Below are 49,483 nucleotides of genomic sequence, written 5' to 3' on the forward strand. Positions count from 1 at the left end.
TTTCAGAATTAAAATTAGCTGAAGCAAAAGCATTATTGGCGCAAGCGAAAAAACCAGTGCTTTATGTGGGTGGCGGTGTAGGCATGGCGAAAGCCACACAAGCGGTCAAAAAATTCCTACAAATCACCAAAATGCCATCTGTTTCGACATTGAAAGGTTTAGGCTCAATTGACCCAACCGATCCCGTTTATATGGGCATGATTGGTATGCATGGCACAAGAGCCGCAAATGTTGCCGTACAAGAATGTGATTTATTGTTAGTGTGCGGTGCGCGTTTTGATGACCGTGTGACTGGTAAATTAGACAGTTTTGCACCACATGCGAAAGTGATCCACTGTGATATTGATGCGGCAGAAATCAACAAACTCCGTGTGGCAAATGTCGCCCTTCAAGGTGATTTAATTCAAGCCTTAGAAGCTTTAAGTATTCCACTTGCGATTGATGATTGGCGTGCGCATATCCAAACACTGAAAGCCAAACTCGATTTCACTTATATCGACAATGCAGGTAACAGACCGATTGACCCTTGGTCATTGCTCAACACACTTTCTCAGCGTAAACCTCAAAATGCGGTGATTTGTACCGATGTGGGCCAACACCAAATGTGGTCTGCACAACATATGCGACATTTCGCACCAGAAAACTATATTACCTCTGCGGGCTTCGGCACTATGGGATTTGGTTTACCTGCAGCGGTAGGTGCGAAAAAAGCACGTCCTCATGATGAAGTGATTTTAGTGACAGGCGATGGTTCATTGATGATGAACATTCAAGAATTAGGCTCAATCAAACGCGGTAAATTACCGGTGAAAATTTTGCTGTTAGATAACCAACGCCTTGGTATGGTGCGTCAATGGCAAGACCTTTTCTGGAATAAACGCCGTTCAGAAACCATTTTAGAAGATAACCCTGATTTCGTGATGTTAGCGAAAGCCTTTGATATTCCAGCTGAACGCATTGAGCGTGCTGATGAGGTGGATGCAGCGCTTAATCGCTTATTAAATAGCGAAACCGCTTATTTACTACAAGTATGCATTCCACCGGAGGAGTGCGTATGGCCGTTAGTCCCACCAGGTGCGTGTAATGCCGATATGTTGGAGGAAATTTAAGATGAACCAATATACTTTTGAATTGAGTGCTCAACATCGCCCAGAGGTTTTAGAACGAGTATTACGCGTTATTCGTTTACGTGGTTTTACTGTGACCAATATGGAAATGACATTGGTAGACACCCAAGTGCAGTTAAAAATCACTGTAAAATCTGACCGCACTTTTGATTTGTTGGTGAATCAGTTAACAAAATTGCCGGATGTTTTAAATATTATTTAAAAAGGAAGACATTATGACTAAATTTTTTAAATCATTTTTAACCGTATCAGGATTAATATTCGCAACTTCATCACAAGCTGCTTATGCTCTCACTTATTTGCAAAACTATACAGGCTATATGACAACACTCTCAATTCATAATACAAAAGAGCAGTGTGAAAAGGCCAAAGAAAATTTTCAAAAAGAATTTGAAGGACAATACGATACCAAACAAATGGTTTATAAGTGCGTAGATATAGCTAATGGAGCAATTTAATTTAAATATGGTTAAAAATTTTTAATCGGTAGGCTATTTATCTAAATAATTGCATTTATAAACTTAATTTTATCGAATAATTTCTTCGTATTATCTTCTGCCAAATCTCCCCTACCCCTCTTTGCTAAAGAGGGGATTCAAATGGGATAAAATTTGATATTAGCGTTAATAATTTAGTGTCGCTAAAATGAAAGTGAGAAAATTGTTGCTCATTAACTAAAGATTTCCCCCTCTTTAGCAAAGAGGGGTAGGGGAGATTTGGCAGTATTCATTAACGAAGAAATTGAATAAATAACGAACTTTAACAGAAATTTACTTGGAGAGATTATTTATGCCAAAACTACGTTCAGCGACCAGTACTCAGGGTCGTAATATGGCGGGTGCACGTGCCTTATGGCGTGCAACAGGGATGAAAGAAAATGACTTTGGTAAACCGATTATTGCGGTGGTGAACTCATTCACTCAATTTGTACCAGGGCATGTTCATTTAAAAGATATGGGTCAACTAGTCGCAGCTGAAATTGAAAAAGCTGGCGGCGTGGCAAAAGAATTCAATACTATCGCAGTAGATGATGGTATCGCGATGGGTCACGGTGGGATGCTTTATTCCTTACCAAGCCGTGATTTAATCGCAGACAGCGTAGAATATATGGTTAATGCTCACTGTGCTGATGCGATGGTGTGTATTTCCAACTGTGACAAAATCACCCCGGGAATGTTGATGGCAGCAATGCGTTTAAACATTCCAACCATATTCGTTTCAGGCGGTCCGATGGAAGCGGGTAAAACCAAACTTTCCGACCAGCTCATCAAATTAGACTTAATTGATGCCATGATCCAAAGCGCCGATGTGAATGTCAGCGATAAAGATGTTGATGCCATTGAGCGTAGCGCTTGCCCAACCTGTGGTTCTTGCTCAGGGATGTTTACTGCTAACTCAATGAACTGCTTAACCGAAGCCTTAGGTTTATCTTTACCAGGCAATGGCTCGATGTTGGCGACCCATGCTGACCGTAAAGAATTATTCTTACAAGCAGGTCGTCAAATTGTTGAGCTTTGCAAACGCTATTATGAACAAGACGATGAAAGCGTATTGCCACGTTCAATCGGCACCTTTGAAGCCTTTGAAAATGCTATGAGTTTAGATATTGCGATGGGTGGTTCAAGTAACACTGTTTTACACTTATTAGCGGCTGCTCAAGAAGCAGGCGTAGATTTCAAAATGGAAGATATTGACCGATTATCACGCGTTGTACCTTGCTTAAGCAAAATCGCACCAAACACCAATAAATACCACATGGAAGATGTACACCGTGCGGGGGGGATTATGGGCTTATTGGGTGAATTAGATCGTGCAGGATTAATCCACCGTAACACTAAAACCGTGTTAGGTATGACTTTAGAAGAGCAATTAAATCAATACGATATCATTCGTAATAAAGATGAAGAATTACACAAACTCTTCCGTGCAGGTCCTGCAGGTATTCGCACTACGCAAGCCTTTTCACAAGATTGCCGTTGGGATAGCGTAGATGATGACCGTGTAAGCGGTTGTATCCGTAATAAAGAAAATGCGATTTCTCAAGAAGGTGGCCTAGCGGTATTATTTGGTAACATAGCTAAAGATGGTTGTATCGTAAAAACGGCGGGTGTGGATGAGTCTATCTGGAAATTTACCGGTCGAGCAATCGTATTTGAAAGCCAAGAAGATGCTGTGGCTGGCATTTTAGGCGGTAAAGTGAAAGAAGGTCATGTAGTAGTCATCCGTTACGAAGGTCCAAAAGGTGGCCCAGGTATGCAAGAAATGTTGTATCCAACGAGCTACTTAAAATCGATGGGCTTAGGTAAAAAATGTGCTTTATTAACAGATGGTCGTTTCTCTGGCGGTACATCTGGTTTATCTATTGGTCACGCTTCTCCTGAAGCAGCTTCTGGTGGTGCCATCGGTTTAGTACATGATGACGATATTATTGAAATCGATATTCCAAATCGCGCGATTAATCTCAAAATCAGCGATGAAGAATTAGCAAAACGCCGTACCGAGCAAGATGCCAAAGGCTGGCAACCAGCTAACCGTGAACGTGAAGTGTCTTTTGCATTAAAAGTATTTGGTCACTTTGCGACATCTGCGGATAAAGGTGCGGTGCGTGATAAAAGCCTATTAAAGTAAAATTTTCATAAATTAATGAGATGCGTGGATTTAATATCTACGCATCTTTTTAGATAGGTGTTGTTTGTTTTTTTATAAATTTTGTTTAAGGATCCAATGATGAGAGGCTATGTAATAAATTTAGATAGACAGCCTGAAAGATTGACTCATTTTTACCAACAACCAGGAAGCGAAATTTTTCAAAAAGTGTCTGCTGTTGATAGAAAAGTATTAGATATTATTGGCAATAAAGAATTCTTTTTTGATGTGGCAACATTTACCCAAATGATACCTCGTGGGCCAACGATGGGCGAAATTGCTTGCACTCTTTCACACATTAAATGTTGGCAATTAATTGCTTTAGATGAATCTATTGACGAAGATGAATTTTGTTTAATTGCTGAAGACGATATTACATTGTTACCAACTAACAAAAATACACCATCAAAATTTTTAGATGTTGTTTCAGATATTGCTAAGGCACTAGAAAATATGCCTGTGGAATTAGTTAAATTACAAATGTTGTCTTATCGTGAGAGTAATTTATTTACAGGAAGTGGAAATATTTCTTTAAGTAAATCAATAGCTACAGGATTGGATGCTTCTTATGATAATACAGGCTCCGCTTTATATTTAATAAGAAAATCCCTTACACTATCCATTATGCATAAATTAAAAACGAAAAAACCATATTGGTTAGCAGATGGTTTTACAAAATTCTGCAATCCAGAAAATATAATGATGACCTTACCATTATTAGGCTATATTCAAAATAATTTCTCTTCCGATCTTGAAGAAGAGCGAGTTCAACAAATGCAGATATATATTCAAAATACTTAAACTAAAAATTAATCTACTATCAACTGTAAAGTAATATTAAATAACTTTATTAATGCGATAAATCTCACCGTAATACTATGAAAAATTTACTCACCAATCCTCAACCCTCTCAATCGGATTACATTAACGCGATTGTCAAACTTGGCTCCAGAGTATATGAAGCCGCTACCGTAACTCCACTACAAAAAATGGGCAAATTGTCTGATCGCCTACATAATAATATTTGGATTAAGCGTGAAGACCGCCAGCCAGTAAATAGCTTTAAGCTGCGTGGTGCCTATGCGATGATTTCTAGCCTTTCTGATGAACAAAAACAAGCAGGTGTCATTGCTGCTTCTGCGGGTAATCATGCGCAGGGCGTTGCTTTATCAGCCAAACAACTTGGCTTAAAAGCGTTAATCGTTATGCCACAAAATACACCAAGCATTAAAGTAGATGCAGTTCGTGGATTTGGTGGCGAAGTGTTGCTGCACGGAGCTAATTTTGATGAGGCTAAAGCCAAAGCCATTGAGCTTTCAAAATCTAAACATATGACATTTATCCCGCCATTTGATCATCCATTGGTCATCGCCGGTCAAGGCACATTGGCAATGGAAATGCTACAACAGGTGGCTGATTTGGATTATGTCTTTGTGCAAATCGGAGGCGGTGGTCTCGCCGCTGGCGTAGCGATTTTGCTCAAACAATTTATGCCGGAAATTAAAGTCATTGGTGTCGAGTCCAAAGATTCAGCTTGTTTGAATGCCGCCTTAGAAAAAGGTGAACCTACCGATTTATCACATGTTGGCTTATTTGCTGATGGTGTAGCGGTAAAACGTATTGGTGATGAAACATTCCGTTTATGTCAAAAATATTTAGACGGTATGGTGCTGGTAGATAGTGATGAAGTTTGTGCAGCAATGAAAGATTTATTCGAAAACGTGCGTGCTGTCGCAGAACCTTCTGGCGCCCTAGGATTAGCTGGTTTGAAGAAATACGTGAAACAAAACAATTTGGAAGGCAAAAATATGGCGGCAATTCTATCTGGCGCCAACCTTAACTTCCATACATTGCGTTATGTTTCAGAACGTTGTGAAATTGGTGAAAACCGTGAAGCTTTATTGGCGGTAACCATGCCGGAACAACCGGGTAGCTTCTTAAAATTTGCCCATGTCATCGGTAACCGTGCAGTAACAGAATTCAGTTATCGTTATGCAGATAATCAAAAAGCCTGTATTTTCGTTGGTGTGCGCACGGCTAATGAAGCTGAAAAATCGGAAATTATTGCTGATTTAACGAAAAACGGCTTTGATGTAGAAGATATGTCTGATGATGATATTGCGAAAACTCACGTGCGTTATTTAATGGGTGGACGAGTTTCTAATCATCATGAACGACTTTATAGCTTTGAATTTCCAGAACAAAAAGGCGCTTTACTTAAATTCTTAGAAATTTTGGGTAAACGTTGGAATATTTCATTATTCCATTATCGTGCACATGGAGCTGATTACGGTAATATTCTTGCGGCTTTCCAATTAGGCGAAAAAGATAACGCAGAATTTGAACAAGCTTTAGCAGAACTCGGCTATGTTTATGAAGATGTGAGTGAAAGTAAAGCGTATCGATATTTCTTACGATAGAAAAACAAAAAGAGCGGTCAAAATAACCGCTCTTTTTTATTATCATTAACTTATCGTTTTGATTTAACGAGTTTTTCAGTAAGTTCGTAAGCACGAAGTTTCGCTAACTCTTTAGAAAGTTTAGCTACAAGTAAATCATGATCCACATCAACTGCATGATTCACAATATTTTCTTCCGCTTTACGTTTTGCTTCACGAATACGATCTGCATCTAACTCGCTACCGCGAATTGCAACATCGGCAAGTACTGTTACTACTTTAGGTTGAACTTCTAAGAAGCCGCCTGAAACATAGATAACTTCTTCATTGCCATCTTCAAGGGTGAATTTAACAATCCCCGGCTTAATCGCCGTCATCAAAGGGGTGTGGTTTGGTAAAATACCAAGTTCACCCTCCACACCTGTTGCTTGGATTTGTTTAACAGCACCTTCAAAGATTTTTCGCTCTGCGCTGACTATTATTAGGTTAAATGTCGCCATTTTTGTTCTCCTTCAAATGACTTGAAGTGATTACATATTTTTGGCTTTTTCTAGCGCTTCGTCGATTGTACCGACCATGTAGAACGCTTGTTCTGGAATATGGTCGTATTCGCCGTTTAAAATACCTTTAAAGCCGCGGATAGTTTCTTTTAAAGAAACGTATTTACCTGGAGTACCGTTAAATACCTCAGCAACGAAGAACGGTTGTGATAAGAAACGTTCAATTTTACGCGCACGTGCTACCACAAGTTTGTCATCTTCAGATAACTCGTCCATACCAAGAATTGCGATAATATCTTTTAATTCTTTATAACGTTGTAAGATACCTTGTACGCCACGTGCTACATCATAGTGCTCTTGACCAACAACGAGTGGGTCTAATTGACGTGAAGTTGAATCTAATGGGTCAACCGCAGGGTAAATACCTAAAGACGCAATTTGACGACTTAATACAACTGTTGAGTCTAAGTGTGCAAAGGTTGTTGCCGGAGATGGGTCAGTTAAGTCATCCGCAGGTACGTATACCGCTTGAACAGAGGTAATAGAACCTGTTTTGGTTGAAGTGATACGTTCTTGTAACACACCCATTTCTTCTGCTAATGTCGGTTGGTAACCTACTGCAGATGGCATACGACCTAATAACGCAGATACTTCAGTACCAGCAAGGGTATAACGATAGATATTATCCACGAAGAATAATACATCACGACCTTCGTCACGGAATTTCTCTGCCATAGTTAAACCGGTTAACGCAACACGTAAACGGTTACCTGGTGGCTCATTCATTTGTCCGTAAACTAATGATACTTTATCTAATACGTTAGAATCTTTCATTTCATGATAGAAGTCGTTACCTTCACGAGTACGTTCACCTACACCCGCAAATACGGAGTAACCTGAGTGCTCGATCGCGATGTTACGGATTAATTCCATCATGTTAACGGTTTTACCTACACCCGCACCACCGAATAGACCTACTTTACCACCTTTTGCGAATGGACAAATTAAGTCGATAACTTTGATACCAGTTTCTAATAATTCCGTACTGTTAGATTGTTCTTCATAGCTTGGTGCCGGACGGTGAATAGACCAATTTTCTTCCGCGCCAATTTCACCTTGCTCATCGATTGGTTCACCTAATACGTTCATAATACGGCCTAACGTTTTAGTCCCTACTGGAACTTGAATCGGGTTACCCGTATTTTCTACTTTTAAGCCACGTTTTAAGCCGTCAGATGTACCTAATGCGATACAGCGAACTACACCGCCACCTAATTGTTGTTGAACTTCAAGGGTTAAACCTGATTCAACTTTTAATGCATCGTAAACTTTTGGTACTGCATCTTGTGGGAATTCAACGTCAATCACCGCACCGATGATTTGTACAATTTTTCCTGCTGACATTACCGTTCCTCTTTCATTAAATCGCTGCCGCGCCGGCGACGATTTCGTTTAATTCATTTGTAATACTTGCTTGACGGGCTTTATTGTAAACTAATCGCAAGTCATTGATTAAATTACCTGCATTATCAGTTGCCGCTTTCATTGCTACCATTCTAGCAGCTTGCTCGGAAGCAAGGTTATCTACCACAGATTGATACACTTGTGATTCCAAATAACGAGTAAGCAAACTGTCTAATAAGACTTTTGGCTCTGGCTCGTAAAGGTAATCCCAGGTGCTTTGTCTTTGCTCTAAATTATCGGTTTCTAATGCCGGTAATGGTATTAATTGTTGATAAACAGGTTTTTGTGCCATTGTATTAACGAATTTATTGTAGGCAATATAAATTGCATCTACTTCTTCGTCTTTATAGCTACCAAACATACCGTTTGCAACACCAATTAAGTCTTCCATTGTCGGATTATCACCCAAACCGGAAAGTTGTGCACGAACAGGTAATCCTAATGAACGGAAGAAGCTAATGCCTTTTGAGCCAATTAAACCCAATTCAACATTAACACCTTTATCTTTCCATTGTTTGATTTCTGTCATCACGGTTTTAAACAAGTTAATGTTCAAACCACCACACATTCCGCGGTCAGTCGAGACCACTAAGATCCCGACTTTTTTCACTTCGCGTTGAATTAAAAATGGGTGTTTATAACCAACACTTGCTTTAGAGACGTGGCTGATAACATTTCGTATTGTTTCAGAATACGGACGAGAAGCCGACATACGATCCTGCGTTTTACGCATTTTCGAGGTCGCCACCATTTCCATTGCCTTTGTAATTTTTTGTGTACTTTGTACACTGGCAATTTTGGTTTTTATCTCTTTTGCACCTGCCATCTTATTTCTCCGTTACTTTTACCACGCGCTGTTGGCTTTAAAGTTATCCAAAATCGATTTCAATGATGCTTTAACTTCATCATTGTAATTACCGGTTTTGGTCAATTCAGCCATAAACTCGCTGTGGTTACGGCGAGCGTAATCTAAAAGTGCGGCTTCAAAACTTGCAATTTTTTGCAATTCCACATCTTCTAAATAGCCAAACTCAACCGCAAAAAGCAACACAGATTGCTCTGCTACGCTAAGCGGTACATATTGTTTTTGTTTCAATAATTCAGTGACTTTTTCACCGTGAGAAAGTTGTTTGCGGGTAGCATCATCAAGGTCAGATGCGAACTGAGCAAACGCCGCTAATTCACGATATTGAGCTAATGCAGTACGGATACCACCAGCTAATTTTTTCACTACTTTAGTTTGTGCAGAACCACCCACACGAGATACCGAAATACCTGGGTTTACCGCTGGACGAATACCAGAGTTAAATAAGTTAGATTCTAAGAAAATCTGACCATCGGTAATCGAAATTACGTTGGTTGGAACGAATGCTGAAACGTCACCTGCTTGAGTTTCAATAATTGGAAGAGCGGTTAAAGAACCAGTTTTTCCTTTTACTGCACCTTGAGTGAATTTTTCTACGTATTCTTCATTTACACGTGCTGCACGTTCAAGTAAACGTGAGTGTAGATAGAATACGTCACCTGGATAGGCTTCACGACCTGGTGGACGACGTAATAATAATGAAATTTGACGATAAGCAACGGCTTGTTTTGATAAGTCATCGTAAACGATTAACGCATCTTCACCGCGATCACGGAAATATTCACCCATTGCACAACCAGCATAAGGCGCTAAATATTGTAATGCTGCTGATTCAGATGCAGATGCCGCAACAACAATAGTGTTTTCAAGCGCACCGTGCTCTTCTAATTTACGCACTACGTTTGCAATAGTCGACGCTTTTTGACCGATTGCTACATAGATACATTTAATACCTGAATCACGTTGGTTAATGATTGCGTCGATTGCCAATGCTGTTTTACCAGTTTGACGGTCACCGATGATTAACTCACGTTGACCACGACCGATTGGAACCATGGAGTCAACCGCTTTATAACCGGTTTGTACAGGCTGATCAACCGATTTACGATCGATAACACCTGGTGCAATGACTTCAACAGGAGAGAAACCATCGTTTTCAATTTCACCTTTACCATCGATTGGTTGACCAAGCGTATTTACCACACGACCTAATAAACCACGGCCAACTGGTACTTCAAGAATACGGCCAGTACATTGTACTTCCATACCTTCCGCTAAATCTGCGTAAGGACCCATTACTACCGCACCAACAGAATCACGTTCAAGGTTAAGTGCCATTGCGTAACGGTTGCCTGGTAAGGCGATCATTTCGCCTTGCATCACATCGCTTAAGCCATGAATACGAATAATCCCGTCACTTACAGAAACAATAGTCCCTGTATTACGGGCTTCGCTCACCACGTCAAATTGAGCGATGCGTTTTTTAATCAATTCACTAATTTCAGTTGAATTTAGTTGCATCTTGTATTCCTCTTATAATTGCAACTCATTTGCGAGACGAGCAAGTTGTCCACGACTACTTCCGTCAATCACAAAATCTTCTGTACGAATAACTACACCGGCAATCAGTGAGCTATCTACATTGCAATTTAATTTCACTTTGCGAGCTAATCTTTTTTCCATTGCAGCTGCAATTTTTTCGATTTGTGTTGCATTCAATGGTTGTGCTGAAGTTACTTCAACTTCTGCAATAGCTTGATGTTCTTCCACATAATGTTTAAATTCTTCAAACACGGTAGGAATCGCACTCAAACGCTTATTTTCAGCCATTAACCGAATAAGATTTTGCCCATATTGATCCAATTGTTCGCCACAAATAGAAATTACTGTATCAGCTAATTTCTGTGCAGAAAGAGAACTACTTAAGTAAGCTTTTACCGTTTCATCTTCAGCTACGGCTGCAGCAAAACCTAACATTTCAGTCCATTTTTCAACCGCACTTTGTTCAATGGCAAAGTCGAATGCAGCTTTTGCATAAGGGCGAGCTATTGTAGTTAATTCTGACATAAGCTAAGCCTCTTATAACTCTGCAACTAATTTATCAATAATGTCATTGTTTGCCGCTTCATCAATAGAACGACCCACAATTTTCTCAGCACCCGCTACTGCTAATGAAGCCACTTTAACACGTAATTCTTCTTGAACACGTTTACGTTCTGCTTCTACTTCAGCATAACCTTGAGCAATAATTTTTGCTTTTAGTTCTTCAGCTTCTGCCTTCACTTCGTCTAACACTTCATTGCGACGTTTATTCGCAGCATCTAAAATTTCTTGAGCTTGTACTTTGGCAGATAGAAGTTCTTGTTCAACAAGATTTTTAGTATCTGCTTGCTCTTTTTTCGCTGCTTCAGCTGACGCTAAGGCGTTCGCAATTTGGCTTTGACGTGTTTCAATCGCATTAATAATTGGTGGCCAAACAAACTTCATGCAGAACCACACGAAAAGTGCGAACGCAATAAGTTGACCAATCAATGTTGCATTTAAATTCACAACGTCCTCCTTACTATGCTTGTTTTACGTTGATAAGCAAATAAGGTGATTAGTGTAATAAACCGATGAATGGGTTTGCGAAAATGAAAAGTAATGAAATACCAACAGCAATCATTGCAATCGCATCCAAAAGACCAGCCACGATAAACATTTTAGTTTGTAGGCTAGATGCTAATTCAGGTTGGCGAGCAGATGATTCTAAGAATTTACCACCTAAGATCGCAAAGCCGATTGCAGTACCTAATGCAGCAAATGCAAGAAGAATTGATGCACCAATGATTGTCGCTGTAATTACAGTTTCCATAATGTTCTCCAATAGATAGAAGTTAAGTTTAGCCCTAGAGCCGGTTAATAAAAATTAATGTTCTGCTTTGTTATAAGCAATACTTAAATAAACCACCGTTAACATCATAAAGATGAATGCTTGTAACGTAATAACCAAAATATGGAAAATAGCCCAAGCTAGGTGTAATGGGATTCCCAATGCTGCAATGGCCACATTTGCAGAGTACATCACAGCGATAAGAATAAAGATTAATTCCCCTGCATACATATTACCGAAAAGACGGAAAGCAAGAGAAATCGGTTTAGCTAATAAAGTTACCGTTTCAAGAATAAAGTTTACAGGAATAAACGCCCAATGATTAAAAGGGTGAAGTGTATATTCTTTAACTAAACCACCAAAACCTTTTGATTTAATTGTATAGAAAAGAATGAGGAAGAATACACAGATTGACATACCTAATGTTGCACTGATATCTGCTGTTGGTACTGCTCTTAAATAATGAATACCAAAAAGACCGGCAAATTGAGGAAGAAAATCAACTGGGATTAAGTCGATAGCATTCATAATGAATACCCAGCAGAAAATGGTTAAAGCTATTGGTGCTACCACATTACGCGGACCATGAAAGTTTTCTTTCACAATGCCATCAACCCAACCTACAACAATTTCAACCAAACATTGCATTTTGCCTGGTACGCCTGTCGTAGCATTTTTTGCAACACGAGAAAAGATAAACAAGAAAATCACTGCGGATACAATTGAGAAAAAAAGCGTATCGAAGTGAACGTTCCAGAAACCATCACCTGTCTTCAAGAAAGACAAGTGGTGACTAATATATTCGGAAGTTGTTTGTCCAGACATAGTCAACCCTTTGTAGAAAAATTAAGATCTATTTAACAAAAACGGAATAAAATTATTCAACGCTAATGCTGTAAAAAAACCAACAAAAAATAAAATAAAATGTGAGATAGCAAGCCATTTAAAGGACACCCCCACAAGCACAATCGTTAGCATAAACTTTAACGCTTCACCACGATAAAATGCTGTTAATTTTGTTGAAAAATCTTGTTTGCGAAAAAAAACAATATAAGCAAAAGCACAAAATGGTACAAAAGCACTAATAAATCCTAAACTAAAATCTACTACACTTTCACCTTGCCAAATTGCAAGGAATACCCCAAAAACAACAAGACAAACCGACTCAATGATTATCGCCTTTTGATATCGATTTTTAGCCTGTGTTAAAACCTTAGACATTATCTTATTTTTTTAAAATACAAAAACTATCTAATTATACCCGTGCTACAAAGAGTTTCAACTTTTAAACCACTAAAAAATGTTAAACAAATCACACTTTTAAAAAATATTCACAAAATCGTCACAAAAAAAGTGTGTTTTATCGTAAAACGATTAAATGTCGTTCACCTACAAGCTCAGGGACATGTAAAGTTATCACGTCTTTTACTTCGAATTTTTTGTCTAATTCTTGAACTTCATCTTCGTGATAAATGCCTTTCAAAGCATAAAAATACCCATTTTCTTTTGGCAAATGATGACACCAATCTGTCATATCTTTTAACGAAGCAAATGCACGACTTAGTACACCGTCGAATTTTTGTTCAGGTTGGTATTCCTCAACGCGGCTAAGAACAGGTTCTACATTTGTTAGTCCTAACTCACGTACTGCATTTCGAATAAAGCTAATACGCTTACCTAAACTATCTAACAAGACAAATTGCTTGGTAGGATTAATAATGGCTAGAGGCAGACCTGGCAAGCCTGGACCGGTTCCTACATCAATAAAACGATCCCCTTGTAAATAAGGACTAACAACAATACTATCCAAGATATGTTTCACTAACATTTCCTGTGGATCACGCACAGAGGTTAAGTTATAGGCTTTATTCCATTTATTGAGTAATTGCACTAACTGGATAAGTTGATCTTTTTGTCGATCTGTTAATTGAATTTCAGCTTGAGTCAGTAAATTTTCGAGTTTTGCTTTCATTTTTCTATCTATCTTGTCTGTTTGTCGTCATTCTACTTGAAAATACCTACCTTGAAACATTATTTCTTCTGGCTTGCTAAAATATTCCCTAAATTTGTTTCCAACCAATCCACTAACTCAAACATCTTATTAGAAGCCTCTGTTCCAAATTCTGTTAATGTGTAATCCACTTGCGGTGGCACGGTATTATAGGATTTACGGATTAACATACCATCAGCCTCCAATTCCTGCAGGGTTTTAGTCAACATACGCTCGCTTACGCCATCAATAGCACGGCGAAGTTCACTAAAACGCTTGGTGCCAGAATGTAAACTCACTAACACTAATGCGCCCCAACGACTGGTTAAATGTTGCAAAATTTGGCGAGAAGGGCAAGCTGAAGCCAGTACGTTCCCACGATTTAAATTTTTTTCCATTTTTAATTCCTTAAAAATCAACAATTTGAAAATTATTTTTAAAAAATTACAAAACTTACGTTTATGTAAGTACTTCTCAAAAGTAAGTATTAAAATATAATACGCCACATCAAGCGAACAATCAAATGTTCAAACATCATTTCAACTTAACGAGAAAGAAAACATCATGACAACTAAAACTATCGCAATTACTGGTGCAACAGGTCAATTTGGCGCAATCGCATTAGACTTATTAAAAGCAAAACAAGCAAACGTTCTTGCGCTTGTACGCTCTCCAGAAAAAATTTTAGGTGTAGAAGCTCGCAAATTTGATTATTCAAAAACAGAAGGACAAGTAGAAGCATTACAAGGCGTAGATACATTAATTTTAGTATCAAGTAATGAAATCGGTCAGCGTTTTGTACAACACAACAACGTAATTGAATCAGCGAAAAAAGCGGGTGTGAAACATATTATCTATACCAGTTTACTCGGCGCGACCAACAATAATACTGTAAAATCCCTTGCCGGTGAGCACGTTGAAACTGAAGCAGCATTAAAAGCTTCGGGTATTACTTACACTATTTTACGCAATGGTTGGTACACCGAAAACTACACAGCTTCAATTCCGGCAGCATTAGCAAACAATGCTTTCTACGGTTCAGCAAAAAACGGTAAAATTTCGTCTGTACTTCGTGCAGAACTTGCTGAAGCAGCAGTAAACGTCGCATTAAGTGAAGGTCATGAAAACCAAACTTACGAACTTGCCGGATCAACCAGCTGGACATTAGCCGACCTTGCAGCAGAAATCAGCAAACAAACAGGTAAAGATATCCCTTACGTGGATATTCCTGCAGCAGATTATGCCGCAGCACTTGTACAAGCAGGATTAGATGAAGGATTTGCAGGCTTAATTGCACAATGGGATGTAGATGCATCAAACGGTGCATTATTCTCAGAAGACAAAACCCTTGAGAAATTGCTTGGTCGTCCAACAGCAGGATTGGATGTAGCAGTGAAACAAGCTCTCGCCCATTAATAATGGTTCTTTAAATTTAATCATAAAAAAGTGCGGTTAGTTTTAACCGCACTTTTCATTTTTAAACATTATTCGCCGCGTTTCAACATACCTTGTTTTTTCAAATTCACCAGAATAATTGAAATTGCCGCAGGAGTAATGCCTGAAATTCGGCTCGCTTGGCCAATTGAAACAGGACGATGTTGTTCTAACTTCGCACGTACTTCATTAGATAAACCAGACACTTTGCTGTAATCAAAGTTAGCCGGGATAGCTGTATTTTCGTGGCGTTTTTGTTTTTCAATTTCTTCTTGTTGATGCTCAATATAGCCTTGATACTTAATGGCAATTTCCACTTGTTCTACGGCCTCTCTATCTTCCATTGCCGGTTTGTATGGCGTTAAAGAAGTTAAAATATCGTAGGTCATTTCTGGACGGCGTAATAAATCTTCACCGTTGGCTTCACGCACAAGTGGACTGCCAAGTACTTTATTCGCTTCTTCTAAATATTCAGAACGCGGATGCAACCAAATGCTGCGTAAGCGTTGACGTTCTTGCTCAATATTTTCCATTTTTTGATTAAAGCGTGCCCAGCGAGCCTCATCAATCAAACCTAATTCATGGGCAATTGGCGTTAAACGAATGTCTGCATTGTCTTCACGTAATAACAAACGGTATTCTGCACGAGAAGTGAATACACGATACGGTTCTTTGGTACCAAGTGTACAAAGGTCATCAACCAATACGCCAGTATAAGATTGATCGCGGCGTGGATACCATGCCTCTTTTTCTTGTACATAAAGACCTGCGTTAATCCCCGCCAATAATCCTTGTGCCGCTGCTTCTTCATAACCGGTTGTACCATTAATTTGACCCGCAAAGAACAAACCAGAAATAGATTTAGTTTCTAAAGTAGGTTTTAAATCACGCGGATCAAAATAATCATATTCAATGGCATAACCTGGTTTAATGATACGAGCTTTTTCCAAACCTTTCATGGAGTTCACAATACCCATTTGTACGTCAAACGGCAAACTAGTAGAGATCCCGTTTGGATACACTTCATTACTGGTTAAGCCTTCTGGTTCCAAATAGATTTGATGTGAATTACGATCCGCAAAACGCATCACTTTATCTTCAATAGATGGACAATAACGCGGACCGATTCCTTCAATCACACCGGTATACATTGGACTACGATCCAAGTTATTACGGATCACTTCATGAGTTTGTTCATTAGTATGGGTGATATAACAAGGAATTTGTTGAGGATGATCATCCACTGATCCCATAAAAGAGAACACAGGCAACACCTCATCACCATGCTGTTTAGCTAAAATATCAAAATTGATTGTACGTGCATCAATACGCGGTGGTGTACCGGTTTTTAAACGATCAACGCGTAAATTCAAATCACGTAAACGATGAGAAAGTGTAACGGATGCCGGATCACCAGCTCGACCGCCTTCATAATGTTCTAAACCAATATGGATCTTACCCGCTAAAAAAGTACCGGCAGTTAAAACCACCGATTTAGCACGGAATTTAAGCCCCATTTTGGTTTCCACACCACAAACGCAATCTTGCTCAACTAAAATATCGGTTACTTCTTGTTGGAAAATATCTAAATTAGGTTGATTCTCTAGTGCGATGCGTACAGCTTGACGGTATAACACGCGGTCAGCTTGAGCACGAGTTGCGCGTACAGCAGGTCCTTTACTGCTGTTTAAAGTACGAAATTGAATCCCCGCCTTATCTGCAGCATGCGCCATTAAACCGCCCATGGCATCCACTTCTTTCACTAAATGGCCTTTACCAATACCACCAATAGCGGGGTTACATGACATTTGTCCAAGGGTATCAACGTTATGTGTCAATAACAGGGTTTTTAATCCCATGCGTGCTGGTGCCAATGCGGCTTCTGTCCCGGCATGACCGCCACCAACAACGATCACATCATAATTTTCGGTGTAAAACATATCTCTCTCTTCGTCTTCAATTTGATCTTCGATCTAAAAATAGGCGCTATTCTACTGAAAATTCCGTGTGCTTGAAAGCAAGAATTCAATTTGTGATGAGAGAAGATCGAGAGATAATAAAGATAAGATCTATTTATATATAAAGATCTTATTATTGTTACTATTAGGATCCTTTTACGCTGTGAATAAGATCCTTTTCCTTTTTTAAATGAAGACGTTAGATCATTTTAGACTGTGTTGAAATGTCATCAGTTTGACGTTTTTTTCTTGTGGATAACCTTCAATTTTATCCACAGTTAAAACAACCCTTATATTTATTCAGTGGAAAAGAACATTTTTTTGACAGGTTTTATTAAAGTTATCCACAGGTGATTTTTTTGGATATGGATAAATAAAAAGCGATAAACTCAAATTATCGCTTTATTATGACTAAAGTGCATTTATAAATTGTGGCAGCCAATCTTCAGCAAATTGTTCTTGATCATCAACATGCAAGACATCTATTTTTAAACTCTCACAGATTTTGACCGCACTTTTTTTACTTAATTGTGTTTCGACTTTATTTACGGCATGACAGAATGTATCGTAATCTGAATTACCTAAGCCTACAACGGCAAAGCGGAGGGAAGATAAATCTTTATCTGATGCCGCAATTTGTTCAAAGAGTGGTTTCAAATTATCAGGCAATTCACCTGCACCATGTGTAGAAGTGACAATCAACCAAATATTTTCATCAATCACCTCATCAAGTTCTGGTCCGTGGAAAAGTGCGGTCGAAAAACCTTGCGTTTTTAACACCTCTTCTAAATGTTCCGCTACATATTCAGCGCTGCCTAATGTGCTGCCTGAAATCACGCAAATATTCATATTGTTTCCTAATAAGAAAAAAGGCTTAGATTTTCTAAGCCTTTATAGTCATTATACGTTGTCGAATTTACCCAACAATGAACGAATATGTTCTTGCCAGTTGCGGTGCTCATTTTTAAGTTGCTCATTTTCATTTCGCAAGGCTTCTACTGATTGTTGAGATTGATTTTTTTGTTCTTTTAACTCTTCTACTTCAAGTTGAAGTAATTGAATCGTTTCTACTGCTTGTTTAATTTTTTCTTCAAGCTGATCTAAAATTTCTAAAGACATAGTGATTTCCTTTTTTAAAATAGTCCGAAATGGCTTTATTCTACCCACTTAATCCTATTTTTAAAAGCCTATTGTCAAAAATTATTATGCAAACGTTTGCTTGATGATAAAATAACGAGACTTTTTGCATTGGGGGAAAAAATGAATCGTGCATTAGCTATTGAATTTTCAAGGGTAACCGAAGCGGCAGCATTGGCTGCTTACACTTGGCTTGGTCGTGGTAATAAAAATGCGGCGGATGATGCAGCAGTCAAAGCCATGCGTTATATGCTGAATTTAATCCATATGGACGGTGAAATTGTGATTGGTGAAGGAGAAATTGACGAAGCACCAATGCTTTATATTGGCGAAAAAGTAGGGTCAGGTAATGGTGAACTCGTTTCTATTGCGGTTGATCCAATTGATGGCACAAGAATGACCGCAATGGGCCAATCAAATGCCATTTCAGTATTGGCAGCTGGTGGTAAACGTACCTTCTTAAAAGCGCCTGATATGTATATGGAAAAATTAGTCGTCGGTCCTGAAGTGAAAGGCATGATTGATTTAAGTTTACCGATTGAACAAAATCTTCGTCGAGTGGCTTCTCGTTTAGGTAAATCTTTATCGGATTTAACCGTGATGGTGCTCGCTAAGCCACGTCACGATGAAATGATTAAACAAATGCATAATCTAGGTATTCGCGTGATGGCTATTCCAGATGGTGATGTGGCGGCTTCGGTTTTATGTTGTTTACCAGATGCGGAAGTAGATATGCTTTATGGTATTGGTGGTGCACCTGAAGGCGTGGCTGCTGCTGCCGCAATTCGTGCATTAGGTGGGGATATGCAAGCTCGTCTTATTCCACGTAATGAAGTGAAAGGTGATACAGAAGAAAATCGTAAAATTGCCGCTGAAGAAATTCAACGTTGTGAAGCCTTAGGTGTGAAGGTCAATGAAATCTTAAAATTAGAAGATTTAGTACGTGATGATAATCTTGTTTTTGCCGCAACAGGAATTACGCACGGTGAATTACTCAAAGGGATTTCTCGCCGTGGTAACTTGGCCACCACAGAAACTTTATTAATCCGTGGTAAATCACGCACCATTCGTAAAATCCAATCCATCCATTATCTCGATAGAAAAGATGCTGAAATCTATGAGATTTTAAGAAATTAGTGAAAATAAAAGAGCGGTCATAAAAAATAATGAATTTTTTGACCGCTCTTTTTTATTTCTTACAGCATTTTCTTCAATTGATACAGATAAGCTAAGGCTTGTTTTGGACTTAATTCATCTGGATCAAGTTGCTCAATGGCTTCGCGTAAAGCATCCGGTTCTGCTTCAAAAGCCAATTCACCTTGATGTTGATTTAATGCTCTTAAATGTTGAATTTGTTGATCACCATTTTGTGCCGACAATTTTTCTAATTGATGCAATTTTTGCTTCGCCAGTTTAATAACGGATTGAGGCACACCAGCCAGCGCTGCAACAGCAAGTCCATAACTTTTACTTGCCGCACCGTCTTGAACCGCGTGCATAAAGGCAATGGTATTGTTATGTTCTAATGCATCTAAATGAATGTTAGCAATTCCTTCAATTTGTTCTGGCAGTGCGGTGAGTTCAAAATAATGGGTCGCAAATAATGTAAGTGAACGAGTTTTCTTTGCCAGCCATTCGGCACAAGCCCAAGCTAAAGAAAGCCCATCATAGGTAGAAGTACCGCGTCCAATTTCATCAATCAGAACTAAACTTTGTGAAGTGGCTTGATGAAGAATATTCGCCATTTCGGTCATTTCTACCATAAATGTAGAACGACCGGAGGCTAAATCATCAGAGGCGCCAATTCGAGTAAAAATACGATCAATTTGCCCGATAACCGCACTATCAGCTGGCACAAAACTGCCTATATACGCTATCAATGTAATTAAAGCTGTTTGACGCATATAGGTACTTTTACCACCCATATTTGGGCCAGTAATAATCAGCAAATGACGTTGCTGATTGAGATTCACAGGGTTAGCAATAAAGGGATCTTTTAAGACTTGTTCCACTACAGGATGGCGACCATTTTCAATTTTTACGCCAATTTCATCACTAAATTGTGGTGCAACATAATTTAAGGTTTCTGCTCGTTCTGCGAGGTTAACTAACACATCCAATTCAGACAATGCCAAGCTGGTTAACTGTAATTGACCTAAATGTGGCAACAATAAATCAAATAATTCATCATAAAGTTGCTTTTCTAAAGCAAGCGCCGCGCCTTTTGATTTTAAAACCTTGTCTTCATATTCTTTTAATTCAGGTATAATGTAGCGTTCGGCATTTTTTAAGGTTTGACGGCGAACATAATGAATCGGTGCTTTATGAGCTTGCCCTTGGCTGATTTGAATGTAATAACCATGCACCGCATTAAAGCCAATTTTTAAGGTATCAATACCTGTACTTTCTCGTTCGCGTTGTTCTAAATTTTCTAAATATTGCGTTGCACCAGCGGAAAGGGTTCGCCATTCATCTAATTCGGCATTATAGCCTTCAGCAATAACGCCACCATCGCGAATTAATAACGGAGGAGTTTCAATAATTGCTTTTTGAAGTAGCTCGATTTGCGCGGAAAAATCATCAATTTGTGCGGAAAGTGCGGTCAAATTTGACGATGTTTTTGTATGAATCAGTGATTTTATCGGTTCAATTTGTTCTAATGCAGTACGTAAACGTGTGAGATCGCGAGGACGTGCAGAACGCAGTGCTACACGCGCAAGAATACGTTCCATATCGCCCACTTGTTGCAAATAAGGCTGCAATTCGTGATACAAATCTTGATCAATAATTTCACCAATGGTTTTTTGGCGTTTTAATAGAATGTCTGTTTGACGGATAGGTTGATGAATCCAACGTTTTAACAAACGGCTACCCATTGGTGTAACGCATTTATCTAATACCGAAGCCAGCGTGTTTTCTGTGCCGCCCGCAAGATTTTGAGTGAGTTCTAAATTTCGGCGTGTTGCAGCATCTAATTGAATATTATCGTTATTTTGAATGACACTGATGCTTTGAATGTGTGGCAGAGAAGCCCGTTGTGCTTCTTTTGCATATTGCAATAAACAACCTGCTGCTGCCAAGCCAAGAGGTGATTTTTCTACACCAAATGCACGTAAATCTTTCGTACCAAATTGACGATTAAGTTCTGAAATCGCCGTACTAAGTTCAAATTCCCAAATTGGACGACGACGTAGGCCTTTATAATGTTCAATAATGGCCATTTCGGCAAAATTTTCACAATAAAGTAATTCTACGGGATTAATACGCTGTAATTCAGCTTGCAAGGCTTCTTTTGAATGAGGCTCACAAAGCTGGAAACGTCCAGATGTCATGTCTAATGTGGCTAGACCGAATTTTTCTTTTTCCTGATAAACCGCCACAATTAAGTTATCTTGGCGTTCTGGTAAAAGCGCTTCATCACTTACCGTACCTGGTGTCACAATTCGCACAATTTTTCGCTCAACTGGCCCTTTTGATGTAGCGGGATCACCTACTTGCTCACAAATGGCTACAGGTTCACCTAATTGCACTAATTTTGCTAAATAGACTTCTACCGCATGATAAGGCACGCCCGCCATGGGTATTGGATTACCTGCTGATTGTCCACGTTTCGTTAAAGAAATATCTAACAACGCTGCCGCTTTTTTTGCATCATCATAAAAAAGTTCATAAAAATCCCCCATTCGATAAAATAACAAAATGTCGGGATTTTCTGCTTTTAACTTGAGATATTGCTGCATCATCGGCGTATGCTGCTCGAAATTATCTTGTAAATTCATGACGTTATCCAGTTTAAGTTTTTAACTTTTTGTCTAGCAAGTAGTGGTTTTACGATATAAGTGATGTGTTATTTTGAGCTGATTTTAATTTTCTACATCCACACTTAATACTTCATCTTCTGTTTTTAACAGTGTATAGACATCTTTTAGCATTTCATTATCGATGTTGTAGCATCGTACTTGCAAGCGAACTTCGCCACTCGCTTGGTCTTTTACCGAAATATTTTCAATGCGGTAATCATGTTTCAATAATAAATCGGTCACTTTACTAATACCGTTAGCAGAGCTCAGTTGGATAGCTAAACGAGTACGTTTTTTATAGGTTTTACGACGAACATAACGTTGTACAATTGGGCTGATACGAATGGCGATTAAAATCATCAAAGTGGCAATAATCGCATCAAAAATAAAGCCTGCACCTGTTGCCACACCGATAGCCGCCGCTGCCCAAATAATGGCGGCAGTGGTTAAGCCTGAAATAGCATCATTTTTCTTGTGCAAAATAACCCCAGCACCTAAGAAACCTATACCACTGATTACTTGTGCGGCAAGTCGCATAGGGTCAGTTCGAATATTATCTGAAACTTGTGCATAATGTTCTGCGGCTTGAATGGAGACAATCGTCAGTACACAAGTCGTCACCGCAATAATGGCGCAGGTTTTGACCCCAACCGGTTTGTGTTTAAGTTCACGTTCTAAGCCAATAATCCCGCCAAGTACAAGTGCGAGCAGCATTTTCCCTAGGATAAGTAAATAAGCCGTCTGTTCAAGAGCGGTTGAAAAAAGAAAAGAATTTTCCATGTTAATAATGAATATGAGTAAATAAAAAAACGGGCATTATTCTACCTGAAAAAAGGACTTTAATGGGCAAATTTACAATCAATTTACCTTTAATTTATCGCCTTTCTGCTTGAAATTGAGTAAAATCTAAAGTTTTGAAAGATGATGATAGCTGAGAATAAATTTATGCAAAAATCAACGCCGAATATTGGCTTTGTAAGTTTAGGTTGTCCTAAAAATTTAGTGGATTCTGAACGTATTCTGACTGAATTACGTACTGACGGGTATAACATTGTGCCAAGTTATGAAAATGTGGACTTAGTCATTGTGAATACTTGCGGCTTTATTGATAGCGCTGTACAGGAATCCCTTGAAGCCATTGGAGAGGCGTTGGAAGAAAACGGACGTGTGATTGTGACTGGCTGTTTAGGGGCGAAAGAAGATCAAATTCGTCAAGTTCACCCGAAAGTATTGGAAGTGAGCGGTCCGCACAGTTATGAAACGGTAATGGCTCAAGTACATAAGTACGTTCCGAAACCTGAGCATAATCCTTATACCAGCCTTGTACCAAAACAAGGGGTGAAATTAACACCAAAACACTACGCTTATTTGAAAATCTCAGAAGGCTGTGATCATCGTTGTACATTCTGTATAATCCCTTCATTACGTGGGGATTTAGAAAGCCGTTCTATTACTCAAGTATTGGATGAAGCAAAACGTCTTGCTGATGCAGGCGTGAAAGAGTTATTGGTTGTTTCACAAGATACCTCTGCTTATGCGATGGATACACAACGCAAAGAAGGTGGCGTGAAAACCGCTTTCTGGAATGGTATGCCAATTAAAAATGACTTAATGACCTTGTGTAAACAGCTTGGTAAATTAGGTATTTGGGTACGTTTACATTACGTTTATCCTTATCCTCATGTGGATGATTTAATTCCATTAATGGCAGAAGGTTTATTGTTGCCTTATTTGGATATTCCATTACAACATGCGAGTCCGAAAATTTTAAAAGCAATGAAAAGACCAGGAAAAATTGACCGCACTTTAGAGCGTATCAAGCAATGGCGTGAGATTTGTCCAGATTTAACTTTGCGTTCAACTTTTATCGTAGGTTTCCCAGGTGAAACAGAAGAAGACTTCCAAATGTTATTGGATTTCTTAAAAGAAGCACAACTTGATCGCGTGGGCTGTTTCAAATTTAGCCCAGTAGAAGGCGCACCTGCAACTGAAATGACTGACCAAGTGCCTGAAGATGTAAAAGAAGAACGTTTCCACCGCTTTATGCAGTTACAACAAGAAATTTCGGCTGAACGATTAAAACAAAAAATTGGCCAAACGCTTGATGTAATTGTGGATGAAATTGATGATGAAGGTATTATCGGCCGTACAAAAGCTGATGCACCTGAAGTTGATGGCTTAGTTTATATTGAAAATCTAAGTGGTACGCCTGTGAAAGTGGGCGAATTTATTAAAGTAACCATTACTCATTCAGATGAATACGATCTGTGGGGAACCTGTTAATTATTAATATTATTTATTTTTTACCAAAGGAATTAAAAAATGGCAGAAACACAAAAACAACCAAGTGTTATCCGTTTTGAACAAGAAGTTGCGGCAAAAAATTATGAAGCAGCTTGCGTAGAATTGCTCGATATTTTAAGCAAAATTGATACTAATTTTGGTGGCATTGAAGGCATTGAAATTGATTATCCTAGCCAATTAAATGATGAATTAGTACAAGATAAAATTAAGCATTTTTGTACCCGTGTAGCGGTAGCAATGAGCGAGCTATTTTCTGATCCTAAATTAGATATTTCTGAAGGTGGGGCGCAACGTTTCTTTACCTTACAACGTTGGATTAACATGATTTTCGCATCATCACCTTTTGTGAATGCGGATCATGTGTTGCAAGCTTATAACCGCAATCCAGATAAGACTAATTTATCCGATTTTCATTTAGATAATGCGAGATCATCATTAATTAAATTCTGTATTTTCTACCTGCCAGAATCTAATGTGAATGTTAATCTTGATGCTTTATGGAATTTAGACCATGAATTATGTGCATCACTTTGTTTTGCATTGCAATCACCACGTTTTATTGCGACAGATCAAGCATTCTCTAAACGTGGCACCATTTTACAGTGGTTCCCTGAAAAATTGGCAACAATTGAAAACTTAAATAATGTGCCAAGCGCAATTTCACACGATGTGTATATGCATTGCAGCTACGATATTGCGGAAAATAAACACTGGGTGAAAAAAGCATTAAACCAAGTTATTCGTCGTCATTTATTGCAGGGTGGATGGACTGATCGTGATGTCACGAAATTAGGTGAACGTAATGGTAAACCAGTTATGGTCGTATTATTGGAACATTTCCATTCATCCCATTCAATTTACCGTACGCATTCCACTTCAATGATTGCTGCACGTGAACGTTTCTATTTAATCGGTGTGGGTAATGATGCGGTAGATGAAGCGGGTAAAGCAGTGTTCGATGAATTCCGAATATTAGAAGGCAATAATGTTGTCTCTAAATTAGATAATTTAAAAGATATTTGTGAGAAAAATGGCGCAGCCGTTCTTTATATGCCAAGTATTGGAATGGATTTAACCACCATTTTTGCAAGTAACACGCGTCTTGCGCCAGTTCAAGTAATTGCTTTAGGCCATCCTGCTACGACACATTCTGATTTTATTGAATATGTGATTGTAGAAGATGATTATGTGGGTTCTGAGAAATGCTTTAGTGAGCAATTATTGCGTTTACCAAAAGATGCTTTACCTTATGTACCTTCAGCGCTTGCACCGCAACACGTAGAATATCGCTTACGTGAAAATCCTGAAGTGGTGAATATTGGTATTGCTTCTACCACAATGAAGCTTAACCCCTATTTCTTGGCGGCATTAAAGGCTATTCGTGATCGTGCTAATGTGAAAGTGCATTTCCACTTTGCATTAGGTCAATCTAGTGGTGTAACACATCCTTATGTTGAGCGTTTTATTAAATCTTATTTAGGCAATGATGCGACAGCTCATCCACATGCACCTTATGATCAATATCTTCGTATTTTGCATAACTGCGATATGATGGTGAATCCATTCCCATTTGGTAACACGAATGGCATTATTGATATGGTGACGTTAGGTTTAGTGGGTATATGTAAAACCGGTGCAGAAGTTCACGAACATATTGATGAAGGTTTGTTTAAACGTTTAGGTTTACCAGAATGGTTAATTGCAAATACGGTAGATGAATATGTTGAACGTGCAATTCGTTTAGCAGAAAACCATCAAGAACGTTTAGCACTTCGCCGTCATATCATTGAAAATAATGGCTTAAAAACCTTATTTACAGGTGATCCAAGCCCAATGGGTAAAGTATTACTTGAAAAATTTAAGGAATGGAAAGCGGTAAATTTAGCTGAAAAATCAAAGAAAAAAGTAACTAGATCTGCAACTACAAAAGAGAAGACCACCAAGTCTACCCCAACAAAGAAAAGTGCGGTCAAATCTGAAGGTAAATCTGAGCCGAAAAAAACGGTAAAGAAAACCACGAAAAAAGCAGATAAATAATCAATAAATCCCCGAAAGGGGATTTTTTATTGAGAAAAATTAAACAAAGCCTCATTTTTTCTAAAAAAGCTTGATTTTGTAGCGTAAAGCCTGTAATTAATAGACCCATTCAACACAACATAAAATAAGGAAAAATTCATGAAAAACGTCGGTTTTATCGGTTGGCGCGGAATGGTCGGTTCCGTATTAATGGATCGTATGGTGCAAGAGCAAGATTTTGCCAATATTAATCCAGTTTTCTTCACCACTTCTCAAGCAGGTCAAAAAGCACCTGTGTTTGCAGGAAAAGAGGCAGGTGAGCTTAAAAATGCATTCGACATTGAAGAACTTAAAAAATTAGACATTATCGTAACCTGCCAAGGTGGCGACTATACCAATGAAGTTTATCCAAAATTAAAAGCAACAGGTTGGGACGGATATTGGGTTGATGCCGCTTCTGCGCTACGTATGAAAGATGATGCAATTATCGTGCTTGATCCGGTAAACCAACACGTGATTTCTGAAGGCTTGAAAAAAGGCATTAAAACTTTCGTGGGTGGTAACTGTACCGTGAGCTTAATGCTTATGGCTATCGGTGGTTTATTTGAAAAAGATTTAGTGGAATGGGTATCAGTCGCAACTTACCAAGCGGCTTCAGGTGCAGGCGCAAAAAATATGCGTGAATTACTTTCACAAATGGGTTTATTAGAACAAGCGGTTTCAAGTGAATTAAAAGACCCTGCTTCATCTATTTTAGATATTGAACGTAAAGTGACGGCAGAAATGCGTTCTGATAGCTTCCCAACGGATAACTTTGGTGCGGCATTAGGTGGTAGCTTAATCCCTTGGATTGACAAACTTCTACCAGAAACAGGACAAACTAAAGAAGAATGGAAAGGATATGCAGAAACCAACAAAATCTTAGGTTTAAGCGACAATCCAATTCCTGTGGATGGTTTATGCGTACGTATCGGTGCATTACGTTGCCACAGCCAAGCATTCACTATCAAACTGAAAAAAGACTTACCATTAGAAGAAATTGAACAAATTTTAGCGTCTCACAACGAATGGGTGAAAGTGATTCCAAATGACAAAGAAATCACATTACGTGAATTAACCCCAGCTAAAGTAACAGGTACATTAAGCGTACCGGTTGGTCGTTTACGTAAATTGGCAATGGGTCCAGAATACTTAGCGGCATTCACTGTGGGTGACCAATTATTATGGGGTGCTGCAGAGCCAGTTCGCCGTATCTTAAAACAATTGGTGGCATAAGTTTTACTTTCACTACAAAGGGCGTATTCACTACGCCCTTTTCATTAGAAAATTATGATCAGAGAACCTCATTTTCATCAATTTGCTCTTGCAGAGTTATTGCCTTTTTTTGAGCAATTTCCGACGCAGTATCTTTCTGGTGAACGAAATATCAAATTGGCTTATCGTCATTTGGTTCAGCCTGAAAGTGCGGTCAGAAAATTGATGATTTTGGTGAATGGTCGAGCAGAAAATATGCTGAAATGGACTGAGTTGGCTTATGACTTTTACCAACAAGGTTATGATGTTTTGCTTTTCGATCATCGAGGACAAGGCTATTCACAGCGTATTATTCCTCAAAAAGGGCATTTAGATGAGTTTCGTTTTTATACCGATGATATGGAAAAAATCATTGAAAAAACGACCGCACTTTATGCTTATCAAGCCCAATATATTCTCGCCCACTCCCTCGGTGCTTTGATTTCCACCTATTATCTGGCCAATTACGATCATCAGATTAAAAAGGCCGTGCTTTCTTCACCTTTCTTTGGCGTTCCTATGAAACATCCGTTACGAGATGAAGTCATCATTGCAACGATGATGGCATTTGGTCAAGGTCATCGCTATGTTTTTGGTAAAGGACATTACAAACCGGCAGATTTAAACCTTAATGAACTTAGCCATTCTAAAACGCGAATGAAATGGATGAACCGAGTTAATCGAAAACGTGCTGCTATTCACTTAGGCGGCCCGACATTCCGTTGGGTACATTTGTGTTTAAATGCAATCAAAGCTCTCCCTAAAATTATTCCAAGAATAGAAACACCAGTACTTATCTTACAAGCGGAAAAGGAAAAGATTGTGGATAACAAAAATCTTGAAAAATTGACCGCACTTTTTCCTCATGCAGAATCCATGCTTGTACCTCAAGCAAAACATGAAATCCTTTTTGAAAAGGATAACGTGAGAAAAATGGTACTTGAACGCGTGAATCAATTTCTTCATTCTTAAAGTTGTTTTTTAATCTGCATCAAGTTTTCATCAAATTTTATTAAAAACATCGCTTAAATCTTTACTCGTACTAAATAAGTGGTATCTTTGTGATCGCTATTTAATCGATTGCGTCACGGTCGTTATCCGTGATGAATTATTTTTTGTTCATTTATCTAGGAGTTATCCTATGGAAAGTAAAATTCCAGCAGTAGAAGTCAAACTTGGCTTTAAGTGGCAGGGGCTGCTGATTGCCGTCATCGTTGGTTTAGGGATTTGGTTGATCCCAACACCAGAAGGTTTATCTGCAAAAGCATGGGGAATGCTAGCGCTGTTTGTGGCAACCATTGTGGCTATTATCGCTAAAGCAATGCCTATGGGTGCAGCAACGCTAGTTGCCTTGGTGATTAGTGGTTTGACTGGACTTACACCAATCTCACCAAAACAAGGTGATGTCGGCATGTTATCCGGTTTTGCAAACGGCACAATTTGGTTGATTGCTATTGCTATGTTTTTATCTCGAGCGGTGATTAAAACTGGTTTAGGTAAACGTATCGCGCTGTACTTCGTTGGTCGTTTTGGTAAAAAAATGATGGGTGTGGCCTATGGTATGGCGTTGGCTGATGTTGTTATCGGTCCGGGTATTCCTTCGGCTTCTGCGCGTGGGGGCGGTATTATGTACCCTATTATGCAATCTATTGCTGATGCGTATGAATCAAAACCAGGTCCAACCGCTCGTCGTGCAGGTGCATTCTTAGCGATTGCAGTCTCTCAAATCGATACCATTATTTGTACCATGTTCTTAACCGCTATGGCGGGAAACCCATTAATTGCAGAACTTGCGAAAAGCCAAGGTGTAGAAATCACTTGGATGACATGGTTCTTAGGGGCAATCGTACCAGGTATTGTGAGCTTAATCGTCTTGCCTTATTTCGTGTATTTAATTTATCCGCCAGAATTAAAAGATACGCCTAAAATGGCAGAAATGGCACGTGAAGAATTAAAAAGCATGGGCCCAATGAGCAAAGCAGAATGGATTCTTGCTCTAGACTTTATCCTTCTTTTATTCCTCTGGACGGTGGGTGATTTAGTCTTCCATATTCCTGCAACAATTTCAGCGTTTATCGGTTTAGTGATTTTATTATTAACCAACATTATGAGCTGGAAAAATATCGTGGCAGAAACCACCGCATGGGATACGATGTTCTGGTTTGCGGTATTGGTGATGATGGCGAATGCGCTTAATAAATACGGTGCAATCACTTGGATTTCTACCCATATTTCCGCATCTGTTGGCGATTTCAGCTGGCCAGTTGCCTTTACTATTTTAGTGTTGGTGTATTTCTATACCCGCTATTTCTTTGCTTCAGCCATGGCGCATATTTCCGCAATGTATCTTGCTTTCGTGGCAGCAGCTATCGCTGTGGGTACACCGCCAATCATTGCGGCAATTGGTTTAGGTTACACCTCAACATTATCCATGAGTTTAACGCAATATGCTGGTGGTCCTGGCCCTGCTTTATATGGCTCAGGTTATAACTCAACCGGTCAATGGTGGGGCGTGAGCTTTATTGTTTCCATCCTTTCATTAGTCATTTGGTTTGGTGTGGGTGGATTATGGATGAAACTACTCGGCTGGTGGTAATCCTTATTAACTCATAAAACCCCTAAAAAACGACCGCACTTTGATTTGTATCTCAAAAGTGCGGTTGTTTTTATCTGTATTTTGAATTAATCATCCCAGTCGTCATCCCAATCACGATGTCTTCTGTGGTGGTGATGTCTTTTGTGTTTTTTATGATGGCGATATTCTCTGTCATCGTAGTCTCCGCCTTTATTCACTTGACTACCAATTACGCCACCTAATGCTGCGCCGCCGAGTGTTGTGGCAATATCGCCACCTAATAAACCACCGGCTACGCCACCGATTGCTGCACCTGTTGCAGTATGACGTTGTTGTCTGTCCATTTCACAAGCGGTTAAGCTTCCTGCTAATGCAACAATCACTAACCCTTTCATCAATTTAGATTTCATAATAAATCTACTCCTCTATTTTTGTCGGGATTGCTTGCCTAAGCACTTATGCAATCCGGCGTGTAAAAGCATTCCTTTTACGATTGCTTTGACTATGTGGAAAATTAGTTAGTTCAAATGGCTTGTTCAATTGGTTTAAGAATGAGCAATTTTTGGTATGATTGTTGATAAATACTATTGGAGAGTAATAATTTTGAAATTGATAATAATGGTCGTTTGGTCACTGCTAAGTAAGGAATTTAATTATGTATAAAAGAACAACTTATTCTTTTTTAAAAAGTATTTTCTTTCAAGATGCCTTTTCTTGGTGTCAAGAAAAGTTTAATGGTGGTTATATTCATGATTGGAGTATTAATGAAAATGAATGGGGAGTAGCTTTAGATACGTATGAAAATGCTTTTCAGCTCCCAATAGAAAAATTGATGTTATATGTTATCGCTATAACAGGATTATCTGGGAGAAATAAATTAGCCCATTATTCTATCATGTCTGATATAGAGGACATTTTATCTTTAAATAGTCTTAATGATTTAATTATGGATCTTGAAGATGTTGAGAGAGATGAGTTTTTACGAGATCTAAATATTGTTATGAATAATAAACTGATTTAGGATTTCTTTTATATTTATATTAATTTTTATAATATATAAATTCAAGTTTTTTGGTTTTAAGTTTGTATGACTATTTAATATATAAAAGGAATATGCGTTAGAGGAAAGGAGAAAGGTGGGGTATATACTTGCCATCTAAATAAATAATGATTTTAAAAATATTAAAATTTTTTATATTTGTTACATTCCTATGTTTCTTAGCTATGGTGATTGCTGAATTAGATGCAGGGCAGAAGAATTTACAATATGTACTCCTTATGAAAGAGGCTTTACTTATGTCTCTAAAATTCCAGGTGGTTGCTTTGCCTATTTATCTTCTCTTTTTTAAACGAGATTAGAGTGATTGAAAATGAATAAAAATAAGGATAGAAAATGAAGAATATTATTTTAACTTTACTATCTTTCTTTGGAGGTGTTATTTTATTTTTTATTGTACTGCTGTATGCTCAAATGGATGTGGGGATAAAAAATATCCATTATGATTTATTAATTGAGGAAGCCTTTATGATGTCTCTAAAACTGCATTTTATTATTTTACCTATACATTTTCTAATATCTAGAAGGAAATAATAGAGATATTTCAAAAAGTATGTCAAAAATATCAATATCTTAGTTTTTAGATTTCTCAAGAATTGAGCGCATCTTTGTATTTTCAACGATACTTATATTAAGCAAGCTGCAATCGGTACTGGTGTTAGTGTAACTGCATAATATTCAGTAAACGAAGAAATAAACTATAATGATGCAATAAAAGCAGGCTTTATGGCACCTTATACGTTAAATACTCCGATTGGTATGACTGTGTTAATTAGTTCTTTTGCTGGACAGTTAATTAATCAATCAATGTAACAAGGAATTAGAAAAAGAAGGTGAGAAGTGAAGATACTCATTAACTTTGTAAAAAAAGCATTTTATTTTACATTACTCATTCAAGTGTTTTTTTGGTTTAATGCGTATTACCGCACAGGAAAAATTGATCAAATAAGTCTTTTTTTTAACGTTGATCATGCTTTATTTTCTATAAAAGTATTTTTTATTTATTTGTTTTTGTATATTGTTTTTTATTTACTTTATAACTCTTTTAAAAAATAACAGAAATTAAATTTAAGTATTGATTGTGACTTAATAAATTAATAAGGAGAAAAATAATGGATATATTTAATTTTTTTGAAAATGTTGTTTACCCTAGGGTGATTGAAAAATTCGGAGTTGTTCAAGTTGATTTTGAGAAAGAGGGAGATTTTGGTTATTTAACTAGATTTGACTTATATTCAAATAAAAAAACAGCAACTATTGAGCTCTGGAGTAGTCATTGGGTAGGGTTGGAAATATATAAATTAGAAAATAGAGATATAGATATTATATATAACAAAATGATTTCTCCTGATGAAGTATCGGAAAAAGATTTCTTTGAGTTTATGGAGGTTTTATTTAATGGTAATTAGCGAAAGTTTGCTTTTATAGCCTGGGATATAAAGTGCGGCCAAATTTCAAAGAGTTTTAAAACCTCTTGAAAATTGACCGCACTTTTTTATGCTTTTTCTTTGATTGCTTTAAGATAGCGATATACGCTAGGTTCTGAGATTTTCAAATATTTAGCGACCATCGGAATGGCGCCTTTGATATTGAAAATACCCTTATCAAATAAGACTTTAATGGCGTTTTCCCGTTGTCTTAAGCTGAGTGGTTTATCGGAATGTAATAGGGTGAAATCAAGGTATTCACAAAGGATATCTTCGATGGAGTTTTCGAGTTTTTCTTTATTAATTATTTCGGCCTCTTCTACGTCAGCAAAGGCAGCATCAATACCTAAAATATTGACGAAGTTTCCAAGGTTTTCCAGTGAAATTAATTTGGTCATCACATCAACCAACTCAGAAGTATCATGATTAATACAAAGGATGCCTTCTAATTTATCCCCGTTTTTAATGAAATAAGTTGCACCTCGAATGACCTTTTCGGAATCTGCCACCGCTTTGTAGTTAAAGACAAAATCCTTATCTAAATACACTTTATCCTGCAACAAACTAGAACCAAAAGAGCTAAGCGGAGAAGAAAGCGTTCGACCACTGACGTGGCTATTCGCAATGGCTTCCATATGAGCCTTATTCTTATCAAAAGAATGAAATACGACTTCGTATTTAGGGCCGAGAACATTTCCCAAAAAATGGGTTAGGCCAATAAAATATTTCTTTTGTACGTTATTCATACCAACTTAATCTCATTAATTTCAGCTTGCTATAGGTATTCTATAACCGCTTATTTTTTATAGCAAATATATTGTAAAAAACGGCAGGTTATCTATGGTGTTTTACTTTAAGTGAATCCCATAATGCTTAATGGGATGTGGTTAGACAATACTTCTGTGATATTCTTTGGTGTTGGGATTTTTATCTTTAAGACACTTCAAGTGAATCTTGTAAGAAATGCTAAAGCTTGTATCCTCATTATTAAGGATTATTACATACGAGATGATTACTAAAGCACATGATGAATTAAAATAAAAGGAGAAGTAGGCATGAGATATTTATTACTCATTTTAAAAAGATCTTTTTTGATGACTATCATTCTACAACTTATTTTTTATATAAATGCGTGGTTTATCACGGGGAATGTTGATCAGAGTGATTTTTTTGTAAGTAAGGAGCATTTGTTTTTTAGTTTAAAAATATGGGGCTCTCTATTTGTTTTATTTTTATTAATATATTCTTTAGGTGATAATAAATATTAATGGCTTACTGATGATGCAAGAATGAGATGATTAAGGTATGACAATGTTTTATTTATTAGAAGAATATGAAGATGAATTGTTATGGTCTGGAGATATATTTAGAGTTTTTATCCAGAATAAGGGGGAGAATTATTACACAGATCGAGTCGTGGACTTTATCATCTTTGAAACAGAGGATGTTGATAGACCGCTAGGGTTGCTATCTATATCTGGTTATAAGGCTGGAAAAATAGCGTTCATCTTTCCTAAAGAAGCTTTTAAAAAAGATGCGATTTATTCTTTAGATAAGAATTGGATAGAAAAAAACATATATGATTATTTATATCTAAACAAAGAGTGTGACAAAGTTTTTATATCAAAAAATGATTCAATACTTCCATTCTAATGTCTAGATTAAACTTACATAAAATAAATCGTTGGATATAAAGTGTGGTCAATTTTCAAAGAGTTTTAAAACCTCTTAAAAACTGACCGCACTTTTTTATTGAGAATATGAGTTTATAGAATTTTAAAACAAGTTTTGATATCATATCGCAGATTTATCAATAACTTAATCTCTGAAGTATAATGAAGAACTTATCTCGCTCTTTTCTTTCTAGTTTATTATTTATTTCCTCTTTCGCGTTGGCGGCGCCAAGCTCACCAAATGCAGATGTAGAAAAACAAATCGATGCCAAACAACAGAGGCAACAAGCTGAACAAGATGCGGCTATTTTAGCCCAGCAAACGCAATCCGCGAATGTGCGTTTAGAGGGTGAAAAAGAAGCCTCTCGTGGCTTTCCACAGAATGAAGCACAATGTTTTCCTATCAATCAATTGGTGCTGACCGATTATCAAGCTGAAGAAGAAAATTCATCAGCCTCTTCCCTTAAATTAATCCAACCAAGCCGATTCTCTTGGGCATTAAAGTCAGTTTATGCTGAGCGTGATTTTGCGCTGCCGGCTTGTATTGGCTCGGAGGGGATTAATGTCTTACTTCGCCGTATTCAAAATCGTTTAATTGATTTTGGTTATGTCACGACACGCGTGGTGGTGGAGCCACAGGATTTACGTTCAGGTATGCTCGTACTCACTGTGATTCCGGGTAAAGTAGGTCGTATTCAATTACAAGACCAAAGTGCGATTCCGTTTGCCACCCGTGGTACCTTATGGTTTGCCATGCCAATGGCGCAGGGGGATATATTAAATATTCGCAATATTGAACAAGGTTTAGAAAACTTAAAACGTGTACCGAGTGCTGATGCGAATATGGAGCTTGTGCCAACGGATGCAGTAGGTGAAACAGACGTGGTGATTGCTTATAAGCAAAGCTTACCTTTTCATTTAACCTTAGGATTAGATGATTCAGGCAGTAAAGCTACGGGTCGTTTACAAGGTTCAGCTACGTTTTCTTGGGATAACGTGCTAACACTTAATGATATGTTCTATATCAGTGGTACACGTAGCTTTAAACGTGATAGCGATGATGCGGAAGGCGATTATGGCAGTAAAAATGTCAGTCTCTATTATTCCATTCCTTGGAAGAACTATCTCTTAACGCTTTCCGGTTCAAAATATTCTTATCACCAAACGGTAGCGGGCGCATTTGAGTCTTACACCTATTCGGGTGAAAGCCAACAAATGAAAGCGAATTTAAGTCGCTTATTAACTCGTGGAAGTCTTCATAAAACCTATGTGAATGCCGCGTTATGGACGAAAAAATCGCATAACTACATCAATGACACCGAAATTGAAGTGCAACGTCGTCGTACCGCTGGTTGGGAAGTGGGACTTAATCACACCCAATACATTGGCGAAACAGTGTTACAACTGTTTGCGAACTATAAACGTGGTACGGGTGGGAATAAAGCCTTACCTGCTCCGGAAGAGGAATTTGGTGAAGGCACTTCTCGCATGCAGATTTTTACTGCAGGCATTGATTTTACCTATCCTTTCACTATCGGCAATCAACCTTTCCGCTTTAACACCAGCTGGAGTGGACAATGGAACGGTACACCTTTAACACAACAAGATAAATTTAGTATTGGTGGTCGTTATACCGTGCGAGGGTTTGATGGCGAGCTATCACTTTCTGGTGAAAAAGGTTGGTTATGGCGAAATGAGTTGGGTTGGGATATTGCCAATAAAGGACATGAGCTTTATTTAGGGATTGACCGAGGTAAGGTGCATTCTAGTCAAGAAGAGCTTCAAATTGGTGATAGCTTAATGGGTGGTGCAATTGGACTTCGCGGTAAATTATGGGGCATTAACTATGATTATTTTGTGGGCGTCCCAATTAAAAAACCGGAAGGATTTAGAACCAGTCATGTGACAACCGGATTTAATGTGAGCTACCGTTTTTAATGCTCACGCTTTTAGATGAATAAATTGATTAAAACCAAACAGAATTTAAAACTTTAAAGGAAATTAAAAAATGAATAAACGTCATTATAAAGTGATTTTTAGCCGTGTATTAAACCAGCTTGTGGTGGTCTCTGAGTTGGCAAAATCTCAAGGTAAAGCGCAAAGTGAAAATGTGAGCTCAGAACAAGAAAAAACAGGATTGTTTTCAACCGCACTTTCACTTAATCCTATTCATTTTAGCTTAATGTTGGCATTAGGCTTTGTCTTCTTATCGCCTTCTGTTCATGCAGAAGATATGGCAATTCGTGCTGATAAATCTGCACCAGGTAATCAACAACCTACCGTACTTCAAACCGGCAATGGTTTACCGCAGGTAAATATTCAAACACCAAGTGCAGGTGGGGTATCACGTAACCAATATTCACAATTTGATGTGGCAGAAAAAGGCGCTGTGTTAAACAATGCCCGCAAAGCAGCCCAAACGCAAATGGCAGGATGGGTGCAAGGTAACCCGAATCTTGCTCGCGGTGAAGCGAAAGTCATTCTTAACGAGGTCAATTCAGCGAATCCAAGCCGTTTAAAAGGTTATGTAGAAGTCGCAGGCAAAAAAGCAGATGTGGTGATTGCCAACCCAAGCGGTATCCAATGTGATGGTTGTGGTGTGATTAATGCTGGACGTACCACGCTGACAACCGGTAAAGCTGATGTAGAAAATGGTGAGTTGAAAGGCTATCGCGTAAAAGGCGGTAAGGTGACTGTTGGCCAAAAAGGGATGGATAACAGCCAATCTGATTACACCGATATTATCGCTGAGAAAGCGGAAATCAATGGTGGTGTTTGGTCGAAGAAAGGCATTAAAGTTACCACTGGTAAAAACAACGTTGACCGCACCAATGATTCAGTTGTGTATGTGGGCGATAAAATCACCGATAAAACCGACCACACTTCCGATACCCAAGGCGAAAACCAAAGCTACAGTGTGGATGTGAGCCAATTAGGTGGGATGTATGCTGAAAAAATCCATTTAGTGGATAACGGCCAAGGTCTTGGTGTACGCAATGCGGGGCATATTGGTGCATCAGCGGGTGATGTGAAGATTGATAGTCAAGGACGTATTGTTAATGAAGGGGTAATTAGCGCAACTTACCAAGCTGATCTTAATGCAGAAAAGGTTATTGAAAATAAAGGTAAAGTTGAAACTAAACAGGGGAATGTTGCATTGCGCTCACAAACTCGAGTAGAGCAGCATGGTTCAATTGTTTCACATCAAGGGGGGAGCTTTGTTCAAGCTAAGGATAAAGTTACTCAAACCGGTGAAACTGTTGCTAAGGGCGATATTCAGTATCAGGCAAAAAATATTGAAGTAAAAAGTGGTGCTTTAGTTGCTGCTGGCGTTACGGTACAGGATACTACGCAAGGTGAGATTCGTTCTCTAGATACTCAACATGCACAAGGTGCAAATCTTACTCTTTCAGCTGAAAAGACCATTTCATCCAAAGCAAAACATCTAGCGAGTGGTGAGATTAATGTGAGAGCGGAAATGGTTGATTTATCTGATAGTCAATTAAGTGGAGATCGCATCGCTCTCCAATCTGCTCAATCAGCTTTAAATCTGAATAAAACAACGCTATATAGCGAAGGAAAAACAACATTAAGCAACCCAAATCTTATTTCAACTGAAAATGCACATTTGAATGCTGATCATTTTGTGGTGGATAGTGTTCAACTTAATAATCATCAGGGCAGTTGGATTCAACGTGGCGCCGAAGCTTTTGCATTAAATGTACAAAAGGGATTAGACAATACTGAAGGAAAAATTGTCGCAGAAGGTACGCTTTCTGTTCAAACGCCATTAATTCAAAATAATCAAGGTGTGATTTGGTCAAATCAAGGTGTGAAACTTAACACAAATGCAGGACATATAGAGTCTCAATCTGGTTATTTATTTGGAAAAAATAGTCTTGATATTAGTACTTCAACCTTGAATAACCAAAAAGGTGAAATGTTAGGTGGACAGGTTTTATTGGCTGCACAGCAAGTTAATAATGAGGAAGGGAAGTTAATTGTCGGAAATCGCGCAGATTTATCAGTTAATCAATTTAATAATCAGCGTGGTATTGTTTATAACCAAGGTGAACTATCATTAAAGACAGAAAATTTACACAACCAAGATGGCATTATTTCATCTGTTTCTCGTGCGACATTGCTTGCAAATGATTTAAATAACCTTAAAGGAGTGATTCAGGGAGAGTCTGATTTAACGATTCAAACCCAAAATTTGAATAATACACAAGGTGATATTTCAGCGAAAACAGCAGCGATTTCTTCTGCTGCAATAAATAATGCACAAGGTGTAATTTCATCTCAGGATTTAACATTATCTGGTACAAATTTAAATAACAAAGGTGGCATTGTTCAAAGTGTGAATGCAACATTAAATTTGACCAAGATGGATAACCAGTCTGAAGGTGATAAAGGCTCTTTGGTTAGTGCAACAAATCGTTTAGTGTTAAATGTTACAAATGTAAATAATAAAAATACAAAAGCTAAACAAGATACCCCTACTCAAGGTATTCAAACAACTAATTTAGTAATAAATGCAGAGCATATTGAAAACCAATCTGGTGGTATTTATGCAGGAAAATCAGCAAATATTACAGTTAATCAATCTCTTGATAACCAACAAGGTGAGATTTTATCGGCTGGTCGAGTTGATATTGTAAATCCAGATTTAACCTTGGTTGTAAATAATGCACTAGGAAAAATTGAATCGGTGATTGGCACAACATTACAAGCCAAAACATTAGCGGATGAAGGTTCGATTAGAACAAAAGGTGATTTGGGTATTGAGTTAAATGATAGCTTTACGCTTAATAAAGCCTTTGGTGTAGGTAATAATCTTACTTTTAAAACAAAAGGTGATTTTGTTAATAATTCTAACCTTGTGGTAGGTAATTCAGCATCAGTTGAAGGCGCGACTATTCAAAATAATGCTAATGCAGAAATTTCCTCGATAAACACTCGCATTCAAGCCAATAAACTGGATAACTTTGGTTTAATAGATGGTGACACCACAGTGATTAAAGCCAATGATGTCAATAATATCGGTACTGCACGTATTTATGGTAGTCATCTTGCCATTCAAGCAAATAATTTAAATAATCTTGAGAACTCTGACGGAACAGCAGCGACTATCGCTGCTCGCGAGAGACTTGATTTAGGTGTTGGTAATCTAGTAAACCGTAATCATTCACTTATTATGAGTTTAGGTGATATCTATATTGGTGGGAAGTTGAATGAAAATAATCAAGCAACTGGTTATGCAAATAGCATTGATAACGGTAGTGCAACCATTGAAGCTTTAGGAAGTGGTTGGATTAAAACAAATCGTCTGCTAAACCACGATTTACATTTAAGGTTAGGACATAAATATACTAAAAATCATTTTGTTACTTATTCCCCATTTGATAGTAGTGCGACTTATTATAGTAATGAAGGAGAAAAAGGTGAGGGTTATTTAGATCATGTTAATAATAGTCGTCATAATAGCAATCAATATTTTCGTTTCAATGATGGACGTAAAGCTGTGGCAGCTCGAAATTGGCTGAAACAAGATTACATTCGAACCACAGATACTAATACCATTGAACACCAAGATCCCAGTAAATTGCTTATCGGGCAATCTTTACATTTGGAAGGGGGGGAGTATACGAATAAACACTCTCGAATTGTGATTGGTGACACCTTATATTTAGCGGATAAGGCGATTAAGGAACCCGTCAGTACAGTAAGTCAAGGATTACTAAAACTGAGTAATATTGATGTTGATGGTGAAATTCATCGTCGAGATATCGGTTTGAAAAAAGATATTAAAAAAGAACATCGTCATCATGGTTCGAGAGGTAAAAAAGTTTGGGCTGTGTATGGAGGAGATGAACAAAAAATTGACCGCCTCTTACCTGTCGAACCGTTCAAATTTGGGCTGGAACTTTTAAAAATAGGTGAGCCGGTGGAGTCTACTGGCATAATTGTTGGGGATAAATCAGATTTCCAAGGCATTTCATTAGCGGAGAAAACACCTTTAAATACAGATTTAAATGTTCACCGCGTTAATCTAGAAGCAATCACGTCTGGAGTGATGAAAAATAAAGATAACCTTGATATCAAAACGCATTTACCAGATATTTCATTGCCACAGGCAAGCCTTTATAAAATCAACCCTGAGGTATCAGGACAGTTTTTGGTTGAAACAGATCCGCGTTTTACACAGAAATCTAAATGGCTCAGTTCTGATTATATGTTCAAACAGTTGCGCAATGATCCACAAAATATGCTTAAACGTTTGGGCGATGGTTTTTATGAACAACGTTTAGTAAACGAACAAATTAATCAGCTCACTGGTAGACGTTTTCTAGAAAATTACTCTTCCGATTATGACCAATATAAAGCCTTGATGGATAACGGGGCATACTACGCCCAAAAAATGAATTTAGTACCAGGCGTTGCTTTGACATCTTCTCAGATGAAAGAGTTAACTTCTGATATGGTTTGGATGGTAAAACGTGAAGTGACTTTAAAAGATGGTTCTAAGAAAGAAGTATTAGTGCCACAGGTTTACGTTGTTGGACGTAATACCGATATTGATAGTCGAGGTGCAGTGATTTCTGCCAATGATGTCATTATGAATATCAAAGGTGATGTACAAAATAGTGGCGTAATTTCTGGACGTAATCTAACAGGCTTAGCCGCAAATAATATTGAGAACTTAGGTGGTCGCTTACAGGGTCGAGAACTTTATTTGGTAGCTAAAAATATGCTCAATAATCTTGGTGGAGAGTTAAATGCAACAGATCATTTAGTTGCTCAAGGAAAGCATATTAATATTGAAAGTACCACGAGTGAAACAGAAAACACACCTGATTTTTACCAAAAATCACTAACACAACAAGCATCTGTAAAGGTTGGCAATGATAACAAAAAAGGCAGTGCTAGCTTTATTGCGACTGAAAATATTACTGTAAAAGGTGCAAATGTAGATGTGAATGGAAATGTGGTTTTCTCTGCAGGTAAAGCATTGAATTTTGGTACGGTAGAAACTGAAAATAAAGAGCATTACGTACCAAATGCAGATAATTACTATAAGCTTGATCAAAAACAAGAAGTTGGCAGTCAGTTAAATGTTACAGGAAATCTTGATGCTGTAGGTAAAAGTGCGGTTGAAATGCGAGGTGTTTCGGTAACCAGTAATGGCACCATGAATGTACTTTCTGACGGTAATATCAATATTCAAGAAGCACGTTATAAAGAGCAGTTGTCGAGTGCATCCAAAAGTAAATCTAGAGGTTTAACAAGCTCAACGACAGAAGTTTATCGACATAAACACGATTATGATGTTGCGGAAGCCTCAAATTTAGATGCAGATAAGATTTATCTTCATTCAAGCAAAGGTAATGTCACTATTCAGGGCTCAAATGTGGCTGCAGGTAATGGCTTGACGGTGAAGGGTAAGAATATTGATATTCGTGAGGCTGAGAACCGAGTTTACTCTGATGATTTTTATAGCAAGAAAAAATCAGGGATGCTAGGTGCTGGTATAGGGGTTGCTTTTGGTACCCAAAAACAAACCACGGAAAGTGACCAAACTAAGCTTTATGCCCAAAGTAGTCAAGTTGGTAGCCTCAAGGGTAATACTACAATGATTGCTGAGCAATCATACGCACAAACAGCGAGTACTGTGAAAGCGATAGAAGGTGATGTAAATATTCTAGCTCAAAAAGCTGAAATTAAAGCAGCAGATAATAAATATGAAACGAATACTAAGCAAACTTTTCAGCAAAAAGGCGTTACTATTTCCTTAAGTTCTCCAGTGATTTCAGCTATTCAGGGAGTCGCTAAATCAGCTGAAATGATAGGGAAAAGTAAACATGCTCGAGTAAATGCAATGACAGCAGCGAATAGCGCATATAACGTGGTTCAAGCAGGCCAAGCTCTAGGTGAGTTAGCTGGTGCGGCTAGTGGTGCTGGGCAAGCCGCTGGTGGTTCTACGGGGCTCAAAATTTCAATCACTTATGGTCAACAACAAAGTGAATCCAGAACACATACTGTGGGTAATACTGCTGCTAAGTCTCAAGTCAATGCTGGCGGTAAAGTGAATATCATCGCTACAGGAGCGGGTAAAGCATCAAATATTGATGTTGTTGGATCTGATATATGGGGAAAACAAGGAACAACTTTAATTGCTGATAATCAAGTAAATATCAAAGCAGCAGAGCAAACACATCAAGAGCGTAGTACTAACAAATCCAGTGGATTTAACGCTGGGGTTGCTATTGATATTGGAAAAGGTGTTTCAGCTGGATTAACTGTAGGTGGAAACTATGGTAAAGGTTATGGTAATGGTGATGAAACTACATATGTAGCAAGTCATGTAGGTGATATTCAAAGTAAAACCGTGATTCAGGCAGGTGGAGATGCTAATGTAATTGGTTCAGGGATCCAAGGAAAACGAGTAGAGCTTCGTGCTGAAAACCTCAATATTGAGAGCTTGCAAAATAAAGCAAGCTATGATGGAAAACAAATGAACGTAAATGGTTCGATAACAGTTGGTTATGGTTTTTCTGCTGAGGGTGGTTATAGTAAGTCTAAAATAAATTCAAACCATGCATCTGTGAATGAACAGGCTGGAATTTATTCAGGTGATGAAGGCTATGATGTGAATGTAAAAAATCATACAGATTTAAAAGGTGCGATCATTACTTCAACTCAACAAGCTGAAAGCTCAGGATTAAATCAATTTAGTACTGGTACATTAAGCCATAGTGATATTGAAAACCACTCATCTTATAAAGGTTCTTCAATAGGTATATCAGCTAAGGGAGCTGCAAAAGGCGGATGGACTGGTCAAGAGAAAAATGGTATTTCTGGTAGTGTAGGTTATGGCCGCGAAAGTGATAATCAAAATAGCGTGACTAAAAGCGGTATCAATACTCAAAATATTGAAATTCGTAATGAAAATGCACAACAGGCACTTACAGGGCAATCTATCACTGAGACACTTGCAGCAATTAAAACCAATATCAGTACTGATAATGCAGAAAGTCAAAGTGGTAAATTAGAAAATCGTTTTGATAAGAATGCCTTACAAAAAGAACTGAATATACAGGTGGAGGCAACAAAAGGATTTGTTCAAACTGCGAGTGCTGCTGGGAATGCAATTGCAAATAAATTAGATGAAGAAGCTGTTGCCAAACAACGTGAAGCACAAGCTGCTCAAGAAGAGGCTGACCGTGTGTATAAAGCTAACCCAAGCAAAGAAAATGAAGCTGCATTAAATACGGCGAATCAAAATCTGATAACGGCTAATAATGAAGCGGACAAGTGGCAAACTGGAGGAGAATATAAGCGAAAAATTGATGGTGCCATGAATGCCATTTCTGCAGCATTGGGTGGTTTGCCAGCAGCGGGTATTGCTACCTCCGCAATTTCGCCAGAAATAAATCATCAAATTAAGCTAGCCACTGAGGGTAGCCCTATGGCTAATAAGGTTGCCCATGCAGTTTGGGGCGCGGTGGAGGCTTACTCCGCAAATCAAAATGCTGCAGCGGGAGCTGGTGGTGCTTTAGCGGGCGAGGTGATGGCTGATGTAATTGCAAAAGAGCTTTATGGTAAAAAGCCGAACCAACTTAATCGAGAGGAGAAAGAGGTCGTATCTTCTGTTAGTCAAGCAGCCGGTGCTTTAGTGGGTGGTATGGCAGCAAATAGTAGTCAAGGAATTGGTGTAGGATTAACTACAACTAAGAATGCAGTGGAGAATAATTATCTTTCTAAGGATGATTGGGATAATTATCGCAAAGACCTTCAAAATTGCCAAGGAAATAAACAGTGTCAAATGGATATTAATAAAAAATATGCAAAACTTGACTCTGAAAAACATGCTGATTTAGTGGCAGCTTGTAAATTAGGCGGAAGTTCTTCTAAATGTCAAACAATGTCTGAAGAAGCTAGAGATGGTGTTGACTATGCTGTACAAGAATTTTATAAACCGATGTTTGATGGGCGCAATGAATTATGGTTAAGGCAGCGTATAGAGCAAGGTTATTCCGATAGTAAAAAAGAACCAAGTGTTGCACTTTTAGGTGATGAGTCACTTAATAATTTAAATGACATGGCTAAGAATCCTAAAGTTTTAAAAAAATTAAAATCTGATGAGAATTTACGGAAAGAATTTATTGATGCAGTGGATGAATCAACATTAGCAGTTAGAATGGAAAAAAGCAATGCGTATGAGTTTGGAGAAGGGCTTTCAAAGTACAAGAATTTGGTTGATCTTACTGATCTCACAGGTGGTTATAAATACTTTAACCGAGAAATTCCTCTCGAATCGGTATACCCTGAAGCTTTCATTGCTCCTTTTGCCCTGAGGGGAGCGCAAGCAATATCTTCAGCTGAAGGATTAATTGTTCAAGGCACCTCAAAAGTATTGCCTAGAGTAGGCATGGTTGCAGAGAAATATCCTTTACTTTCTGAATTAGTTGTTTCTGGAGTTATAAATACAGGATATCAACTGTCATCAAAGAAAGAATTTAGTGGGGATGACTTATTAAAAGCAGAATTATCTACATTGTTCAATAGAAACAAATCTCTAGGCCAACAAACCGCAATTAATATAGGGCTTAATGTTATGGCCACAACAAAACCAGAGGATTATGGTTGGAATGCAATCAGTGCTGTTACTGGAACCTTAGGTTCAGCTGCAGTATCTAATGGATTGTCGAAAGTAAATATATCGCCTTCGATAAATAAAATGGTTGTTCCCACTGGTTCAGCTATTACAAGTGAATATTTAGGTGATGCAGAAAAACTGAAACAATACTACAGATTTCTCGAGGAAAAATATGCTAAATAAGCTTAGGAAAAATTCATGGTTTAGCAATCTAGTGTTATTTTCTTTTTTATATTTATTATTTATATCTAGAGATATAATTTTTTCTCTATTTATATATTTTAAATTTAATGAAGTATATTGGAATTCAGATGCATTTAAAGAGGCATTGAGTCCGACACTGGCTATGTATTTACCTCTTAGTTTTCTTGATTTTGCAATAAAATTTCATAAGAGAACCAAAGATAAAAAACATTAGAAATATATCAAGAATGATTTATTTATAGGTTATTCTCTGTTCGTATTTATATTGTTCAAATTTATTGTGAGGTTTGGAAGTGTATCTATGAAGTGTGTTATTGGTGTATTGTCATTTAACTTATATGATTTTTCTAGATAATCACTATTAATAGTGATTATCAATTCTTATATCTAAAAACTGAGAGTCAGTGTTTAATTTTTGCTGTTAGCTCCTTTAGTAGCTTGTAGGCTGTTTGGTATTTAAATAAACTATAATTTAAAATACTGAAGTATAAAGTGCGGTCAATTTTCAAAGCGTTTTAAAATCTCTCAAAATTGACCGCACTTTTGTATTTTCAACGATACTTATGCTAAGTAAACTTTATTTATAATTTCAAATCCAACTTCGCGTAAGCGCGCTCTACTTTTTCTAATGCTTTTTCCACAGAAATATCACGAGCGAGTAAGACACCTAAACGGCGATGGCCATTGACTTCGCCCTTACCGAAAATGCGAATATTACTATTAAACCTAAAGCCAGCATTGGTGTATAGTAAAGATTAAGATAGCCAATCTAGCACAACAAAAAGTGGTATTAATACACAAAATATCATTATTAAAGATGAAGCAGAGCAATTAAAACGTACAGGTAAAACGGTACAAGAAGAGATTGCGGCGATTAAAACCGATATCACTACAGAGAGTGCACCAAGTCAAAGTGGCAAATTAGAGAATCGTTTTAATAAAGATGATGTTCAAAAAGAGCTTGATTTCCAACGTGAGGTGACAGAGAAATTTGGACCAAATGTCGCGGAAGCAGGAAGTTTGCTTGCTAATAAATTTGGCGAAGAAGCGAAAGCGAAACGTAATGAAGCCGCAATTGCGTTAGAAGAAGCAGAAAAAGCCAAGGCAGAAAACAACAACGAAACGAACCAAGCTTTAGTAAAACAAGCACGAGATAATTTTGAGACAGCGAGTCGCGAAGCCAAAGAATGGGAAACGGGTGGAAGTCAACGTCTTGTCATTGATTCAGCATTAAATGTTATCAGCACCGCTTTAGCCGGCAGACCGGCAGCGGAGGTGGTGGCTTCAGGATTATCACCTGCGGTAAATAATCAAATTAAGAAAGCGACGACAGATGCAAAAGGCAATGTGAATACGGCTCTTAATTTGACTGCTCATGCACTTTGGGGCGCGGTAGAGGCTTATGCGGGCAATCGTAATGTTGCTGCGGGTGCGGCGGGTGCTGCGGGCGGAGAGGCTGCGGCTCATTTCCTTGCCTCGACACTTTATGATAAATCACCTGAAAAGCTTAGCGAAGAAGAAAAACGTACCGTATCGTCTTTAAGCCAAGTAGCAGCAGGTATTGTTGGTGGTAGTTTATCAGATAGCTCTGATGGAGCGATTATTGCAGCTAAAACAGCGAAAAGTGCGGTAGAGAATAATGGCATGGCAGATGATGTTCATCCTAGTGATGAGCGTAAGCAAAACATTGAAATGTATGCCAAGGTTTTATTCAATGGAGATGAGGATAAAGCTAAAGAATATCAAGAAGGTCTAGAGCTTGCAGAGGCTCAGGGTCAAATTGATAGTATTAAAGACACAGCGGATGCGGTTGTTAATTTAGATGATACCGTAGTGTCTTTATGGGAAGCAATCTCAAATCCAGGGAAGACCTATAATAATGTTGTGGTCTCGTTGAAAGATTGGGATGAGGCTTATGCGCTTGCTCTTCAAGAGAATCCAAAACTCGCGGGAGAAATGCAAGGTTACCGCCAAGGCAAAATGAAAGGTGTTTCGACTGGAGGCGTGGTTCTAAGTGGTGCTGGATTGGGGATAGCTAAGTCTATTGCCAAATTAAAAAATGGCACGATTGATGTAGCCCATTCCAGTGTTAATGTTGCGAAGATAAAACCTAAAACCTGTTCTTTCCGTGGTGACATGGAAGTGAAAACCGAACAGGGGTATAAACCGATTCAATCCATTAAAGTGGGCGACAAAGTTTATGCGAAAAATGAACTGACAGGACAAATGACCTATCAGCGTGTACAAGCGCACTACAACAACCCGTATGATTTTACGGTATATGTAGAAGTGATTGATGAACAAGGCAAACACCAAACCATTGTTTCAAACAAAATTCATCCATTCTTTACCCAGGTAAATCAAGGTGAGCTAGTACCGAGTTCTGAGGGGCATCACTACAACGGAGAAATCCAAAACGCTCAGTGGGTAGATGCACAAAATCTGAAAGCGGGTTATAAACTGCTATCAGAACATAACCAATGGCAGACGGTAAAAAGTGTTAGCATCAAGGCTGAGAAGTTAAGTGCGTATAACTTGACAGTTGAAAATGACCATACTTACTTCATTAAAGGATCTAATAGTTATTCTGATGGGGTTTGGGTGCATAATAACTGTTGGAATAGCTTACCGGCAGATGCAGTCCGTACTGGTAAAACAACACCTGATGGAAGACCTTTATATACCTTTAAAGATAATACAGGTAAGCAGGTAACGGCTTATAAAGGTAAAGATGAGCGTTATTATGATCCTAAGGTTTATCCGCCAGAAAAACCAACAGATACTTCGGCTAAATCTGTTATTTTTCATCCAAATAGAGAGGGGAAATTATCCTATGAAAAAGCAGACTATCATGGGGTAGTAGACAATCCTGTGAAATCAAAAGCTCCTAAAAATGGGCAAAATGCATTAGATAATTCTTTTATTATAAAAGATTCTTCAACTCGTAGAATTGGGGTAGATAAATCTACAGGAGAAATAGTTATATTTGATGAAACATACCCGAGTTCAGGAATATATCATGGGCATGTTAGAAAATGGGATGATTTAAATCAGGAAATGAAAAATAAATTAATAACAGAAGGGTTATTTAAATCTAATGGAAAAAAAGGTAAATAGTATGAAATATATGGATCCTAAATATTGTTCTTTTACACTTGATACGGTGGAGAATTGTTGCAATCTTATTTTAAATATTGTGCTATATTCGGTAGATAGAGATATCGCAGAAAAAATAGTTTTAGATAACCTTGATTCATCAATAGATGAATTAAAATATACATCAATAATATCAGTAGGACATATAGTTAGAATTGATAAAAGAATTTCCTTTGATATTATCAATAAACTAGAGTTATTAAAAAATAGTGGTCAGTTTTTAGGCGCGATAAGTGATGTTTTTGACGATATAAATTTATTTTGTGATAAGTAAATAGGAAACGTAGCTTGATGGAGATGTTTGTAGTGATACACTAATTTCGAAGTGGTTTAGATTGGAAAATCGTTCGGTGAATCGTAGTCATAAAGATGAAATGCCGGGAAATGGTAAAATTCAAAAAATTAAAGATGATATGGAATTGTTTTTAAAACAAAGAGAAAACTAATATGGCAAATTTATATGAAGAATATAAAGATGACCCTAAGATGCTTGTTGCGATATCAGATAGAGAGGGAAATATCGCAATGCTGGAGGATATTTTCTTTATAAGTAAAAAGTTAGATATTCACTATGTATCGGCAGACAAATGGAATTGGCTACACCAGTGTAATTTAATTTTTGCGGCTCCGTTGTCGGTTGTGGAGTTTTATATAAAACATGGAGTGGAGATTAATGCGCAAGATATGTACGGAATGACTCCTTTGCATTATGCATTACAAAGTAAAAATGCTGAGGCGGCGATAGCGTTGCTCAAAGCAGGAGCAAATCCTAATTTACCGAACCAAGATGGTTTAATCCCTTTGTCTATGATTGGATATATCCCAGAGAGATTGGATGTTTTAGAGCTTATGCTTCAAAAAGGGGCAAATGTGCATTACTTAGTAAATGAGGATGAAACCATTCTTGAAAGTTATAAACCTACAGC

The 49,483-nt window shown here is 38.0% G+C and carries 39 protein-coding genes and 2 pseudogenes (1 of these 41 running past the window's edge); 22 read left to right on the forward strand and 19 right to left on the reverse strand.

What is annotated here, in order from left to right; translation table 11 throughout:
* The 6 genes from ilvG to ilvA all read left to right on the forward strand — a co-directional run.
* Positions 1 to 1,109 carry the 3' portion of an acetolactate synthase 2 catalytic subunit gene (ilvG, locus tag O3746_RS06390; RefSeq protein ID WP_371448171.1) on the forward strand. The gene continues 547 nt to the left of window position 1, outside the view, so 1,109 of the gene's 1,656 nt are visible here — the last part of the coding sequence; its start codon lies off the left edge, out of view; the stop codon is at positions 1,107 to 1,109.
* Between the two features lies 1 nt (position 1,110).
* Positions 1,111 to 1,329 (forward strand): acetolactate synthase 2 small subunit, encoded by a 219-nt coding sequence (gene ilvM / locus O3746_RS06395; protein ID WP_070775160.1) that lies wholly within the window; start codon positions 1,111 to 1,113, stop codon positions 1,327 to 1,329.
* 13 nt (positions 1,330 to 1,342) lie between these two features.
* Positions 1,343 to 1,585, forward strand: coding sequence for a hypothetical protein (locus O3746_RS06400; protein WP_070775159.1), 243 nt, complete (start codon positions 1,343 to 1,345; stop codon positions 1,583 to 1,585).
* 331 nt (positions 1,586 to 1,916) lie between these two features.
* Entirely contained in the window at positions 1,917 to 3,755 is a 1,839-nt protein-coding gene (ilvD, locus tag O3746_RS06405; protein ID WP_371448174.1) for a dihydroxy-acid dehydratase, read from the forward strand.
* A 96-nt stretch (positions 3,756 to 3,851) separates the two neighbouring features.
* The gene (locus tag O3746_RS06410) at positions 3,852 to 4,574 is read left to right on the forward strand and encodes a glycosyltransferase family 25 protein (RefSeq protein ID WP_290991360.1); all 723 of its coding nucleotides are present in this window, start codon (positions 3,852 to 3,854) and stop codon (positions 4,572 to 4,574) included.
* 77 nt (positions 4,575 to 4,651) lie between these two features.
* Positions 4,652 to 6,193, forward strand: coding sequence for a threonine ammonia-lyase, biosynthetic (gene ilvA / locus O3746_RS06415; RefSeq protein WP_371448177.1), 1,542 nt, complete (start codon positions 4,652 to 4,654; stop codon positions 6,191 to 6,193).
* A 50-nt stretch (positions 6,194 to 6,243) separates the two neighbouring features.
* Here the strand turns inward: ilvA and O3746_RS06420 are convergent, their stop codons facing one another.
* The 11 genes from O3746_RS06420 to O3746_RS06470 form a co-directional block, all read right to left on the reverse strand.
* Positions 6,244 to 6,672, reverse strand: coding sequence for a F0F1 ATP synthase subunit epsilon (locus O3746_RS06420; RefSeq protein ID WP_005699104.1), 429 nt, complete (start codon positions 6,670 to 6,672; stop codon positions 6,244 to 6,246).
* Positions 6,673 to 6,702: 30 nt separating this feature from the next.
* Complete coding sequence (atpD, locus tag O3746_RS06425) at positions 6,703 to 8,076, reverse strand: F0F1 ATP synthase subunit beta (protein WP_005694944.1); 1,374 nt, start codon at positions 8,074 to 8,076, stop codon at positions 6,703 to 6,705.
* A 16-nt stretch (positions 8,077 to 8,092) separates the two neighbouring features.
* Positions 8,093 to 8,962 (reverse strand): F0F1 ATP synthase subunit gamma, encoded by an 870-nt coding sequence (gene atpG / locus O3746_RS06430; RefSeq protein ID WP_371448180.1) that lies wholly within the window; start codon positions 8,960 to 8,962, stop codon positions 8,093 to 8,095.
* Positions 8,963 to 8,980: 18 nt separating this feature from the next.
* On the reverse strand, positions 8,981 to 10,522 hold the full coding sequence (gene atpA / locus O3746_RS06435) for a F0F1 ATP synthase subunit alpha (RefSeq protein WP_049365101.1): 1,542 nt from the start codon (positions 10,520 to 10,522) through the stop codon (positions 8,981 to 8,983).
* Between the two features lie 12 nt (positions 10,523 to 10,534).
* Positions 10,535 to 11,068 (reverse strand): F0F1 ATP synthase subunit delta, encoded by a 534-nt coding sequence (gene atpH, locus O3746_RS06440; protein ID WP_014064468.1) that lies wholly within the window; start codon positions 11,066 to 11,068, stop codon positions 10,535 to 10,537.
* Between the two features lie 12 nt (positions 11,069 to 11,080).
* The gene (gene atpF / locus O3746_RS06445) at positions 11,081 to 11,551 is read right to left on the reverse strand and encodes a F0F1 ATP synthase subunit B (protein WP_005699161.1); all 471 of its coding nucleotides are present in this window, start codon (positions 11,549 to 11,551) and stop codon (positions 11,081 to 11,083) included.
* Between the two features lie 49 nt (positions 11,552 to 11,600).
* Positions 11,601 to 11,855 carry a F0F1 ATP synthase subunit C gene (atpE, locus tag O3746_RS06450; RefSeq protein WP_005629249.1) on the reverse strand — a complete coding sequence of 85 codons (255 nt, stop codon included), beginning with the start codon at positions 11,853 to 11,855 and terminating at the stop codon, positions 11,601 to 11,603.
* Positions 11,856 to 11,909: 54 nt separating this feature from the next.
* Positions 11,910 to 12,698 carry a F0F1 ATP synthase subunit A gene (gene atpB / locus O3746_RS06455; RefSeq protein ID WP_014064469.1) on the reverse strand — a complete coding sequence of 263 codons (789 nt, stop codon included), beginning with the start codon at positions 12,696 to 12,698 and terminating at the stop codon, positions 11,910 to 11,912.
* Positions 12,699 to 12,719: 21 nt separating this feature from the next.
* Positions 12,720 to 13,094: an ATP synthase subunit I gene (locus tag O3746_RS06460; RefSeq protein ID WP_371448185.1), complete on the reverse strand. Its 375-nt coding sequence runs from the start codon at positions 13,092 to 13,094 to the stop codon at positions 12,720 to 12,722.
* 139 nt (positions 13,095 to 13,233) lie between these two features.
* Positions 13,234 to 13,845 (reverse strand): 16S rRNA (guanine(527)-N(7))-methyltransferase RsmG, encoded by a 612-nt coding sequence (gene rsmG / locus O3746_RS06465; protein ID WP_049373777.1) that lies wholly within the window; start codon positions 13,843 to 13,845, stop codon positions 13,234 to 13,236.
* 59 nt (positions 13,846 to 13,904) lie between these two features.
* Positions 13,905 to 14,261: a helix-turn-helix domain-containing protein gene (locus O3746_RS06470; RefSeq protein WP_070868185.1), complete on the reverse strand. Its 357-nt coding sequence runs from the start codon at positions 14,259 to 14,261 to the stop codon at positions 13,905 to 13,907.
* 166 nt (positions 14,262 to 14,427) lie between these two features.
* Between O3746_RS06470 and O3746_RS06475 the strand changes: the two genes are divergently transcribed.
* Complete coding sequence (locus O3746_RS06475; RefSeq protein WP_049373779.1) at positions 14,428 to 15,279, forward strand: SDR family oxidoreductase; 852 nt, start codon at positions 14,428 to 14,430, stop codon at positions 15,277 to 15,279.
* Positions 15,280 to 15,347: 68 nt separating this feature from the next.
* Here the strand turns inward: O3746_RS06475 and mnmG are convergent, their stop codons facing one another.
* The 3 genes from mnmG to zapB all read right to left on the reverse strand — a co-directional run bounded on the left by mnmG (position 15,348) and on the right by zapB (position 18,374).
* Positions 15,348 to 17,237 carry a tRNA uridine-5-carboxymethylaminomethyl(34) synthesis enzyme MnmG gene (gene mnmG, locus O3746_RS06480; RefSeq protein ID WP_371448189.1) on the reverse strand — a complete coding sequence of 630 codons (1,890 nt, stop codon included), beginning with the start codon at positions 17,235 to 17,237 and terminating at the stop codon, positions 15,348 to 15,350.
* Between the two features lie 429 nt (positions 17,238 to 17,666).
* Positions 17,667 to 18,104 (reverse strand): FMN-binding protein MioC, encoded by a 438-nt coding sequence (mioC, locus tag O3746_RS06485; protein WP_005694958.1) that lies wholly within the window; start codon positions 18,102 to 18,104, stop codon positions 17,667 to 17,669.
* A gap of 51 nt (positions 18,105 to 18,155) precedes the next feature.
* On the reverse strand, positions 18,156 to 18,374 hold the full coding sequence (gene zapB, locus O3746_RS06490; RefSeq protein WP_005699085.1) for a cell division protein ZapB: 219 nt from the start codon (positions 18,372 to 18,374) through the stop codon (positions 18,156 to 18,158).
* Between the two features lie 141 nt (positions 18,375 to 18,515).
* Between zapB and glpX the strand changes: the two genes are divergently transcribed.
* Positions 18,516 to 19,529 carry a class II fructose-bisphosphatase gene (glpX, locus tag O3746_RS06495; protein ID WP_111328673.1) on the forward strand — a complete coding sequence of 338 codons (1,014 nt, stop codon included), beginning with the start codon at positions 18,516 to 18,518 and terminating at the stop codon, positions 19,527 to 19,529.
* Between the two features lie 59 nt (positions 19,530 to 19,588).
* Here the strand turns inward: glpX and mutS are convergent, their stop codons facing one another.
* Positions 19,589 to 22,171, reverse strand: a complete 2,583-nt coding sequence (mutS, locus tag O3746_RS06500) for a DNA mismatch repair protein MutS (RefSeq protein ID WP_371448193.1) — start codon at positions 22,169 to 22,171, stop codon at positions 19,589 to 19,591.
* An 84-nt stretch (positions 22,172 to 22,255) separates the two neighbouring features.
* A complete protein-coding gene (locus O3746_RS06505) occupies positions 22,256 to 22,972 on the reverse strand; it encodes an MgtC/SapB family protein (RefSeq protein ID WP_014064479.1) in 717 nt (238 codons plus the stop codon).
* 165 nt (positions 22,973 to 23,137) lie between these two features.
* On the opposite strand from O3746_RS06505, the gene rimO reads away from it, so the two are divergent.
* From rimO to O3746_RS06530, 5 genes are all read left to right on the forward strand, one after another.
* Positions 23,138 to 24,475: a 30S ribosomal protein S12 methylthiotransferase RimO gene (gene rimO / locus O3746_RS06510; RefSeq protein ID WP_295744594.1), complete on the forward strand. Its 1,338-nt coding sequence runs from the start codon at positions 23,138 to 23,140 to the stop codon at positions 24,473 to 24,475.
* Positions 24,476 to 24,514: 39 nt separating this feature from the next.
* On the forward strand, positions 24,515 to 26,533 hold the full coding sequence (locus O3746_RS06515) for an adhesin (RefSeq protein ID WP_371448196.1): 2,019 nt from the start codon (positions 24,515 to 24,517) through the stop codon (positions 26,531 to 26,533).
* A 138-nt stretch (positions 26,534 to 26,671) separates the two neighbouring features.
* The gene (gene asd / locus O3746_RS06520) at positions 26,672 to 27,787 is read left to right on the forward strand and encodes an aspartate-semialdehyde dehydrogenase (protein WP_054420070.1); all 1,116 of its coding nucleotides are present in this window, start codon (positions 26,672 to 26,674) and stop codon (positions 27,785 to 27,787) included.
* A 54-nt stretch (positions 27,788 to 27,841) separates the two neighbouring features.
* Entirely contained in the window at positions 27,842 to 28,777 is a 936-nt protein-coding gene (locus tag O3746_RS06525; protein ID WP_371448199.1) for an alpha/beta fold hydrolase, read from the forward strand.
* A gap of 169 nt (positions 28,778 to 28,946) precedes the next feature.
* On the forward strand, positions 28,947 to 30,401 hold the full coding sequence (locus O3746_RS06530) for a DASS family sodium-coupled anion symporter (protein WP_049384801.1): 1,455 nt from the start codon (positions 28,947 to 28,949) through the stop codon (positions 30,399 to 30,401).
* An 86-nt stretch (positions 30,402 to 30,487) separates the two neighbouring features.
* Here the strand turns inward: O3746_RS06530 and O3746_RS06535 are convergent, their stop codons facing one another.
* Complete coding sequence (locus tag O3746_RS06535) at positions 30,488 to 30,790, reverse strand: hypothetical protein (RefSeq protein ID WP_049373789.1); 303 nt, start codon at positions 30,788 to 30,790, stop codon at positions 30,488 to 30,490.
* 245 nt (positions 30,791 to 31,035) lie between these two features.
* On the opposite strand from O3746_RS06535, the gene O3746_RS06540 reads away from it, so the two are divergent.
* The 3 genes from O3746_RS06540 (at position 31,036) to O3746_RS06550 (ending at position 32,846) form a co-directional block, all read left to right on the forward strand.
* The gene (locus O3746_RS06540) at positions 31,036 to 31,401 is read left to right on the forward strand and encodes a hypothetical protein (protein WP_371448201.1); all 366 of its coding nucleotides are present in this window, start codon (positions 31,036 to 31,038) and stop codon (positions 31,399 to 31,401) included.
* 372 nt (positions 31,402 to 31,773) lie between these two features.
* Positions 31,774 to 31,971, forward strand: a complete 198-nt coding sequence (locus O3746_RS06545) for a hypothetical protein (protein ID WP_307981682.1) — start codon at positions 31,774 to 31,776, stop codon at positions 31,969 to 31,971.
* A 578-nt stretch (positions 31,972 to 32,549) separates the two neighbouring features.
* On the forward strand, positions 32,550 to 32,846 hold the full coding sequence (locus O3746_RS06550) for a hypothetical protein (RefSeq protein WP_049384238.1): 297 nt from the start codon (positions 32,550 to 32,552) through the stop codon (positions 32,844 to 32,846).
* Positions 32,847 to 32,932: 86 nt separating this feature from the next.
* Here the strand turns inward: O3746_RS06550 and O3746_RS06555 are convergent, their stop codons facing one another.
* Complete coding sequence (locus tag O3746_RS06555; RefSeq protein WP_197560827.1) at positions 32,933 to 33,610, reverse strand: transcriptional regulator; 678 nt, start codon at positions 33,608 to 33,610, stop codon at positions 32,933 to 32,935.
* Positions 33,611 to 34,175: 565 nt separating this feature from the next.
* Between O3746_RS06555 and imm45 the strand changes: the two genes are divergently transcribed.
* From imm45 to O3746_RS06570, 3 genes and pseudogenes are all read left to right on the forward strand, one after another.
* Complete coding sequence (imm45, locus tag O3746_RS06560) at positions 34,176 to 34,517, forward strand: Imm45 family immunity protein (RefSeq protein WP_049373792.1); 342 nt, start codon at positions 34,176 to 34,178, stop codon at positions 34,515 to 34,517.
* Between the two features lie 182 nt (positions 34,518 to 34,699).
* Positions 34,700 to 36,475, forward strand: a complete 1,776-nt coding sequence (locus O3746_RS06565; protein WP_193452033.1) for a ShlB/FhaC/HecB family hemolysin secretion/activation protein — start codon at positions 34,700 to 34,702, stop codon at positions 36,473 to 36,475.
* Between the two features lie 70 nt (positions 36,476 to 36,545).
* Positions 36,546 to 44,291, forward strand: a pseudogene (locus tag O3746_RS06570) (hemagglutinin repeat-containing protein); the annotation flags it as partial.
* 1,691 nt (positions 44,292 to 45,982) lie between these two features.
* On the opposite strand, the pseudogene purT reads toward O3746_RS06570, so the two are convergent.
* Positions 45,983 to 46,123: pseudogene (purT, locus tag O3746_RS06575) on the reverse strand (phosphoribosylglycinamide formyltransferase 2); the annotation flags it as partial.
* A gap of 256 nt (positions 46,124 to 46,379) precedes the next feature.
* Between purT and O3746_RS06580 the strand changes: the two are divergent.
* The 3 genes from O3746_RS06580 to O3746_RS06590 form a co-directional block, all read left to right on the forward strand.
* Positions 46,380 to 48,518, forward strand: a complete 2,139-nt coding sequence (locus O3746_RS06580; RefSeq protein WP_371448205.1) for a polymorphic toxin-type HINT domain-containing protein — start codon at positions 46,380 to 46,382, stop codon at positions 48,516 to 48,518.
* A gap of 1 nt (position 48,519) precedes the next feature.
* The gene (locus O3746_RS06585) at positions 48,520 to 48,831 is read left to right on the forward strand and encodes a hypothetical protein (RefSeq protein ID WP_290915879.1); all 312 of its coding nucleotides are present in this window, start codon (positions 48,520 to 48,522) and stop codon (positions 48,829 to 48,831) included.
* Positions 48,832 to 49,004: 173 nt separating this feature from the next.
* On the forward strand, positions 49,005 to 49,483 hold a 479-nt coding region (locus O3746_RS06590), incomplete at its 3' end, for an ankyrin repeat domain-containing protein (protein WP_371448208.1).

The sequence above is a fragment of the Haemophilus sp. 27098_8_127 genome (assembly GCF_041433495.1).
Taxonomy (GTDB): Bacteria; Pseudomonadota; Gammaproteobacteria; order Enterobacterales; family Pasteurellaceae; genus Haemophilus_D.

Bases quoted from the DNA above. Each gene is read 5' to 3' on its own strand.
- ilvM (WP_070775160.1), top strand. From the start codon at position 1,111: ATGAACCAATATACTTTTGAATTGAGTGCTCAACATCGCCCAGAGGTT.
- O3746_RS06400 (WP_070775159.1), top strand. From the start codon at position 1,343: ATGACTAAATTTTTTAAATCATTTTTAACCGTATCAGGATTAATATTC.
- ilvD (WP_371448174.1), top strand. From the start codon at position 1,917: ATGCCAAAACTACGTTCAGCGACCAGTACTCAGGGTCGTAATATGGCG.
- O3746_RS06410 (WP_290991360.1), top strand. From the start codon at position 3,852: ATGATGAGAGGCTATGTAATAAATTTAGATAGACAGCCTGAAAGATTG.
- ilvA (WP_371448177.1), top strand. From the start codon at position 4,652: ATGAAAAATTTACTCACCAATCCTCAACCCTCTCAATCGGATTACATT.
- O3746_RS06420 (WP_005699104.1), bottom strand. From the start codon at position 6,672: ATGGCGACATTTAACCTAATAATAGTCAGCGCAGAGCGAAAAATCTTT.
- atpD (WP_005694944.1), bottom strand. From the start codon at position 8,076: ATGTCAGCAGGAAAAATTGTACAAATCATCGGTGCGGTGATTGACGTT.
- atpG (WP_371448180.1), bottom strand. From the start codon at position 8,962: ATGGCAGGTGCAAAAGAGATAAAAACCAAAATTGCCAGTGTACAAAGT.
- atpA (WP_049365101.1), bottom strand. From the start codon at position 10,522: ATGCAACTAAATTCAACTGAAATTAGTGAATTGATTAAAAAACGCATC.
- atpH (WP_014064468.1), bottom strand. From the start codon at position 11,068: ATGTCAGAATTAACTACAATAGCTCGCCCTTATGCAAAAGCTGCATTC.
- atpE (WP_005629249.1), bottom strand. From the start codon at position 11,855: ATGGAAACTGTAATTACAGCGACAATCATTGGTGCATCAATTCTTCTT.
- atpB (WP_014064469.1), bottom strand. From the start codon at position 12,698: ATGTCTGGACAAACAACTTCCGAATATATTAGTCACCACTTGTCTTTC.
- O3746_RS06460 (WP_371448185.1), bottom strand. From the start codon at position 13,094: ATGTCTAAGGTTTTAACACAGGCTAAAAATCGATATCAAAAGGCGATA.
- rsmG (WP_049373777.1), bottom strand. From the start codon at position 13,845: ATGAAAGCAAAACTCGAAAATTTACTGACTCAAGCTGAAATTCAATTA.
- O3746_RS06470 (WP_070868185.1), bottom strand. From the start codon at position 14,261: ATGGAAAAAAATTTAAATCGTGGGAACGTACTGGCTTCAGCTTGCCCT.
- O3746_RS06475 (WP_049373779.1), top strand. From the start codon at position 14,428: ATGACAACTAAAACTATCGCAATTACTGGTGCAACAGGTCAATTTGGC.
- mnmG (WP_371448189.1), bottom strand. From the start codon at position 17,237: ATGTTTTACACCGAAAATTATGATGTGATCGTTGTTGGTGGCGGTCAT.
- mioC (WP_005694958.1), bottom strand. From the start codon at position 18,104: ATGAATATTTGCGTGATTTCAGGCAGCACATTAGGCAGCGCTGAATAT.
- zapB (WP_005699085.1), bottom strand. From the start codon at position 18,374: ATGTCTTTAGAAATTTTAGATCAGCTTGAAGAAAAAATTAAACAAGCA.
- glpX (WP_111328673.1), top strand. From the start codon at position 18,516: ATGAATCGTGCATTAGCTATTGAATTTTCAAGGGTAACCGAAGCGGCA.
- mutS (WP_371448193.1), bottom strand. From the start codon at position 22,171: ATGAATTTACAAGATAATTTCGAGCAGCATACGCCGATGATGCAGCAA.
- O3746_RS06505 (WP_014064479.1), bottom strand. From the start codon at position 22,972: ATGGAAAATTCTTTTCTTTTTTCAACCGCTCTTGAACAGACGGCTTAT.
- rimO (WP_295744594.1), top strand. From the start codon at position 23,138: ATGCAAAAATCAACGCCGAATATTGGCTTTGTAAGTTTAGGTTGTCCT.
- O3746_RS06515 (WP_371448196.1), top strand. From the start codon at position 24,515: ATGGCAGAAACACAAAAACAACCAAGTGTTATCCGTTTTGAACAAGAA.
- asd (WP_054420070.1), top strand. From the start codon at position 26,672: ATGAAAAACGTCGGTTTTATCGGTTGGCGCGGAATGGTCGGTTCCGTA.
- O3746_RS06525 (WP_371448199.1), top strand. From the start codon at position 27,842: ATGATCAGAGAACCTCATTTTCATCAATTTGCTCTTGCAGAGTTATTG.
- O3746_RS06530 (WP_049384801.1), top strand. From the start codon at position 28,947: ATGGAAAGTAAAATTCCAGCAGTAGAAGTCAAACTTGGCTTTAAGTGG.
- O3746_RS06535 (WP_049373789.1), bottom strand. From the start codon at position 30,790: ATGAAATCTAAATTGATGAAAGGGTTAGTGATTGTTGCATTAGCAGGA.
- O3746_RS06540 (WP_371448201.1), top strand. From the start codon at position 31,036: ATGTATAAAAGAACAACTTATTCTTTTTTAAAAAGTATTTTCTTTCAA.
- O3746_RS06545 (WP_307981682.1), top strand. From the start codon at position 31,774: ATGAAGAATATTATTTTAACTTTACTATCTTTCTTTGGAGGTGTTATT.
- O3746_RS06550 (WP_049384238.1), top strand. From the start codon at position 32,550: ATGGATATATTTAATTTTTTTGAAAATGTTGTTTACCCTAGGGTGATT.
- O3746_RS06555 (WP_197560827.1), bottom strand. From the start codon at position 33,610: ATGAATAACGTACAAAAGAAATATTTTATTGGCCTAACCCATTTTTTG.
- imm45 (WP_049373792.1), top strand. From the start codon at position 34,176: ATGTTTTATTTATTAGAAGAATATGAAGATGAATTGTTATGGTCTGGA.
- O3746_RS06565 (WP_193452033.1), top strand. From the start codon at position 34,700: ATGAAGAACTTATCTCGCTCTTTTCTTTCTAGTTTATTATTTATTTCC.
- O3746_RS06585 (WP_290915879.1), top strand. From the start codon at position 48,520: ATGAAATATATGGATCCTAAATATTGTTCTTTTACACTTGATACGGTG.